Annotated in this window: 51 protein-coding genes and 1 CRISPR repeat array (1 of these 52 only partly in view); of the genes, 22 read left to right on the forward strand and 29 right to left on the reverse strand. The window is 35.5% G+C overall.

The window, feature by feature from the left end:
* The 9 genes from tolA to sucC all read right to left on the reverse strand — a co-directional run.
* A protein-coding gene (tolA, locus tag H3U96_RS04025) for a cell envelope integrity protein TolA (protein ID WP_198195704.1) crosses the window boundary here: on the reverse strand, positions 1 to 583 show its 5' portion. 500 nt of this gene lie to the left of the window's left edge; 583 of the gene's 1,083 nt are visible here — the first part of the coding sequence; the start codon lies at positions 581 to 583; its stop codon lies beyond the left edge, outside the window.
* Between the two features lie 32 nt (positions 584 to 615).
* Positions 616 to 1,041 carry a colicin uptake protein TolR gene (tolR, locus tag H3U96_RS04030; RefSeq protein ID WP_370527996.1) on the reverse strand — a complete coding sequence of 142 codons (426 nt, stop codon included), beginning with the start codon at positions 1,039 to 1,041 and terminating at the stop codon, positions 616 to 618.
* Positions 1,038 to 1,658, reverse strand: a complete 621-nt coding sequence (gene tolQ, locus H3U96_RS04035) for a protein TolQ (RefSeq protein ID WP_065578639.1) — start codon at positions 1,656 to 1,658, stop codon at positions 1,038 to 1,040. Before tolQ ends, tolR begins: the two co-directional genes overlap by 4 nt.
* Before the next feature lie 51 nt (positions 1,659 to 1,709).
* Positions 1,710 to 2,105 (reverse strand): tol-pal system-associated acyl-CoA thioesterase, encoded by a 396-nt coding sequence (ybgC, locus tag H3U96_RS04040; RefSeq protein WP_034902095.1) that lies wholly within the window; start codon positions 2,103 to 2,105, stop codon positions 1,710 to 1,712.
* 204 nt (positions 2,106 to 2,309) lie between these two features.
* The gene (locus H3U96_RS04045; RefSeq protein ID WP_086320090.1) at positions 2,310 to 2,420 is read right to left on the reverse strand and encodes a cytochrome bd oxidase small subunit, CydX/CbdX family; all 111 of its coding nucleotides are present in this window, start codon (positions 2,418 to 2,420) and stop codon (positions 2,310 to 2,312) included.
* Between the two features lie 9 nt (positions 2,421 to 2,429).
* On the reverse strand, positions 2,430 to 3,566 hold the full coding sequence (cydB, locus tag H3U96_RS04050; RefSeq protein WP_065578541.1) for a cytochrome d ubiquinol oxidase subunit II: 1,137 nt from the start codon (positions 3,564 to 3,566) through the stop codon (positions 2,430 to 2,432).
* Between the two features lie 19 nt (positions 3,567 to 3,585).
* Positions 3,586 to 5,157: a cytochrome ubiquinol oxidase subunit I gene (locus tag H3U96_RS04055; RefSeq protein WP_065578540.1), complete on the reverse strand. Its 1,572-nt coding sequence runs from the start codon at positions 5,155 to 5,157 to the stop codon at positions 3,586 to 3,588.
* Positions 5,158 to 5,274: 117 nt separating this feature from the next.
* The gene (gene sucD, locus H3U96_RS04060) at positions 5,275 to 6,141 is read right to left on the reverse strand and encodes a succinate--CoA ligase subunit alpha (protein WP_065578539.1); all 867 of its coding nucleotides are present in this window, start codon (positions 6,139 to 6,141) and stop codon (positions 5,275 to 5,277) included.
* Positions 6,142 to 6,165: 24 nt separating this feature from the next.
* Positions 6,166 to 7,338, reverse strand: coding sequence for an ADP-forming succinate--CoA ligase subunit beta (gene sucC, locus H3U96_RS04065; protein ID WP_086361023.1), 1,173 nt, complete (start codon positions 7,336 to 7,338; stop codon positions 6,166 to 6,168).
* A 177-nt stretch (positions 7,339 to 7,515) separates the two neighbouring features.
* Here sucC and fldA point away from each other — a divergent pair, with 177 nt between their 5' ends.
* From fldA to cls, 5 genes are all read left to right on the forward strand, one after another.
* Positions 7,516 to 8,028, forward strand: coding sequence for a flavodoxin FldA (gene fldA / locus H3U96_RS04070; RefSeq protein ID WP_034902105.1), 513 nt, complete (start codon positions 7,516 to 7,518; stop codon positions 8,026 to 8,028).
* A gap of 78 nt (positions 8,029 to 8,106) precedes the next feature.
* Positions 8,107 to 8,565, forward strand: coding sequence for a ferric iron uptake transcriptional regulator (gene fur, locus H3U96_RS04075; protein WP_034902110.1), 459 nt, complete (start codon positions 8,107 to 8,109; stop codon positions 8,563 to 8,565).
* Between the two features lie 68 nt (positions 8,566 to 8,633).
* Entirely contained in the window at positions 8,634 to 9,176 is a 543-nt protein-coding gene (locus H3U96_RS04080; protein WP_086361024.1) for an inner membrane-spanning protein YciB, read from the forward strand.
* Positions 9,177 to 9,203: 27 nt separating this feature from the next.
* A complete protein-coding gene (gene yciA, locus H3U96_RS04085) occupies positions 9,204 to 9,662 on the forward strand; it encodes an acyl-CoA thioester hydrolase YciA (protein WP_065578536.1) in 459 nt (152 codons plus the stop codon).
* Positions 9,663 to 9,667: 5 nt separating this feature from the next.
* Positions 9,668 to 11,131 (forward strand): cardiolipin synthase, encoded by a 1,464-nt coding sequence (gene cls / locus H3U96_RS04090; RefSeq protein ID WP_034902116.1) that lies wholly within the window; start codon positions 9,668 to 9,670, stop codon positions 11,129 to 11,131.
* A 33-nt stretch (positions 11,132 to 11,164) separates the two neighbouring features.
* Here the strand turns inward: cls and cpdA are convergent, their stop codons facing one another.
* Both cpdA and nudF read right to left on the reverse strand, forming a co-directional pair.
* A complete protein-coding gene (gene cpdA / locus H3U96_RS04095; protein WP_198195706.1) occupies positions 11,165 to 11,995 on the reverse strand; it encodes a 3',5'-cyclic-AMP phosphodiesterase in 831 nt (276 codons plus the stop codon).
* Positions 11,996 to 12,156: 161 nt separating this feature from the next.
* Entirely contained in the window at positions 12,157 to 12,786 is a 630-nt protein-coding gene (nudF, locus tag H3U96_RS04100) for an ADP-ribose diphosphatase (RefSeq protein ID WP_198195708.1), read from the reverse strand.
* A 140-nt stretch (positions 12,787 to 12,926) separates the two neighbouring features.
* Here nudF and tolC point away from each other — a divergent pair, with 140 nt between their 5' ends.
* A complete protein-coding gene (tolC, locus tag H3U96_RS04105; RefSeq protein WP_065650751.1) occupies positions 12,927 to 14,273 on the forward strand; it encodes an outer membrane channel protein TolC in 1,347 nt (448 codons plus the stop codon).
* Between the two features lie 112 nt (positions 14,274 to 14,385).
* Here the strand turns inward: tolC and H3U96_RS04110 are convergent, their stop codons facing one another.
* Complete coding sequence (locus H3U96_RS04110; protein WP_086320084.1) at positions 14,386 to 15,276, reverse strand: LysR substrate-binding domain-containing protein; 891 nt, start codon at positions 15,274 to 15,276, stop codon at positions 14,386 to 14,388.
* A gap of 232 nt (positions 15,277 to 15,508) precedes the next feature.
* Between H3U96_RS04110 and H3U96_RS04115 the strand changes: the two genes are divergently transcribed.
* Positions 15,509 to 16,288 carry an SDR family oxidoreductase gene (locus H3U96_RS04115; protein WP_086361026.1) on the forward strand — a complete coding sequence of 260 codons (780 nt, stop codon included), beginning with the start codon at positions 15,509 to 15,511 and terminating at the stop codon, positions 16,286 to 16,288.
* Positions 16,289 to 16,657: 369 nt separating this feature from the next.
* On the opposite strand, the gene H3U96_RS04120 is transcribed toward H3U96_RS04115, so the two are convergent.
* Both H3U96_RS04120 and metG read right to left on the reverse strand, forming a co-directional pair.
* Positions 16,658 to 18,052 (reverse strand): hypothetical protein, encoded by a 1,395-nt coding sequence (locus H3U96_RS04120; RefSeq protein WP_198195710.1) that lies wholly within the window; start codon positions 18,050 to 18,052, stop codon positions 16,658 to 16,660.
* Between the two features lie 453 nt (positions 18,053 to 18,505).
* Positions 18,506 to 19,013: direct repeats of the CRISPR family, unit length 28 nt; unit sequence TTTCTAAACTACCTACACGGTAGTGAAC.
* Positions 19,014 to 19,881: 868 nt separating this feature from the next.
* Positions 19,882 to 21,909 carry a methionine--tRNA ligase gene (gene metG, locus H3U96_RS04125; protein WP_086361027.1) on the reverse strand — a complete coding sequence of 676 codons (2,028 nt, stop codon included), beginning with the start codon at positions 21,907 to 21,909 and terminating at the stop codon, positions 19,882 to 19,884.
* Positions 21,910 to 22,162: 253 nt separating this feature from the next.
* On the opposite strand from metG, the gene apbC reads away from it, so the two are divergent.
* Complete coding sequence (gene apbC / locus H3U96_RS04130) at positions 22,163 to 23,230, forward strand: iron-sulfur cluster carrier protein ApbC (protein WP_086361028.1); 1,068 nt, start codon at positions 22,163 to 22,165, stop codon at positions 23,228 to 23,230.
* 76 nt (positions 23,231 to 23,306) lie between these two features.
* Here the strand turns inward: apbC and H3U96_RS04135 are convergent, their stop codons facing one another.
* Entirely contained in the window at positions 23,307 to 24,047 is a 741-nt protein-coding gene (locus H3U96_RS04135) for a phosphatase PAP2 family protein (RefSeq protein WP_065614475.1), read from the reverse strand.
* A gap of 297 nt (positions 24,048 to 24,344) precedes the next feature.
* On the opposite strand from H3U96_RS04135, the gene H3U96_RS04140 reads away from it, so the two are divergent.
* The gene (locus tag H3U96_RS04140; protein ID WP_086361029.1) at positions 24,345 to 25,508 is read left to right on the forward strand and encodes a sugar transporter; all 1,164 of its coding nucleotides are present in this window, start codon (positions 24,345 to 24,347) and stop codon (positions 25,506 to 25,508) included.
* A gap of 27 nt (positions 25,509 to 25,535) precedes the next feature.
* On the opposite strand, the gene H3U96_RS04145 is transcribed toward H3U96_RS04140, so the two are convergent.
* Positions 25,536 to 27,470 (reverse strand): ABC transporter ATP-binding protein, encoded by a 1,935-nt coding sequence (locus tag H3U96_RS04145; RefSeq protein ID WP_086361030.1) that lies wholly within the window; start codon positions 27,468 to 27,470, stop codon positions 25,536 to 25,538.
* A gap of 199 nt (positions 27,471 to 27,669) precedes the next feature.
* Here H3U96_RS04145 and H3U96_RS04150 point away from each other — a divergent pair, with 199 nt between their 5' ends.
* Positions 27,670 to 29,841, forward strand: coding sequence for a MerC domain-containing protein (locus H3U96_RS04150; RefSeq protein WP_198195712.1), 2,172 nt, complete (start codon positions 27,670 to 27,672; stop codon positions 29,839 to 29,841).
* Positions 29,842 to 29,888: 47 nt separating this feature from the next.
* Here the strand turns inward: H3U96_RS04150 and glyA are convergent, their stop codons facing one another.
* Entirely contained in the window at positions 29,889 to 31,145 is a 1,257-nt protein-coding gene (glyA, locus tag H3U96_RS04155; RefSeq protein WP_086361032.1) for a serine hydroxymethyltransferase, read from the reverse strand.
* Between the two features lie 240 nt (positions 31,146 to 31,385).
* Here glyA and H3U96_RS04160 point away from each other — a divergent pair, with 240 nt between their 5' ends.
* The 4 genes from H3U96_RS04160 to H3U96_RS04175 all read left to right on the forward strand — a co-directional run bounded on the left by H3U96_RS04160 (position 31,386) and on the right by H3U96_RS04175 (position 36,252).
* Complete coding sequence (locus H3U96_RS04160) at positions 31,386 to 32,312, forward strand: TIGR01212 family radical SAM protein (RefSeq protein ID WP_086361033.1); 927 nt, start codon at positions 31,386 to 31,388, stop codon at positions 32,310 to 32,312.
* A 384-nt stretch (positions 32,313 to 32,696) separates the two neighbouring features.
* Complete coding sequence (locus H3U96_RS04165; protein WP_086361034.1) at positions 32,697 to 33,818, forward strand: glycosyltransferase family 4 protein; 1,122 nt, start codon at positions 32,697 to 32,699, stop codon at positions 33,816 to 33,818.
* Positions 33,811 to 34,614, forward strand: coding sequence for a lipopolysaccharide core heptose(I) kinase RfaP (gene rfaP, locus H3U96_RS04170; RefSeq protein ID WP_086361035.1), 804 nt, complete (start codon positions 33,811 to 33,813; stop codon positions 34,612 to 34,614). Before H3U96_RS04165 ends, rfaP begins: the two co-directional genes overlap by 8 nt.
* Positions 34,615 to 34,629: 15 nt before the next feature.
* Positions 34,630 to 36,252, forward strand: coding sequence for a DUF2813 domain-containing protein (locus H3U96_RS04175; protein ID WP_086361036.1), 1,623 nt, complete (start codon positions 34,630 to 34,632; stop codon positions 36,250 to 36,252).
* 72 nt (positions 36,253 to 36,324) lie between these two features.
* Here H3U96_RS04175 and ettA read toward each other — a convergent pair whose 3' ends face one another.
* Positions 36,325 to 37,992 (reverse strand): energy-dependent translational throttle protein EttA, encoded by a 1,668-nt coding sequence (gene ettA / locus H3U96_RS04180; RefSeq protein ID WP_198195713.1) that lies wholly within the window; start codon positions 37,990 to 37,992, stop codon positions 36,325 to 36,327.
* A 303-nt stretch (positions 37,993 to 38,295) separates the two neighbouring features.
* Between ettA and H3U96_RS04185 the strand changes: the two genes are divergently transcribed.
* Entirely contained in the window at positions 38,296 to 38,715 is a 420-nt protein-coding gene (locus H3U96_RS04185; RefSeq protein ID WP_086361037.1) for a hypothetical protein, read from the forward strand.
* Between the two features lie 117 nt (positions 38,716 to 38,832).
* Here H3U96_RS04185 and nfsB read toward each other — a convergent pair whose 3' ends face one another.
* Positions 38,833 to 39,477, reverse strand: a complete 645-nt coding sequence (nfsB, locus tag H3U96_RS04190) for an oxygen-insensitive NAD(P)H nitroreductase (RefSeq protein WP_086361790.1) — start codon at positions 39,475 to 39,477, stop codon at positions 38,833 to 38,835.
* A 369-nt stretch (positions 39,478 to 39,846) separates the two neighbouring features.
* On the opposite strand from nfsB, the gene H3U96_RS04195 reads away from it, so the two are divergent.
* The 6 genes from H3U96_RS04195 (at position 39,847) to leuD (ending at position 46,579) form a co-directional block, all read left to right on the forward strand.
* Complete coding sequence (locus H3U96_RS04195) at positions 39,847 to 40,125, forward strand: hypothetical protein (protein WP_086360195.1); 279 nt, start codon at positions 39,847 to 39,849, stop codon at positions 40,123 to 40,125.
* Positions 40,126 to 40,880: 755 nt separating this feature from the next.
* Positions 40,881 to 41,459, forward strand: a complete 579-nt coding sequence (locus tag H3U96_RS04200) for a hypothetical protein (protein WP_086360197.1) — start codon at positions 40,881 to 40,883, stop codon at positions 41,457 to 41,459.
* A gap of 334 nt (positions 41,460 to 41,793) precedes the next feature.
* Complete coding sequence (leuA, locus tag H3U96_RS04205; RefSeq protein WP_198195714.1) at positions 41,794 to 43,341, forward strand: 2-isopropylmalate synthase; 1,548 nt, start codon at positions 41,794 to 41,796, stop codon at positions 43,339 to 43,341.
* 69 nt (positions 43,342 to 43,410) lie between these two features.
* Positions 43,411 to 44,490 (forward strand): 3-isopropylmalate dehydrogenase, encoded by a 1,080-nt coding sequence (gene leuB, locus H3U96_RS04210; protein WP_086360198.1) that lies wholly within the window; start codon positions 43,411 to 43,413, stop codon positions 44,488 to 44,490.
* A gap of 65 nt (positions 44,491 to 44,555) precedes the next feature.
* Positions 44,556 to 45,965: a 3-isopropylmalate dehydratase large subunit gene (leuC, locus tag H3U96_RS04215; RefSeq protein WP_086360199.1), complete on the forward strand. Its 1,410-nt coding sequence runs from the start codon at positions 44,556 to 44,558 to the stop codon at positions 45,963 to 45,965.
* An 11-nt stretch (positions 45,966 to 45,976) separates the two neighbouring features.
* Positions 45,977 to 46,579: a 3-isopropylmalate dehydratase small subunit gene (gene leuD, locus H3U96_RS04220; RefSeq protein WP_086360200.1), complete on the forward strand. Its 603-nt coding sequence runs from the start codon at positions 45,977 to 45,979 to the stop codon at positions 46,577 to 46,579.
* Positions 46,580 to 46,716: 137 nt separating this feature from the next.
* Here the strand turns inward: leuD and H3U96_RS04225 are convergent, their stop codons facing one another.
* Genes H3U96_RS04225 through lptC form a run of 4 tightly spaced genes read right to left on the reverse strand, consistent with a single transcriptional unit; the run spans position 46,717 to position 49,989 of the window.
* Entirely contained in the window at positions 46,717 to 48,132 is a 1,416-nt protein-coding gene (locus tag H3U96_RS04225; protein WP_086360238.1) for an RNA polymerase factor sigma-54, read from the reverse strand.
* A 6-nt stretch (positions 48,133 to 48,138) separates the two neighbouring features.
* Entirely contained in the window at positions 48,139 to 48,864 is a 726-nt protein-coding gene (gene lptB / locus H3U96_RS04230; RefSeq protein WP_034902834.1) for an LPS export ABC transporter ATP-binding protein, read from the reverse strand.
* Positions 48,865 to 49,419: a lipopolysaccharide transport periplasmic protein LptA gene (gene lptA / locus H3U96_RS04235; RefSeq protein ID WP_086360201.1), complete on the reverse strand. Its 555-nt coding sequence runs from the start codon at positions 49,417 to 49,419 to the stop codon at positions 48,865 to 48,867. It lies immediately after the preceding gene.
* Positions 49,420 to 49,422: 3 nt separating this feature from the next.
* Complete coding sequence (gene lptC / locus H3U96_RS04240) at positions 49,423 to 49,989, reverse strand: LPS export ABC transporter periplasmic protein LptC (protein ID WP_086357479.1); 567 nt, start codon at positions 49,987 to 49,989, stop codon at positions 49,423 to 49,425.
* Positions 49,990 to 50,401: 412 nt separating this feature from the next.
* Here lptC and H3U96_RS04245 point away from each other — a divergent pair, with 412 nt between their 5' ends.
* Positions 50,402 to 50,995, forward strand: coding sequence for a CHAP domain-containing protein (locus H3U96_RS04245; protein WP_065578098.1), 594 nt, complete (start codon positions 50,402 to 50,404; stop codon positions 50,993 to 50,995).
* A 96-nt stretch (positions 50,996 to 51,091) separates the two neighbouring features.
* Here H3U96_RS04245 and yccX read toward each other — a convergent pair whose 3' ends face one another.
* The 6 genes from yccX to manD all read right to left on the reverse strand — a co-directional run bounded on the left by yccX (position 51,092) and on the right by manD (position 57,469).
* A complete protein-coding gene (gene yccX / locus H3U96_RS04250) occupies positions 51,092 to 51,370 on the reverse strand; it encodes an acylphosphatase (protein ID WP_065578099.1) in 279 nt (92 codons plus the stop codon).
* Between the two features lie 86 nt (positions 51,371 to 51,456).
* Positions 51,457 to 52,140, reverse strand: coding sequence for a GntR family transcriptional regulator (locus H3U96_RS04255; protein WP_034902847.1), 684 nt, complete (start codon positions 52,138 to 52,140; stop codon positions 51,457 to 51,459).
* 183 nt (positions 52,141 to 52,323) lie between these two features.
* Positions 52,324 to 53,805 carry a mannitol dehydrogenase family protein gene (locus H3U96_RS04260; protein ID WP_198195715.1) on the reverse strand — a complete coding sequence of 494 codons (1,482 nt, stop codon included), beginning with the start codon at positions 53,803 to 53,805 and terminating at the stop codon, positions 52,324 to 52,326.
* Positions 53,806 to 53,817: 12 nt separating this feature from the next.
* The gene (locus tag H3U96_RS04265) at positions 53,818 to 55,170 is read right to left on the reverse strand and encodes an MFS transporter (protein ID WP_086356867.1); all 1,353 of its coding nucleotides are present in this window, start codon (positions 55,168 to 55,170) and stop codon (positions 53,818 to 53,820) included.
* Positions 55,171 to 55,222: 52 nt separating this feature from the next.
* Positions 55,223 to 56,239, reverse strand: coding sequence for a Zn-dependent oxidoreductase (locus H3U96_RS04270; protein ID WP_086360203.1), 1,017 nt, complete (start codon positions 56,237 to 56,239; stop codon positions 55,223 to 55,225).
* 15 nt (positions 56,240 to 56,254) lie between these two features.
* Positions 56,255 to 57,469, reverse strand: coding sequence for a D-mannonate dehydratase ManD (manD, locus tag H3U96_RS04275; RefSeq protein WP_034902860.1), 1,215 nt, complete (start codon positions 57,467 to 57,469; stop codon positions 56,255 to 56,257).
* Between the last annotated feature and the right edge of the window lie 202 nt (positions 57,470 to 57,671).

The raw sequence follows: 57,671 nt of genomic DNA on the forward strand, positions 1-57,671 counted from the left end.
CTGCTGCCTTTTCAGCAGCGGCTTTTTCTGCGGCAGCCTTTTCAGCGGCGGCTTTTTCTGCTGCAGCTTTCTCAGCAGCAGCTTTTTCTGCTGCAGCTTTCTCAGCAGCAGCTTTCTCAGCGGCGGCTTTTTCTGCTGCAGCTTTCTCGGCAGCAGCTTTTTCTGCTGCAGCTTTCTCAGCAGCGGCTTTTTCAGCAGCAGCTTTCTCGGCAGCGGCTTTTTCTGCTTCCGCTTTCTCGGCAGCAGCTTTTTCTGCTGCGGCTTTTTCTGCTGCAGCTTTCTCAGCCGCGGCTTTTTCTGCTTCTGCTTTTTCAGCGAGTTCTTTTATTTGCTTATCTAGCAGTTCTTGGGTCTTTTGATCTGCTTTTTGTTGATTAACTTGTGTCTGCAATTGTCTTTGATATTGTTCGGTCATAACCGATGGATCAATCATGATAGCATCAATCGAATTACCATTGATACTACCGTAGTTTTCACCAGTATCACTGACAAACTTATATCCCAAGGCAATAATTAATATGCCATGTAAAAGAATGGAAATGATAACCGGTAAACTTAATTTTGAGTTTAACTTATTAGACATTGCTGACATTTTTATTTTTAATAATTGTTAAGTTAAATTGGTTGAGTCATCAGACCAACAGATTTGACACCTGCTGATTGAAGTAAATTTAAAGCCTTTATAATCTCTTCATAAGGAACCTGTTTCGCACCACCAACTAAAAAAACAGCTTTATCATTAAGTGACATTTGCTGCTTAACTTCTGCAACAATTTGCTCTTGAGGAATATTCGATTGTCGATTCTGATCTATAATAATTGCATACTCCCCTATTCCAGATACTTCGATAATTATAGGTTTATTATCAGAAGGAGATACAGTTTTTGATTCTGTCGCTTCTGGAAGATCAACTTCAACACTTTGGCTTATTATTGGGGCTGTAGCCATAAAAATCAATACTAATACCAATAATACATCTAACAAAGGTACAATATTGATCTCTGATTTGGTTGAATAACGTGAACGTCTGCTCATAATTATTTCCTAACAGCTACTGCTTGACGTTGTAAAATTGATGAAAACTCATCAATAAAGTTCAAATAACTTTGTTCCATTCGACTTACACGCAATGATAATCGGTTATAAGCTAAAACAGCAGGAATCGCGGCAAATAAACCAATAGCGGTCGCAATTAACGCTTCAGCAATACCCGGAGCAACCATTTGCAATGTTGCTTGCTTAACCTCTCCAAGTGAAATAAAGGCATGCATAATTCCCCAAACTGTACCAAATAAACCAATATACGGACTAATTGACCCTACAGTACCTAAAAAAGGAATATGCAATTCTAAATTATCTAATTCACGATTCATCGCTAAACGCATTGAACGAGACGCACCATCTAACGCTGCTTCTGGCATATTTGGATTAATTTGATATAAACGAGAAAACTCTTTAAATCCCGAATAGAAAATATGTTCTGTACCACAGATCTCTTCTTTATTGAATTTTGCTTTATCAAAGAGCACATTTAAGTCATCAGCGGCCCAAAAACTATTGTCAAATTGTTCAACTTGTTTTTTAGCTTTGCCTAAAATGCTACTACGTTGAAAAATAAAAGCCCAAGACATAACAGAAAATATAAGTAACAATAGCATAACGCCTTGTACCAAAAGTCCTGCTTGTAAAAATAGATCAATAATATTCACTTAAATTAACTCCAAAAATAATGACTTTGGAAGCGCACAAGGCTTCATTTTAGTCATATTGACACAAGCAATCACCACATCAGCGCTGCTGATAATTTGCTTATTCTGGTTTAAAATTGTCTGTTTAAAAATAATAGACGCCTTACGAATTTGCTCAATCTTAGTGCTGATAGTTAACATATCATCTAAACGTGCTGGGAAGTCGTAGCTAATATCCATCTTTTTAACAACAAAAGCAATACCTTCTTGCAGTAACTTTTGTTGACTAATATCAAGTTGCCTTAGCATTTCTGTTCTAGCTCGTTCAAAAAAAGCAAGATACCGAGCGTGATAAACTACCCCACCAGCATCTGTGTCTTCATAATAGACTCTTGCATTCCAATTGAATTGTTTCATATTGTTAGATCTAATTTAGACTAAAAAATTAACCACATTATATCTGAATATGAAATTCGCTGCACTATGATATAAAAATAGTTAAATGAAAACAATTATCATTTGTGAATTATTTATATTTTATTCAGACTTATAAATTTGTTCAGACTTATAAATAAGTAAAAAGGTGACTATTTGCCACCTTTATATTAGTTTTTTAATATTTTATTTATTATTAGTTTCTTTTTCATTACTAGAGTTTTCAACCCAAAGTCCAGTAACAACAGCTAACATACATGCAGCAATTAATCCAATGAACCATAAAACGTAATACATAATTAATCCTTAATAAAGTGAATGTTTATTATTTTCTATATGGTTTTTGTCTAAACGTCCAAACATTTTAATGTAAGACCAGATAGTGTAGAAAAGAACAATTGGTAAAAAGATTACCACAACACCAAACATAATATTAAGTGTTAACTGACTAGAAGTTGCATCCCAAATAGTCAAACTAGCGTTTGGCATAATGCTTGACGGCATAATGAATGGGAATGTTGCAATTCCATAGGTAAGTAATACACAAGCAATAGTTAGTGAAGAAGATAAAAACACCAATCCATTTTTATTCACACTAGAAAAGAAAATAGTTAATAATGGTAATAATACGCCTAATGCTGGAACCGCCCATAAAATAGGATAATTCATGTAATTATTTAACCATGTAGAATCTGTTGATACAGTTTTAGCTAATGGATTCGATACTCCATTATGATCTATAGCACTTGTGATTTCATAACCATGAATGCCAAATGCAATCCAAACTCCAGCTAAAACAAAAGCAATTAGCATTACCAAGCTTGCTATTTGTGTAGCTTTTCTTGCTCTTAAATAAAGTTCACCAGAAGTTTTCATTTGCAACCAAGCGCCACCATGAGCAACGATTAACATCAAACTCACAATACCGGCTAATATCGCAAATGGGTTTAGTAATTCAAAGAATGAACCATCATAAAAAGCACGTTTACTAATATCAAATCTAAATGGCACACCTTCTAATAAGTTTCCAAAAGCAACACCGAAAACAAGAGCAGGCACAAAACTACCAAAAAAGATCGCGAGGTCCCACATATTACGCCATTTAGTATTTTCCAGTTTACTACGGTAATCAAAACCAATTGGTCTAAAAAATAGCGCACAGAGCACTAAAACCATCGCAATATAAAAACCGGAAAAAGATACCGCATAAGCCGTAGGCCATGCAGCAAAAATACCTGCACCACCAGTAATTAACCAAACTTGGTTACCATCCCAGTGTGGTGCGATTGCATTTATCATGATTCGGCGTTCAGTATCGGTTTTACCAATAAAAGGTAATAAAATTCCGACACCCATATCGAAGCCATCTGTGATAACAAAAGCGATTAAAACAACACTAATCAACACCCACCAGATGACGCGTACAATTTCGTAATCAATCATTGTATTTACTCCCTATGCCTTATTCCGATATTGATTGTGTTTTTTCATAATGGTAGCTGCCAGTACCTAATGAACTTGGCCCTAATCGTGCAAATTTAAACATTAAGAACAATTCAGCAACCAAGAACAAAGTATAAAGTCCACAAATAAGAACCATGGTAAATAATACTTCACCTGGAGTTAATGATGAATTAGCTACACCTGTTGGTAAAATATCTTGAATTGCCCAAGGTTGACGACCATATTCGGCAACAAACCAACCGCATTCACATGCAAGCCATGGGAATGGTAAAGATAACAGTAGTAAACGATATAACCATCGTTTTTCACCAATTCGACCTTTATAGGTTGTCCATAAAGCAAGCCCAGTGCCTAAAATCATTAATAAGCCCAAACCAACCATACCTCTAAATGCCCAGAACAGTGGCCATACAGTAGGGATTGAATCTTCAGTTGCCGCTTTAATATGTTGTTCAGTCGCTTCAGGAATTGTTAAGTTATCACGATCGGTATAGCGTTTAACTAAATAACCGTAACCTAAGTCCACTTTATTGTCTTCAAAGGCTTTTAAAACAGCTGGGTCCTGATCACCTTTCTGAATTTTTTCCAAATTAGTATAAGCTAAAATACCATTACGAATTCGAGATTCATTGTTAGTTAAAATATCTCGTAAACCAGTAACTTGAGTATCGAATGAACGAGTTGTCATGATTCCCATTATGTAAGGGATTTCCAAAGCGAATACATTTTCTTTCTTATCTTGCGACGGGAACGCTATAACATTAAATGATGCTGGCGCTGGTTGAGTTTCCCATTCACCTTCAATTGCCGCTAGTTTTACTGGTTGTACAGTTGTCAACTCATGACCGGCTTCATCGCCCATAATTGCAACAACAATTGACATAATAAAACCAAACACAGCTGCTACAGCAAAAGAACGTTTAGCAAAAGGCAAATCTCGTTTTTTTAATAGATAATAGGAACTAATACTTAAAACAAAGATTGAACCAGTCAAATACCCTGCAGCAACAGTGTGAACAAACTTGTATTGAGCTACAGTATTAGTAATTAATTCAAAGAAACTGGCCATTTCCATGCGAGAGGTAATCGGGTTAAAGTCAGAACCGATAGGAAATTGCATCCAACCATTGGCAACTAAAATCCAAAGTGCAGAGAAATTGGAACCAAAGGCTACACACCAAGTAACCATTAGATGTTTACCACGACTTAGTCTATCCCAGCCAAAAAAGAATAAACCAACCATAGTTGATTCCAAGAAAAATGCCATTAGTCCTTCAATCGCAAGAGGTGCACCAAATATATCACCTACATAATGCGAGTAATAAGACCAGTTAGTACCAAATTGGAACTCCATGGTTAAACCGGTAGCAACACCAACGGCGAAATTAATACCGAATAGTTTACCCCAGAATTTAGTCATATCTTTCCAAACTTGCTTGCCACTAACCACATATACTGTTTCCATAATTGCAAGCATAAACGCCATACCTAGCGTTAATGGAACAAAAATAAAATGATACATTGCGGTGAGTGCAAACTGAAGTCTTGATAATTCTACAATATCAAACATAACGTGCTCCCTTTATCCTTAAATACCCACAAATTTTTTGTCGTTATTTATTGTATTTTACAATATTATTTTAAGAATAAAAATTGATGAATGTCAAAAAAATGAAATTAAATAAAATTAAAGGTGCATTTTTACCGTTTCACCGATTTCCGCTAAACTATTCACAACAATGATTCCAGCTGCCTGTAGTGCTTTGGTTTTATCGGCAGCAGTTCCTTTGTTTCCAGAAATAATTGCCCCTGCATGGCCCATACGTTTACCTGCAGGTGCCGAAACACCAGCAATATAAGCAATAACAGGTTTGGTAACATTTTGTTTGATGTAATTAGCGGCTTCTTCTTCAGCACTACCACCAATTTCACCTATCATAACAATAGCTTCAGTCTTAGGATCTTGCTGAAGTAATTTTAGAATGGAGATAAAATCACTACCCGGAATAGCATCACCGCCAATTCCAACACACACTGATTGGCCTAATCCGATATCGGTAGTCTGTTTGACTGCTTCATAAGTCAAAGTACCAGAACGAGAAACAATACCTACTTTTCCTGCCAAATGAATATGTCCAGGCATAATACCTATTTTACACTCATCAGGAACAATAATTCCAGGACAATTAGGTCCTATCATAACAACATCATGTTCGACTAATTTTTGTTTAACGATAAGCATATCCAGAGTTGGAATACCTTCTGTAATACATACTATCAGTTTGATACCGGCATCAATTGCCTCTAAAATCGAGTCTTTACCAAATGCAGCAGGAACATAAATTACTGTTGCTGTTGCTCCTGTTGCTGCTACAGCTTCTTTAACCGTATTAAATACAGGTAAGCCTAAATGCGTGGTACCGCCTTTACCCGGTGTTACACCTCCGACGACTTTTGTTCCATAAGCAATTGCTTGCTCACAATGGAAAGTCCCTTGACTACCAGTAAAGCCCTGACAAATCACTTTTGTTTCTTTATTAATCAAAATTGACATAGTAATTATTCTCCACCCATACTATTATTGTGCAACAGCAACAATTTGTTGGGCTGCATCGACTAAACCTTTTGCTGTAATAACATTCAATTCGCTTTTAGCCAAAATCTCTCTTGCTAGCTCAGCATTATTACCCTCAAGACGAACAACAACAGGCACTGTCAAACCAATCTCTTTAATGGCATCAATAATGCCATTAGCAATAAGATCACAACGAACAATACCACCAAAAATATTGACTAAAATAGCTTTGACATTTTTGTCTGAAAGAATCAATTTGAAGGCTTCCGCTACGCGCTCTTTAGTCGTACCACCACCTACATCTAAAAAGTTCGCTGGCTCACCACCATAAAGTTTGATTATATCCATTGTTGCCATCGCAAGGCCGGCACCATTAACCATACAACCAATATTACCTTCCAGTGAAACATAGCTAATACCTTGTTTAGCTGCAATTGATTCACGTTCATCTTCTTGGGTTGAATCTCTTAATATTGCTAGATCAGGATGTCTGAACATGGCATTATCATCTAAAACCACTTTAGCATCTAAACAAATTAATTCCTGGGAATCAGTAATAACTAAAGGATTTACTTCCGCTAATGAAACATCATTATTGATAAAAAGATTAGCAAAATTGACAAATAATTTGGCAAATTGATTGACGAGTTTACCAGTAAGACCGAGTTTGAATGCAAGCTCACGACCTTGATAGCCACATGGCCCAGTTAATGGATCTAGCGATATTTTATGAATTAAATGTGGTGAAGTTTCAGCAACCTTTTCAATCTCAACGCCACCTTCAGTTGACGCCATAACCACAATACGTTTGCTACTACGATCAATTACTGCACCTAAATAAAGCTCTTTAGCTATATTTGAAGCCTTCTCAATTAAAATCTGATTAACAGGTTGGCCTTTGGATGTTGTTTGATAAGTGACTAAATACTGACCTAACCATTTTTCAGCAAACAGTTTTATTTCATTAAAATCCTTAGTACAAATGACCCCGCCAGATTTGCCTCGTCCCCCTGCATGTACTTGGCATTTTGCCACCCAAGCGCTAGTCGGTGTTTGCAAGGAAATTTCAGCCAATGCATCTTGTATTTCATCGATAGAGTTACATACATAACCTTCTGGCACTGGCAAATTATACTGTCTAAATAGGTGTTTTGATTGATACTCATGCAGGTTCATAAATAAATCCCAAAGCTCTGATTGCCAAAAATAGTGGCTAATTTTAATGCAAGATGTAAAAATTGTGTAGTAAATAATTACTTATGTTTATAGTAATTGAGAATTATTGCTGATAACTACCGACAATGATATACTCAAAAAATATATTGATATTGTAAAAACAGTAAAGGTAAAAATATGACACAAGTTGGAATCTTTTTTGGTAGTGACACCGGTAATACAGAGAATGTAGCTAAACAAATCCAACAAATTTTAGGTACAGATAAAGCAGATCTTTTCGATATTGCAAAAACTACTAAAGAACATATCGAAAAATATGATTGCTTGTTTTTTGGTATCCCAACTTGGTATTACGGTGAATCTCAAGCTGATTGGGACGATTTTTTCCCTAATTTAGAACAAATTAATTTTAATGGTAAAACTGTAGCAATTTTTGGCTGTGGTGATCAAGAAGATTACGCTGAATATTTCTGTGATGCAATGGGAACAATTCGCGATATTATCGAACCTAAAGGGGCAAAAATTGTTGGTCATTGGTCAACAGAAGGATACAGCTTTGAAGCATCGAAAAGTTTAGTTGATGATAATCATTTTGTTGGTTTAGCCATTGATGAAGATCGTCAACCAGAATTAACCGAAGAACGCATTAATAATTGGGTGAAACAAGTAAAAACCGAAATGAATATTTGATCTATCAAAGTGATTTATTTTATTTTCCGTACATATTTTTGTAATATGTTTTATTAAACAACTCAACTGGAATGTAATATGACGAATCATGATAAAGATAATAATGCAGCACTGAAAAGTGCCGGCTTAAAGGTTACCTTACCACGATTAAAAATTTTAGAATTATTACGAGACCCTTCATGCCAACATATTACTGTAGAAGATCTTTATAAAAAACTACTTGATATGGGCGAAGAAATTGGCCTTGCAACGGTTTATCGAGTATTGAATCAATTTGACGATGCCGGAATTGTAACTCGTCATAATTTTGAAGGTGGCAGAGCTGTTTTTGAACTTGCCTCACAAAAACACCACGATCATTTAATTTGTTTAGATTGTGGCGAAGTGTTTGAATTTCGAGACGAAATAATTAATCAACGTCAAAAAGAAATCGCAGAACAATATGGCGTTACCCTCACTTTTCATAGCTTATACCTTTACGGACATTGTAAGGCTGGTAACTGTAAAGCTCATCCGGAACTTCATACTAAAAAATAAGCCTATTTTATAGGCTTTTTTACTTATTAAGAATAATACATACTTTTATCTGTCAGGTTAATAATCACATGAAGCAGCTTTTAAATTTTATCCCACTTATCGTATTTTTTATATTTTTAACAATTTACGATATTTTTGTCGGCGTCCAAGCATTAATGATTGCCTCAACAATATCCTTTTTAATTATTCTTGTTATGTATAAAAAAATTGATAAAGTTGAGCTGATATCTTATCTGATGGTAATGATTTTTGGTGGCGTGACATTGTTAACTCGTGAACCTAATATCATCAAATGGAAAGTGACTATTATTAACTTTTTATTTGCTACTGCTTTATCTGTTAGTCAGTTTATTTTCAAGAAAAATCTAATACAAAAAATATTAGCTAAAGAGATACAGCTTGATATAACAGTCTGGAATAAGTTAAATCTGATCTGGATTGTATTTTTTATCGCTTGTGGGACTTTCAGTTTAATTGCAACATATTATGCAACAGATGACTTCTTCTGGATTTTTAAAGTATTTATTTTACCGGCAGCATCATTAATAATGTCTTTAATATCGGGAATTTATATTTACCGAAATATGAGTAAGACTACTGAAAATAGATAAGATGATACAGGTAGGAGTATTAACAACATGACACAAAATGATAACAACCCTAAAGGACAATTAGTATTACGAACCTTAGCTATGCCGGCAGACACTAATCCACATGGCCATATTTTTGGCGGATGGATCATGTCGCAAATGGACTTAGCTGGTGGTATTTTAGCTAAAGAAATTGCCAAAAGAAGAGTAGTGACAGTTAATGCAAGTAGTATTACTTTTTACAAACCGGCAATGGTTGGCGACGTAGTATGTTGTTATGCTCATTGTATAAAAACTGGCACTACCTCGATTACCATCGAAATTGAAGTTTGGATTAAAAAAGTAACCGATTCAGAAATTGCTACGCAGCGTTTTCGTATCACTGATGCTACTTTTACCTATGTTTCTGTAGATAAACACAATAATCCAAAACCTTTGCCAGAAATATTTCAACATTATGATTGTACTAAAGATCCCATTAGCAAATTAAACTTAACTTATAGCTGATAAATATGCAATTTACATCATTCCATGCATTAATAAGTACATTAATTTTTCTCGTTTACTGGTTGCTTATTGTATCGACCACGCTACGTATTGTCTTCAAAAGAAGACCAACTACTTACGTGATTGCATGGATGTTGGTCATTTATATATTACCTATTATTGGCATTATTCTTTACTTCGCCTTAGGCGAAACCCACTTAGGGCAACAGCGAGCTAAGCGTGCGCAAAAAATGCGCCCAACTATCACCAAATTTATTAATCAATTAAGCGCTTTCCCAGACATTTTTACCGCTAAAGTTAGCCAAGTCAGCAAGCCTATTTTTCAACTTTGTAAACATCAAACAGGACTTGATGGTATAAAAGGTAATCATATTGAATTATTAAGTGATACCGACACGATTTTTAATCGTCTTATTGACGATATCAATAATGCTAACTCCAACATAGAAATGGTATTTTATATCTGGAATGAAGGCGGTAAAGCGGATGATGTTGAACAAGCACTAATACAAGCCACACAAAGAGGCGTTACCTGTCGATTAATGATTGATTCAGCAGGAAGTAGACATTTTATTAGATCGAAAGCCTGTCAAAGAATGCGTGCTGCAGGTATTATCATTATAGAGGCGTTACAAGTTAATCTGTTGAGATTTATGTTTAGACGACTTGATTTGCGTCAACACCGTAAGGTAGCCATAATAGATAACTATATCTCCTATACCGGAAGTATGAATATTGTTGACCCTAGATTCTTCAAACAAAATAAGCATGTTGGAGAATGGGTTGATATCATGATCAGAATGAATGGACCAGTTACCACCTTAATGGGTGCTATATACGCTAGTGATTGGGAACTTGAAACAGGTAAATATTTAGCCCTTCCACAAATCACTGATTTTGCCGAACCACCAGAAGAAAAGAAACATATTATGCAACTTATTCCTTCTGGCCCTGGTTATACCGAAAACATGATCCATCAAGTGTTATTGACAGCAATTTATTCTGCTCAAGAACAAATTATTTTTACTACACCTTATTTAGTACCTAGTGATGATATTTTACACGCAATATGTACTGCCGCCCAACGTGGTGTTGAAGTCATCATCATTACGCCGAAAAAGAACGACTCATTAATGGTAAAATGGGCTAGTCGAGCTTTCTTTTCGGAATTATTAAGTAGTGGCGTTAAACTTTATCAATTTAATGATAATTTATTACATACAAAAAGTGTGCTAATTGATAATCAACTTAGTCTAGTTGGAACGGTTAATTTAGATATGCGCAGTTTATGGTTGAATTTTGAAATTACTACTGTAATTGATGACGCTCAATTTGCCAAATCACTATCACAGCTACTAAAACAATATTTATCACAGTCAGAAGAAATTAATATCCAAAAATGGAAAAAGCGACCGATCTGGCAACGAGTTATTGAACGATTATTTTACTTTTTTGCCCCTTTACTCTAATTAATTTTAAAAAATTAACGTACAAAAAATACCCTAATAACCTTTTTGTGATATATCAGGTAAAAATTGATTATCCTCAATACGAAAAACGTTAGATTCAATCACTCCATCTTGATTAAGAATAATTTCTCGCCACCCAGGTGCATCTGCATTAGATAACTGAAAATCATAACAATTAGGTTTAAATTGAAAACATGTAGAAGGCGTCGAAAATGCATGGCAATTATGCCAAATATGATCTTGTTGTTGGTGAATATGTCCCCAACCTACTCCTTTTATATTAGGGAAACGTTTGATAATTTCTTCAAGTTTATAACTATTTTTTAAAATATGTTCATCCAGCCAATCACAACCCGAAGGAATCGGATGATGATGTAAAAATACAAGGGCATTTTTATCGGCATGAGCAGTTAAAGTATTTTGTAAAAACTGCAATTCAGATTCAGGCAGCATTCCATAAGCCTTACCCACCACTTGACTATTTAGTAATACAATTAGCCAGTTATCACCGAGTAATATACTTTTATTTTCAGCAAGTTGATAATTCGAAAATACCTCTTGCATATAACTATAGTTATCATGATTACCGGCTAACCAAACACATGGTGTAGCAAATTTTTGAATTTGCTCAGCAAAGCGTGCATAAGATTTCTTAGCACCATCTTGGACAAAATCACCTGTTGCAACAATCAAATCAAACTTCTTATTGCTGCGCTCAATTTCAGCAATAACTGATAAAAAACTGGCATTTGACTTAACGCCTAGCAATGCGCCATTATCATCAGCAAACAGATGCGTATCGGTAATATGCAGTATTTTTGCACAATGCTTATTACGTATTTGAAGCTTTAAAAGTGACTCCAAAATCTACCTCTATCATTTATTATATGAAATCATGTCAGCAATAGAATTGATATTGTGATCAACATCACAATTTTTATTTTTAAATCATGATGTTAACTTAAATTGTAAAATAAATTCTATTTTTAGGAAAGTAATAATTGCTTAGTTTAACAAAAAACTGCTTATTTCCATTCATTCTTTAATGTCAGATGATTAAGTTGTAACCACTGTAGCGCAATAATTGAGGCGGCATTATTTATTACCCCTTCTTCAACCCATTTATACGCTTGTTCACGACTCACCACATGAACCTTAATATCTTCGTTCTCTTCAGCCAAGCCGTGTACACCTTTTGCGGTCGAAGAATCAACTTGACCAACCAGAAGATGCAACTGCTCAGTTAAGCCACCTGGTGAGGCTAAATAACTTATGATCGGCTTACATTGTCCAATGACTATACCCGCTTCTTCCATAGCTTCTCGTCTTGCAACTTCTTCTGTCGACTCATTCTCATGATCCATCATGCCGGCAATCAACTCTAATATCCATGGACTAGCTTGGGTATCAATCGCTGCAATACGAATTTGTTCAATAAGGACAACTTCATCTCGTTTATCATCATAAGCTAAAAGTACCACCGCATGACCACGTTCTAAAATTTCACGCGAAACCATTTCACTCACTGAACCATCAAATTTACGATATTGAAAACGATATTCAAACAACGAAAAAAAACCTTTATATAAAATTCGTTTAGTTAAATTAAACACATCTTTTTTGTTAAAAATTACTGGAGTAGGTTTATATTTCATATTAAGTTCTCGATTTTAAGCTAAATTTTAATAAAAAGTGCGAATAACTAATATGGGCACTTTCTATATGCTAATTATCTGTTAAAATTATGCAATTGAAAAATATTATTCTATTTTATTGCTTTTAAAGAGAAAGATTGATGAAAAAAACTTTAACCTTTTTAATTGGCTTAGCATTAAGTCAATCTGTATTTGCTGAAAACTTAGTTCAAGTTTATGAACAAGCAAAAGAAACCAATCCAGATTTACGCAGTTCATTGGCTGAAAAAGATAAAGCTTATTCAGCAATTTCAGGTTCTCGTGCAAGCTTATTGCCACAAGTAGGCTTAAGTGCTTCTTATGGAGTAGCCCATGGACGTCGAGACAATAGCGGAATTAAGACTAAAAGCGGTAGCTTATATCAAGTCGCTGTCTCGCAAAGTATCTTCAATTTTTCTAATTGGAAAGCTTTAGATATCACGAAAAAACAAGCAACTATTGCAGATATTTCTTACCAATACCAAGGCCAAACATTAATTTTAAACACTTCTGTTGCTTACTTCAATGTACTTAAATGCCTTGATGCATTAAGCTTTATCGATGCTCAGAAAAAAGCAATTGGTCGTCAATTAGAACAAACTCGTCAACAACATCAAGTCGGTTTAGTAGCTATTACCGATGTACAAAACGCACAAGCAAATTACGATTTAACGGTAGCGCAACAAGTTAATGCCTTAAATGATTTAAATAACGCGATTGAATCATTGCGTCAAGTAAGTGGCCGCTTTTATTCTAAGCTAGCCAGTGTTGATACCAAAACTTTTAAAACTCAAGCACCAACACAAATTAACACACTGTTAAAACAATCTGAAACCGCCAATCTTAACTTACTAACTATGAAGTTAAATCAAGAGATTGCTCGTGATCAAATAAAAATGGCACAATCAGGTTTTATGCCTACGGCAAGTCTTGATGCCTCCACTAACTTAAATAAATCTGATAGCTATGGTAACACCAATTATCAACGTCATACCGCTGGCAAAAAATATTCAGGGGATAATAGGGTTGGTGTGAGTGTAAGTTTACCGCTTTTCTCTGGTGGGGCGACCGTATCACAAGTTCAACAAGCACAGCATAATTTTGTAAGTTTTAGTGAAAAACTTGAAAGTACAAATCGTAGTGTAATTAATCAAGTTCGCTCATCTTATAACAATATTTCATCATCAATTAGTGCGATTAAAGCTTATCAACAAGCGGTGGTTTCTGCACAAAGTTCATTAGAAGCCACATCTTCTGGTTATCAAGTAGGAACACGTACTATTGTTGATGTGCTTAATGCTACCACACAACTTTATAGTTCAAAACGAAATCTATCCGATGCTAAATACAACTATTTAACTAGCTTATTACAGTTGAAATATGCTGTTGGTACTTTAACTGCAAGTGATTTAGTTTACTTAAACAACATGTTAGGTAAAGAAGTTAGTACCATTGCAACGATAAAATAATCGACTATATAGTTTGATTAAACATAAAAAAGCGATCATCAGATCGCTTTTTCTATTTTTGGTGATTAATTTTTCTAATTTAACTCTATTACCAAGTGTATTGTAAAATTTATCAAGACATAGCATTAACCATAAACTCAATAAAAGTATTAAGTTTAGGTAATCTTTGCTTATCTGCTGTATACAAAAGATGAGCTTCTCTGGGCGGGGGCAAAAAATCTTGCAAAATAGGAATTAATTTACTCTGTTTAATCGACTCATTCAGTACTGACTCGGGTAACATTGTGATGCCTAATCCCTCAATAGCGGCTGCAGCCAATGCAGTGGTATTATTACTTTGAAATGCACCTGAAATAGCGATATTAGTTAACTTGCCATTGATAGTAAATGGCCACAAATTATCCTTTTTGGTCGGATTGACATATTGATAAATTAAGCATTGATGCTTCTTCAAATCGTCAGGTATTGCTGGTACGCCATTTTGAGCTAAATAGCTTGGTGAAGCAGCAAAAATCAGCTGTAAATCACTTAGTTTACGCGCAATTAAACTTGAATCATTTAATGAGCCAATTCGAAATACCACATCAAAATCATCTTTAACTAAATCGACATAACGATCACTTAATTGCATATCAATATTCACTTTCGGATAACATTTCATAAAGCGACTTATCACAGGAATCAAATTAAATTGACCATAACTAATTGGGGCACTAATCCTTAATCTTCCCTTGGGCTCTTGGCTAAATTGCTGGGCTAATGTTTTTGTACTTTTAATTTCACTGAGAATAAACAAACATCGTTCATAATACTGTTTACCAAACTCTGTTAAATGTTGTGATCTTGTCGTTCGATTAAGCAATTTCAGCCCCAAATAATTTTCTAAAAAAAGAATATATTTAGCAATCATCTGTGGGGAGGTATTTAACGAAATAGACGTCGCAGCAAAAGAGCCTGTTTTTACGGTTATAACAAATGCTTCCATACATTTAACTAAATCCACATTAGCAATCCTCAGTTGTTAATAAATCAATTTTGATATTATTTATTGTCATTTTATCAATCAATATAATATAGATCTTTAATTAAATACGGAAATTTAATCAGTATATAATCATCATTAAACAAAATTTTGCTGATTAAGTTTGCCTAACGATTTTTATGTCAGTTAAATATTTTAGTGATATCAACTTATTAAAAGTTTGGTACCAATCTAAGTAACAAAGGGATTAAAAATGGAAAACAAAAGATATACCGTTATCACTGGTGCTAGCTCGGGAATAGGTTATGCAACGGCAATCGCATTTGCCAAAAGAAACAAAAATCTAATAGTAATTGCTCGAAGAAAAGAAAATTTAGAATCATTAAAACAACAAATAGCAAAAATAAATCCCAAAGTTGAAGTTATCATAAAAGTTTGTGATTTAACCAACACACAGTCTAATTATCATTTATTCAATCAATTAGAGAATTATTTTATCGAAACTTGGATTAATAATGCTGGTTTTGGTCATTATGGCAGTGTAAACGATCAAGATTTAACAAAAATCGAATCCATGCTGCATTTAAATATTGAAGCATTAACCATTCTATCAACGCTTTATGTACGTAAATATAAAGATCAAGCAAATACTCAGTTGATTAATATATCATCTCGCGGTGGCTATACCATTGTGCCAAATGCTGTTACCTATTGCGCAACAAAATTTTATGTTAATGCTTTCACTGAAGGGCTTGCTCAAGAACTGATACAAGCTAAGGCTCAATTAAAAGCAAAAGTACTTGCTCCGGCAGCAACACAAACGGAATTTGGCAAAAAAGCCAATAATGTTGATGAATATGATTATGATAAAAGTTTTGCTAAATATCATTCTGCCGATCAAATGGCTGAATTTTTATTAGCCCTTTATGATAGCAACAAAATCATTGGCGAAATCAGCACGAAGGATTTTTCATTCAGTTTAAAAGATAGTATCTTTCCTTATTCTGGTAATCCAGCAGAAAATCAGAAATAAACAATCGAACATAAGCGATTAAAGTGATTTTGGGGTTTTAAAAACCCCTTTCCTCAAAATTTTTTTATTCTTTAAGTTTCGGACGTTTGTTGTTCTGCGGTTGTTTCTATACGGTGATTACGTCCGAGTTAAGAGGGTTGGCGCCAACCCTCTTTACAATCTCCCGCGGCGACCACGCAAGTGGTCACGATGTGACTGCCTTCCGCCTTCGTTCGCTCTTAACGCTCCTTGCCAAACATCCCTGTTTGTCATGCTAACCTCACTCAGTTGTCAGCACATTGCCAATGTCGCGCCACAAAATCGCTTTTATCGCCCTAACGTTATTTTTCTTATCCTCAGCTTCAATACCTAAGAACTAAGAAATAATAGCTAAGGATAGACACAGGCTCCACCGCCCCTTGTGGAGTAGTTCCAAGTATCGGGAGAAAACGAACCATAACGCGTGTTAACATAAAAAAACCTTTGTGTACTAATTACTATATCTTGCGTCCAATATTTAAACGTCCAAGTGCCGCCGGCGCCGGAGCCGAGGCCGGGAAAGTTGGCACCAACGTAATCCTCCACCATCCCCCATTCCGAGAACAATCCTCCACCAATGTGACGCCGGAACCAAGGATCAGGTGACGAAGGCGTTGCCTCTACTACACCGTTACAAGCGTCTTCTGAATTAAGTCCCCGACAAGACCCATTAGTTAAATCCCTGATATTTGGGAGATGGTATCCAATATTATTACACCAAGATTCCACACTAGAATGGTTCTTTTCATTATTACCACTATTAACAAACCACTGCTTTAACTCAAATCCATATTTGACCACCGCATTACCACTGCTATCACGACCGACTAACTCAAATACCTGCGGTAAAGAGGGTCTGTCGATTCTACGTGGATTTTCTGAGTACCATTGATTAGGGTCTGTAACGGCAGGACCAGTTAGGGTGACTTTAACGCTGGTATTTGTTGAATCGGTCATCGTCGCCGTAATACCACCATGAGAAACCGTAGCCCAAGATAAGGCCTGATTACTACCACCAATATCTAAATCAAAATACAAATTATTAGCACCAGTAGTCGGGAAGTTTAAACCATAAGACGATGGCGTAACTGACTGTGGTAGAAAACCATTACGCCCTTGATAAATGGCATCAGAAAGATTACTCCCAATCCCATATAAGTTAGGTCTTGCAAAACAAATCACTGGCGCTGCTTTAGGATTAATATAATAAGTGGCATTACTTGCACTAAAACGACTTTCATTAGGCACACCATAAAGTGTTTTTAATCTACCGCTATCACTAGATAAGGTTAATTTATATGGCGCTTTACAAATAGTCAGTACTTCATTACGGGCAACACGATTATCGTCTTTATCAACAATAGTTAATTTTAAATTACCGGTAACGGTGACACCATAATAAACTCCCTGACCATCACCATCATCATCCCCCCAATAATTATACGGTTTGCCAATAAGTGAACTTAATTCAATAGAATTAGAATGAGTATCCGTTGGTACTAACATACCAATATCCTTAAAACTCTGACCAGCAACAGGTAACTCGATAGGATGGTTTCTTGAATCATTGGTTGTGGGAGTAAATGTTCTACCATCAGAAAGGGATATCCCGAGTAGCGCTTTGGTATTTGTCGCCCGGGTACGACCACCATCAAAGGTTAAATAAGGAGCTGAACCTTGAATAATATTGGTCGTTTTAGTGGTTAATGCATAATTAGAAAAAGAGATAGACTGTAAAACAACCATGGTTAATACCAAAACCATCGGCCGAGATAAAAAGACTAAACTAAGAAATGTTGAAAACCCTTGCCAAATTTGTTGGAAAAATAAATTGTAGTGAGATAATAGACCGTACGTGCTTAACTTTACTAACGTTAAATTATAGGTTGGGCAGGTTTTGTGTTTTGTGTTTTGTGTTTTAAATTATAATGCATTTTGACGTTCCTGTCAAGTAATTCTATGATTTTTTTGGTTTTATTTTATTTTTATCGGCTAAATATCCGTCGAATATTGTTTATTATAAACACTTGAAGTATAGTCATAAAAAAAATCTAAGCAATAGTATTTAATTGTTTATTTGTTAAATTTTGTAAATATTATTATTAAGTTAGGTTATTAAAACATAGTTTTAATTCTTGAAAATGTATTTTTCAATTTTGGGGTATAACATACGATATAAATAATAAAGAGATTGTATCATTTCTAAACTACCTACACGGTAGTGAACAATTTGGTATGCCAACTGCTGTTGGTAAATATTTTCTAAACTACCTACACGGTAGTGAACGCATATTCCAATCATCTTCTGTTGCAGCCGTATTTCTAAACTACCTACACGGTAGTGAACAATTACTTGCTAGTATTGATCCTGCTACAAAATTTCTAAACTACCTACACGGTAGTGAACCTGCACTTAATCTTGACACGAGAAGTGCATATTTTCTAAACTACCTACACGGTAGTGAACGACTTCCCAAAATCTGCATAGTCCCGCCAATCTTTCTAAACTACCTACACGGTAGTGAACATTTTCCAAAACTCGCCGCAACATACCCCCATTTTCTAAACTACCTACACGGTAGTGAACTTCGGGTATGATGATTCCGCTATCAGTTTGAATTTCTAAACTACCTACACGGTAGTGAACGGTTAGCTGCATACTCAACCATAGCGTGTGATTTTCTAAACTACCTACACGGTAGTGAACTAGAATCCCATATACTATAAATGCAGTTGGCAAAAAGAAAAAGCGCAATTTTACTATTAAAAACCCTTTTTTTAAGTGATTTTTTAATATATTGATTTTTAATTATTTTATTTTAAGTTAAAAAAAAGGGTTAGCAATAAGTAGGAATTTAAGTTTCAAAACCCCCGTTCCTCAAAATTTTTTAGTTCTTTATTTTTTAGTTCTTTGAGTTTCGGACGTTTTGTTGTTTTGCGGTTGTTTCTGTACTGTGAATACGTCCGAGTTAAGAGGGTTGGCGCCAACCCTCTTTACAATCTCCCGCGGCGACCACGCAAGTGGTCACGATGTGACTACCTTCCGCCTTCGTTCGCTCTTAACGCACCGGCTGTGATTTGTTCCTGACAAAGCACCGCCTTGGCAAACATCCCTGTTTGCCATGCTAACCTCACTCAGTTGTCAGCACATTGCGGATGTCGCTAAATTAAATACACCAAACTTATTTGCCAAAATAAACTCTTATGTTTATAGCAAGCTAATTTTAGTTTTAAAACCGATTTTGGGGAAACTTGGGCGGGATTTTGGCTTTAAAAACCCCGTTCCTCAAATTTTTTATTTAAATCCTGCAATATTTTAACCATATGTGATGAAAACTATAGTGACTAGTTGGTTATTGGTTTTATTAGATATTATCGTGATTCTGATTAACTGTAGTAATTAAATGGGATTTATTCGAACAGAATGAAAAACTAAAATAGTTGCAATTATTAGGTTTAGCAAACGATCAATTGAGCAACAGAACTAACTCATATTTGTAATATTATATTACTTAAGTATCTTAACAAGCCTAATAGCTTGTTAAGATGCAGATTAAAGAATTGATTACATATCTTTACGAGATTCGCATCCCCGGTTTAGCACCACTATCTGGTGATAATAGATAAACACCTTCATTATCATCTTTACCACTAGCACAAAGTACCATACCCTCTGAAACACCAAAACGCATTTTACGAGGTGCCAAGTTGGCAATCATAATAGTCAAACGGCCAATTAATACTTCAGGTTCAGGATAGTATTGTTTGATACCTGAAAAAACATTACGGGTTTCATCGCCAATATCTAGCGTTAATTGCAATAATTTATCCGAGCCTTCAACAAAACTAGCGTTTTTGATTAAGGCAACGCGCATATCAACTTTAGCAAAATCATCAAAATTTATGGTTTCCGCAATTGGTTCGGCTACTTTTTCTTTTACAGATGTGCTTGATGCTGCTTGCTGTTTAGTTTCTTCAATCATGGCAGTAATTTTATCCATATCAATTCGGTTAAATAATGCTTTAAAACTGTTAATTTTATGACCTGTTAAGGCTTTATCAATTGTATGCCATTCTAATTGACTATTTAAAAATGCTTCACTACGTTCAGCTAATGCCGGAACGATAGGTTTTAAATAGGTCATTAAAATGCGGAATAGATGAATACCCATTGAACAAATATCTTGTAATTGCTGATCTTGCCCTTCCTGTTTAGCAACCACCCATGGCGCTTTTTCATCAATGTAGCGGTTAGCTTCGTCAGCTAAAGCCATAATTTCACGTACCGCTTTACCTGACTCTCGTTTTTCAAAAGCATCAGCAATAACTTGCGATTTTTCGACAAATAAGGCGTAAAGTTCTGGTGCAGCAATATTATCAGATAATTTGCCGTCGAATCTTTTACTAATAAATCCCGCCGAACGTGATGCGATGTTAACCACTTTATTTACCAAATCGCTATTAACTCGTTGAACAAAATCTTCAAGATTAAGATCGATATCATCAATATGTGGCGACAATTTAGCGGCATAATAGTAACGTAAACAATCTGGATCCAGATGTTTTAGATAGGTACTTGCTTGAATAAAAGTACCACGAGATTTTGACATTTTAGCGCCATCAACGGTTACATAACCGTGTACAAAAATATTTGATGGTTTGCGATGTTCACTACCATCTAGCATTGCTGGCCAAAACAAACTATGGAAATAAACAATATCTTTACCAATAAAATGATAAAGCTCGGTCGTTGAATCTTTATTCCAGAACTCATCAAAAATCGCTTTATTATTTTTATTACAATAGTTAAGGAAAGAGCCCATATAGCCAATTGGTGCATCTAACCAAACATAAAAATATTTACCCGGTGCGTCTGGAATTTCAAAACCAAAATAAGGGGCATCACGACTGATATCCCACGGTTGTAGACCTGCTTCAAACCATTCTTGCATTTTATTAGCAACTTGTTCTTGTAATGTGCCTGAACGTATCCAAGTTTGTAACATTGTGGCAAACTCAGGTAAATCAAAGAAGAAATGCTCAGATTGTTTTAAAATCGGGGTTGCGCCTGAAACGACTGATTTAGGATCAATTAAATCAGTAGGATTATAAGTCGCACTACATACTTCACAATTGTCGCCATATTGATCTGGTGCTTTACAACGAGGACAAGTACCTTTTACAAAACGATCAGGTAAAAACATCTGTTTTTCAGGGTCGAACAGTTGTGAAATAACCTTCGTTTTAATATAACCATTCGCTTTTAAACGTTTATATATTTGTTCTGATATTTCACGATTTTCAGGGCTATGGGTTGAATGATAGTTATCAAAACTAATGTTAAATCCGGCAAAATCACGTTGGTGTTCGACTTTTACTTCCGCGATCATCTGCTCAGGAGTAATGCCTAATTGCTGAGCTTTTAACATAATCGGCGTTCCATGCGCATCATCGGCACAAATAAAATAGATTTCATTGCCACGCATACGCTGGTAGCGAACCCATACATCAGCTTGAATATGTTCAAGCATATGACCTAAGTGAATTGAACCGTTTGCGTATGGAAGCGCACAAGTCACCAATATTTTGCGTTGAGTTGTCATGTTAAATTATTACCTTTAATTTCATAATGGCAGAAATAGTACAACAATCGTGTGATTATCGCTAGATTTATGCCATAATTTGCCTAAATTTCTTTATAAAGCCAATCAATTTTGGACTGGTTGTATTTTTATTGGAATGTAAAAAATATAATTTTGTAATTTATTGTCCATTAAAGTTATTGATAATATCGATAACAAATTAAAGTAAAATAACTAAATATATACCAACGAGCTAGATAAAAGGTTTATTAACATGGAAGCAAAAAAAATTCTTGAGAATTTTCGTCACCCTACTCTACAGAAAAATCTGATTGAACTTGGGGCTATTTCCCAATGTGAACGGGTTAATCAAGAACTAATGATTAGCTTGACCATGCCTTTTGCTTGGCAAACTGGTTTTGAAGATCTGAAAACAACAGTGACGCCATTATTACTTGAATTAGATGGTGTTGAAAATGTGAATTGGAATATTAAATATAATATTGCCACATTAAAGCGAGCCAATAGTCATCATGCTATTAAGAATATCAAAAATATTATTGCGATAAGTTCCGGTAAAGGGGGGGTTGGCAAATCCTCAACTGCAGTTAATTTAGCTTTAGCGTTACAAAAACAAGGGGCTAAAGTGGGTATTTTAGATGCTGATATTTATGGCCCGTCAATCCCAACCATGCTTGGCACTGAAAAAGAACAACCATTAACGCCTGACAATAAACATATGTCAGCGATTATGGCTTATGGCCTTGCTAGTAATTCAATTGGCTATTTAGTTGCTGCCGATGGTGCGATGGTCTGGCGCGGACCAATGGCAAGTAAAGCGCTTTTGCAAATTTTACAAGATACACTCTGGCCTGAACTTGATTATTTGGTTATTGATATGCCACCAGGCACTGGTGATATCCAATTAACATTGGCGCAAAACATTCCTGTTACAGCAGCGGTTATTGTTACCACACCACAAGATATTGCATTAATTGATGCGCAAAAAGGCATCACGATGTTTAATAAAGTGAATATTCCAACTCTTGGTATTATTGAAAATATGAGTTATCACATCTGTGAAAATTGTGGTCACCATGAAGCAATTTTTGGTGAGGATGGTGCTAAGCGTCTAGCTGAAAAATACCAAACAAAATTACTTGGTCAAATGCCGCTTCACCGTTTATTACGCCAAGATCTTGATTCTGGACAACCAACAGTAGTCAGTCATCCTGATAGTGAATTTACGCAATTATATTGTAATATTGCCGCACAAGTTGCTAGTCAACTGTATTGGCAAGGAGAAACAATTTTGCCGGATATATCATTTAAGGCGCTATAACGGAAATTAATATTGGTTGTTAAAGGATAACAACCAATATAAGAAAATGATTTAGTTACCTACAAACACCCTATAGCTATTGAAATTGATTCAGTTCAGCTTTTGCTTTAGCTAATTGTTCAATAAATGCAGAATTAGTATGTAACTGTGCAACTACTGCCGCCGCCATGACTCTTGCCGCATCAATGTCACTTTGCCAATGATAACCACAAATAACTCGGCTTTCACCAACTTCGTAACCTCGTTTTAAAATTTCATTTTGCCGTGCAGGATTAATTTCAGCTAAGACCAATGCTATAGCAAATCCCATTGTGGTATGACCAGAGGGATATGAACCATTGGTCGATAACGTTTTTTCGTCTTCAGGGCGACATGTCGGTTCATTAAAAAATGAAAACGGTCTGATGCGGTTGTAATATTGTTTAGCCGATCGAGTTGCTAGATCGCCAGCATCTTCTTTCATTGTGGTAATAAGTTTATAAATTTCAGGCGAGCTATCAATTGAAATATCATATCCAAAAGCGGCTGAAAACTGTTTAGTAACATTATCTTTACTCGAATCAGCATCAAGATAAGCTTGTTTACCTCGCTCAGTATTTCGCATGGATTTTCCCCAATCATACATGGCTTTATCTCTTAAAAAATCAACGCTATTAAAGGCTGGTGGTGGCGGTAATAAATGTAAACTATCTGGTGCTTGTTCTTGGGTAAGATAAAAATCATTTGGATTTGTGGTTACATCTTTAACCTCAATGGCATGGACGTTAAAACAAAATAAAATAGATACTACTAATGAATATAAAAACTTTTTACGCATAGATATCTCCTAAGTACTATTTTAATTAGTGATGAGAAAGCAACTTAATAGAACCAATAAAGAAACGGCAAGTTTTATATGTAATGGGATTAGCAATAATTATTATAAATACAGTACTGTTTGATAATAAAACATTAAACACTAGTTAGCAAAATTTTTTTATGAAGAACAGCACATTACTATTGATTGCTTAACATTTTTGATAACCGCATAATTTATGGCGATGATTGTTTAATAGTCAATAATATTCAGCTATAATCAGCTTATTGAATCTCAATCCCTTCTATCACATTAATCATGAATAATGCTAATAAACGGTCTCGAATCTGGTCGTCGATTCTCTGCCTTGCCCTTGCTGCGTTTATATTCAATACCACAGAGTTTGTACCAGTTGGATTACTGCCGAATATTGCTGAAAGTTTTTCGATGGATGTTGCGCATGCCGGGCTATTATTAACTATTTATGCTTGGGCGGTATCGTTATTATCTTTACCTTTAACGGTATTAACCGCAAAAATGGAACGCCGTAAACTACTTATATTTCTATTTTGTTTATTTATTGCTAGTCACATCTTGGCTGGCTTTGCTTGGAGTTTTTATAGTTTAATGGTTGCTAGAATCGGCATTGCTTGCGCCCATGCGGTTTTTTGGGCCATTACCACGCCTTTAGCGGTTCGATTAGCACCCAATGGTAAAAAAGCTAAAGCGATGGGCTTTATTGTGGTTGGCACCTCAATGGCAACAGTATTAGGGATTCCTATTGGAACAATGATCGGCCAATTAGTTGGCTGGCGAGTCACATTTTTATGTATCGGGGTTATCGCATTTTGTGTAATGGCTTCATTAATTTATTTGTTACCGGCTGTGCCTAGTATGAACACAATTTCACTAAAAGCCATTCCTGAAGTACTTAAACGACCTGTATTACTAAATATTTATTTGTTAACTGCTATTATTATTACCGGCCATTTTACCGCTTATACTTATATAACGCCATTTATGCTTAATGTTGGTGGCTTTAGCGAACAAATTGTCGTGAGCTTATTATTAGCTGTCGGTTTTTCAGGCATGATAGGTAGTTTAATTTTTGCCAAATATTCCGAACCACATCCAACCGCCATTTTAGTTATGCCGGTGATATTATTAATTATCTGTTTATTATCGCTTTATGTTTGTTCTTTTAGTCTCATAACCGCAATAGTACAAGGTATGGTTTGGGGGCTTGCGATTACCATTATTGGTATGGTGATGCAGAGTAAAGTTATTGATGCTGCACCTGATGCTGCCGATATTGCGACCTCGGTTTATTCGGGTATTTATAATATCGGTATAGGTGGTGGCGCCTTTGTCGGTAGCCAAGTATTGGTTTACTTATCCACCCATTATATTGGTTTTGTTGGCGCTATTTTTGTGATTATAGCCCTAATACTTTTTTACTTTTTATCCAAAAAAACTTGGTAGTCATGAATAAGCGCTCACATTGAGCGCTTATTGGGTTAATGCTTCTAATTGTTCCCAACGTTCAAATACCACTTCAAGCTCAGCTTCTTTATCAGCTAAAGATTGCAGTATTTGGCTGGTGACTTCATGAGGTTGATTGAAAAAGTCACTATGGCCAATTTGAGCTTGAAGATCCGCAATAGCTGTTTCTAATTCCTCGATTTTATTAGGTAACTGGGCGAGTTCGCGTTGTTCGTTATAGCTTAATTTAACCTTCTTTTTAGCCGCTTGCTCTGGCGCTTGGTCTGCGCTATTGGTTTTGTTACTGTCACTTTTAGCTGATTCATTGCTCTTACTATTGGTGACTTGAGCACTCACTGGTTTAGCTTGCTGTTGTTGCTGTAAAGCATCAGTATAACCACCAGCATAAATACCAATTCGCCCCTGCTCTTCAAAAAACCAGCATTGGGTAACTACGTTATCGACAAATTGCCGATCATGGCTAACAAGTAAAACCGTTCCTTGATAATCGTTAACAAGTTCTTCTAATAGTTCCAACGTTTCAATATCAAGGTCATTAGTTGGTTCATCAAGCACCAATAAATTACTTGGTTTTAAAAAGAGTTTTGCCAATAATAAGCGATTTCGTTCACCACCCGAGAGTGCTCTGACCGGTGTTCGAGCGCGTTTTGGTGGAAAGAGGAAATCTTGCAAATAACCAAGTACATGTCTTGAGCGACCATTTACCATCACCTCTTGCTTACCTTCTGCCAGGTTATCCATAACGGTTTTTTCAGGATCAAGCTCTAATCGATACTGATCAAAATAAGCCACTTCAAGTTTGGTTCCGCAATGAACACTTCCTGAGGTCGGTGCTAAACTACCTAGCATCAGTTTTAATAATGTGGTTTTACCAATACCATTGGGGCCAATTAGAGCAATTTTATCACCACGTAACACTTGTACCGTGAAGTCCTTAACCAACACTTTATCATCGATTTGATAACTGACATTATCTAGCTCAAAGACAATTTTACCTGAACGCAGTGCTTCTTCGATCTGCATTTTTGCATTGCCCATAACTTGACGACGCTGTGAATATTCTTGCCGCATCGCTTTTAATGCTCTTACTCGCCCCTCGTTACGTGTTCGACGAGCTTTAATACCTTGACGGATCCAGACTTCTTCTTGTGCTAACTTCTTATCAAATTCGGCATTTTGTAACTCTTCAACACGCAGCGCTTCTTCTTTACCTAGCAAATAACTGTCATAATCACCGCCCCAAGAAGCAACCTTACCGCGATCTAAATCAATAATCCGCGTCGCCATTTGCCGAATAAAGGATCGGTCATGCGATATAAACACAATGCTGCCATTGAAGCTTTTTAAAAACTCTTCCAGCCATTTAATGGTATCGATGTCTAAATGGTTAGTTGGTTCATCCAATAATAGTACTGATGGTTGGCAAACTAGTGCCTTTGCTAATGCCGCTTTACGCAACCAACCACCCGATAACGAAGACAATAATGCCTCACCATCTAACGATAATGAGGAAATGACATTACGAATCCGATTATCCAATTGCCAACCATTTTGATGATCTAGCTGTTCTTGCATTTTAGCTAATTTAGATAGATTACCCTCACTTGGATCAGTTTCAACTAAGTGTGACAATGCATAGTAATCTTTTAATAATTGCGCTTGTTCTTTTAAACCTTCCGCAACAAAATCAAAAACATTTCCTTGAATATCTCGAGGGGGATCTTGCTGTAATCGAGAGACAATAACGTTGTTTTCATAAACAATTTGTCCTTCATCGAGCGGTACTTCTTTATTTAACACTTTTAATAGAGTTGATTTACCGGCGCCGTTACGACCAACAAGACAGACTCGCTCGTTAGTTTCTATCGACATATCAATATGATCAAGAAGTGGTGCATCACTAAATGATAAATAGGCATTGGTAAGATTAATTAATGACATATTTGTGGTTTTTATTTGGATATTAAATAATAAGGCGGTATTCTATCATAAAGTTGCGCTTGGCAACCAAAATCAATTATCAAAGATACAATTAACGGCTCTTAAAACGTGAGCATTCCAATTCTCTTCTAAAAAAATGAATACTGTTATAATTATTAATAATTGAATATATTAATAATATTTCGGTATGGAGGTGATTATGAGTCATACTTGGACATTTCAACGTGTTGGTGGATTAGATCAAGTCGTATTAAAAAATGCCGATGACATTATCAACTTAGCCAATTTAGATCCTAAATTATGGGTTGCACTTAGTTGCCCGACAACCGGTTTAGATTTTGATCAAAGAACATTACAATTGTTAGATTCTGATAACGATGGCCGCATTCGTATTCCCGATATTTTAGATGCAATTAGTTGGGCAAAAGATAAAATCGTCTCTTTCGATAATATAGTACAATCCTCAGAAACATTGCCACTATCGCAAATCGATGATTCAACAGAACAAGGTAAAAAATTATTAGTTACTGCGCATAGTATTTTGGCGAATTTAAATAAGAGCCAAGCCGATTATTTAACGCAAGATGATGTGCAACAATCACTTAAAATTAATGCCAGCAAACTCTACAATGGCGATTTAATTTTTCCACCTTCAGCCGAATTATCACCAGAAATGCAAAATTTTATTCAGGCAGCAATAAAAACAACTGGTGCCGAAAAAGATATGAGTGGTCAGGATGGAATTAATTTAGAGATTGCGCAAACTTTTGTTAAGAACTTAAAAAGTTGGCAAAAATGGCAAACTGATATCAGTAATACCGAAACACCTTTTGGCGAAAACCGCTCAGAAATATGGAAATTAGTTCAAGAATTAAAGCCAAAAATTGATGACTACTTTTTGCGGGTTGAATTAGCACAATACGCACCTCAGGCACAAACAGCGTTAAATGTTGACGAGAAATATATTGTCCCAACCCAAAATGGATTACTTTCTGATGAAGCTTTATCTGAGCTACCTTTATCTAGAATTGATAGCAATAACGCATTAGATCTGGTTAATGGCCTTAATCCACTGTGGAAAACTAAAATCATTCGATTTAGGGCTTTAGTGGCATCCCATTTAGCCGATCCTAACCAATTAACAGCACAAGAATGGCAAGATATTCAAACGGGTCTTAATGCCTATGCCACGTTAATTAGTTCTAAACCTGAGATGCAGCAATTAAACGTAGCAACTAAACCTACTGCGAGTATTGAGGATATTCCTAGCAATCAGATCGCTAATTTAGCTAATGATAATTTATTAAGCGAATTTGAAAAAATGGTCGAACAGGATAACCAAACACCTATTTCAGCCTCAGATGTTTTTGTATTAGAAAAACTAGTCTTATTTCAAAAACATCTCTATCGTTTATTGATTAACTTTGCTTCGTTTGCTGAATTCTTCTCACTTGACCATTATGCGGCTTTTCAATTAGGTAAGCTTTATATTGATGGTCGCTGTGCTACACTTTGCGTTGCCGTTGATAATATCGCCAAACATTCAACCATGGCAAATTACTCTGAACTTTGTTTACTTTATTGTGAATGCACAAGACACGGTCAAAAACAGACAATTGCTGCAGCAATTACCGCTGGACAAGGTGATTTATTAATCGAAGGCCGCAATGGCGTCTTTATTGATAATGAAGGCAATGATTGGGATGCCAATGTGGTTAAGATGATTACTAAACCAATTAGTATCCAACAAGCCATTTGGGCACCTTATCAACGTATTGGCCGTTTAATTACTGAACAAATAAATAAATGGGCAAGCAATAAAGATGCTAACATTGAGAAAACCAGCACACAAGCGGTGCAAAATCCAGAAAGCAAATTTGATATTGGTAAAAGTGTTGGTATCTTTGCAGCTATTGGTTTAGCTATTGGCGCCATTGGTACCGCTTTAGCGACTATTTTTCAAGCTATCTTCTCGCTTACATGGTGGCAATTCCCATTAGTGATTTTAGGTTTATTCTTGATTATATCTGGACCATCAGTAATATTGGCTTGGTTAAAATTACGCAGGAGAACACTTGGGCCATTACTTGAAGCTTCTGGTTGGGCGATAAATGGACAAGTTAAAATCAATTTACTGCTTGGTGGTCTGCTTACCAGTAAAGCCGAATTACCGGCCAATGCAAAACGTAATTTAACTGACCCTTTAAAAAAACGTAATAAAAAAGCCCGAATAATATTCTGGTCAGCAATTTTACTAGGCGTAGTAATCGTCGCTACGGCTTTTTGGTTTAAAAATGATATTGCCAATTATTTTAAACAGCAGCAACAACAGTTAACCCAAAACCAAACTCAAAACGAACAGAAAAACTAATAGGCTATAATATTTTTCGCCGACATTATGTCGGCGAAATTTTCTTATTAATGTTGATAAACCGGTAATCGTCGGCAAATCGCCAATACTTTTTGTTTAACCGCTTGAATAGCTTGTTCGTCATCAATGTTATCTAACACATCACAAATCCAGTTAGCTAATTCGCGAGACTCTTCTTCTTTAAAACCTCGACGAGTCACAGCTGGGGTACCAATTCGCACACCAGATGTTACAAATGGACTTTGCGGATCATTTGGCACACTATTTTTATTCACGGTAATATTAGCACTACCTAAAGCAGCATCCGCCTCTTTACCAGTTATCTTTTTATCAACTAAATCAATTAGGAATAGATGATTTTGGGTTTCGCCAGACACGACTTTGTAGCCACGTTTGATGATCACATCAACCATCGCTTGGGCATTTTTTACAACTTGTTGTTGATATTCTTTATAAGCTGGCTCCATCGCCTCTTTTAAGGCAACAGCTTTGGCAGCAATGACATGCATCAACGGACCACCTTGCGCACCAGGAAAGACAGCAGAATTCAATTTTTTGTAAAGTTCTTCACTACCACCTTTGGCCAAAATAAGACCACCACGCGGTCCGCCGAGGGTTTTATGCGTCGTTGTCGTCACAACATGAGCAAATGGTACTGGGTTTGGATAAACACCGGCCGCCACTAAACCAGCCACATGCGCCATATCGACAAATAAGAAAGCACCAACACTATCTGCTATTTCGCGCATCCGTTGCCAATCAACTACCCCTGAATAAGCAGAAAAACCACCTATAATCATTTTTGGTTTTGAATCTAAGGCTATTTTGGCTAATTGCTCATAATCAATATGTCCAGTTTCATCGACGCCGTAAGCAACCACATTATACAGCTTACCAGAAAAACTGACCGGTGAACCATGCGTTAAATGCCCTCCTTGTGACAAGTTCATGCCTAGCACCGTATCACCGGGTTTTAACAATGCCATATAAACAGCAAAATTGGCTTGTGAGCCTGAGTGTGGTTGCACATTGGCATAATCTGCTGCAAATAACTGTTTAGCACGTTCAATCGCTAATTGCTCAACAATATCAACATATTCACAACCACCGTAATAACGCTTACCGGGATAACCTTCCGCATATTTGTTAGTTAACTGCGTACCTTGCGCCTGCATCACTCTTGGGCTGGTATAGTTTTCCGATGCGATAAGTTCTAAGTGATCTTCTTGGCGTTGTTCTTCACCTTTAATGGCATTCCACAATTCTTGATCATATTCAGCAATAGTCATTTGTTTACTAAACATATTGGCTCCTTGTAAGCAATTACATCAACGTAACGACTTCAGTATTTAATTAGCACAAAAAAACATCATGAACTATTATCCTTACTTAATCGACCTTTAATTTCAATCTTTTTTTGAAGTTATAAATAATATTTATAGATAGTTAGAATAATAATTTTATAAATCATAATCGCTAGCTTAATTGCAATTGAGTATCTGAAATATATTGGTAGAATAAGCAAAAATTTTATTTGGTATCGCATGCAACTTCATTTAGTCGTTAATACATTTGGTTCGGATTTGCAACGTCGCTATGGCGAAAAAATCTATAAGCTCACTTTACACGGTGGTTTTAGCTGTCCCAATCGTGATGGTACCATTGGTCAGGGTGGCTGTACCTTTTGCAATGTAGCGTCAATCATTGATGAGTCTATACAGGTGAAATCAATTTCGCAGCAGCTTATGTCGCAAGCGCAACAGATGAAAAAATCTAAACGATACCTTGCTTATTTTCAGGCTTATACTAGTACCTATGCTGAAGTTGAAATTCTTAAAAATATGTATCAAGAAGCGCTGAACAGTGCCGACATTGTTGGTCTTTGCGTCGGTACTCGCCCTGATTGTGTTCCCGATGAAGCTCTTAATTTGCTGGCACATTACCAATCCAGCGGCTATGAAGTTTGGTTAGAACTTGGATTACAGACCGCTCATGACAATACATTACACCATATTAATCGAGGTCATACCTTTGCGGATTATCACCAAACGGTACAAAAAGCACGGCAATTAGGTATTAAAGTGTGTACTCACCTTATTATTGGCTTACCCAAAGAAAATAAAACCGACAATCTCATCACTTTAAACAAAGTATTAGACAGTGGCGTTGATGGTTTAAAAATTCATCCGTTACATATTGTTGAAGGCAGTATAATGGCCAAAGCATGGCGAGCTGGGCGGATCAATGTGTTATCTCTTGAAGATTATGTCGATATTGCCGGTGATATTATTCGACAAACACCAGCCAATATTTTATACCATAGGATTTCAGCCAATGCCAGAAAACCAACCTTACTGGCACCTGATTGGTGTGAAACCCATTGGCAATCAATGAATGCAGTTGATCATAATTTACGACAATTTGGTGCTCAAGGTAGTGCTATTGGTGATACCTATTCTTTCAAACAATAAATTATAATTAATATTTTAAAAATTTTGAGGAACGCCTATTTTTAATACTGATAGTTGCGATAAAAACTGAATTTGTTAATTAAATTATATAAATTTCCGCTTCAAAAACCCCTCTCCTCAAATTTTTTAGCCAACATATTTACTCGTTAGATATAGAACTTATAAATTCATCTGAACACGTTTTAATAAATTAAAATATAGCTATGTATTAGGAATAATAGGCTATTTAATCTAGAATTTTCCGTTTCGTTACTGTTAAAACAATAGGTTTATTGTATATTGCCACATACAAATATGTTTGAAATAATTATTAACATCTGGGTATTTTTGTACCTTTGTTAACAACAAGTATATAATGATGTTTTATTATTTGAGATAATCTGCATGCAACTAGCTTTTTGTATTTATAAATTTTTCCCTTTTGGCGGTTTGCAACGCGATTTTTTGCAAATTGCTACTGCTTGCCAAGCTCGAGGACATCAAATCCGTGTTTATGTATTGGATTGGCAAGGCGATAAACCAGCTGGTTTTGATATCATCATCGTTCCGAAAAAAGGATTATCTAACCATAGCCGTAATCAAGCTTATTACCATTGGGTAAAGGCTCACTTACAAAGCAATCCTGTAGATTGTGTGGTAGGTTTTAACAAAATGCCGGGCTTGGATGTCTATTTTGCTGGCGATACATGTTTTGCTGAAAAAGCCGCCCATAAAGGCTTTTTTTATAAACTATCAAAACGTTGTAAACACTATTTGGCATTTGAACAAGCGGTATTTGCTCCTAGTTCGTCCACCAAAATCATGGCTTTAACTAAGCAACAAATTCAAGATTTTAAAAACCATTATCATACTCAAGATGAACGATTCTTTTTATTACCACCCGGCATTGCGTTAGATCGAAAATATAGCGTTGATTCACCTCAAAAACGTCAACAATTTCGACAATCTAATCAAATTGGCCAAGATGATTTTGTGATTGTGCAAATTGGCTCAGATTTTAAACGTAAAGGCGTCGATCGCACATTGAAAGCAATTGCGGCTTTACCTAATGACCTCAAGCAAAAAGTTACTTATTTGGTGGTTGGCCAAGATAAATCAGAGGCATATCAAAAGTTAGCAGATGAGTTAGCTATTGCTAAACAGGTGAGATTCTTTTCTGGTCGCAATGATATCCCTGATTTTTTATTTTCCGCCGATCTATTGTTGCATCCGGCTAGACAAGAAGCCGCCGGCATGGTTTTGATTGAAGCGTTAGCGGCAGGCGTGCCAGTGATCGTATCAGGTATTTCCGGATATGCTTATCACATTAGCCAAGCTAATGCCGGTGTTGTGTTGCCAGAACCTTATAAGCAAAACATTTTAGATCAAGCGTTAGAACAATCAATTAGAGATAAAGAGCAATGGCTTAATTGGCATAACAATGCCATTGCTTATGGTAATAGTGAAGATTTATATCATTTAGCCCAACGAGCAGCAGACATTATTTTAGGATGTCATTATGAATGAGATTAAACTTAAATCACCCTTTCAACAATTATGGCAAGGTAAAGATCCATTTAATGAAGTGGAATTAATTTCAGGTAAAGTTTACCGTGCAGTCAAACAACGTAAAACCCTTAATTTTCAATTAGATGGCCAATCCTATTTTATTAAAATTCATCGTGGCACAACGGTTAAAGAAATTGTAAAAAATCTGATTTCGCTACGCTTACCGGTTTTAGATGCGAAACAAGAGTGGGATGCGATTCATCGTTTAGAGCAAGCTGGCGTGAATACGATGGATGGCCGAGCATTTGGACGCAAAGGATTAAATCCTCTGACCCGACACTCTTTTATTATTACCAAAGACCTTAATCCTACTATCAGTTTAGAAGATTTTACTAAACCATGGCTAACTAACCCACCTAGCTACCATTTAAAACGATCATTAACTATTTATTTAGCAAATATGACCGCAAAAATGCATGGAGCAGGCGTGAATCATCGTGATTGTTATTTATGTCATTTTTTATTGGATTTACCTTTATTTGAAAATAATCAGCAAATAAAACTCTCGGTAATTGATCTTCATCGTGCACAAACACGTAATAAAGTTCCTACCCGTTGGCGTGATAAAGATTTAATTGGACTTTACTTTTCATCAATCAATATTGGACTTAACCAACGTGATATTTGGCGTTTTTTAAGAAACTATTTTAATAAACCAATTAAAACCATTTTGCGCGATGAACATAAATTAATTGCTAGTGCTAAGCAAAAAGCTGAGCGCATCGCTAAAAGAACTGAAAAGTATCATCTTTAATCATAAGGAAATGGCATGTTTATTGAACAAATTGATATCAAAGGGTTTAGGGGGATTAAGCAACTTTCGTTAAAGCTTAATGCTAAATCTAGCGTACTTATTGGTGAAAACCAATGGGGTAAATCGAGTTTAATCAGTGCATTAAAATTGCTAACTCTAGATAATAAATTTTATCAATTTGTAGATTCAGATTTCTATTATGATAAGGATGATGGTAATCACATTTCAATAAATGTTGTTTATTGTGAATCTTATGCAAATCAATTAACTGAACAAGCTTATCAGCCTCTGACAGCAGTTAGTTATCGCTCACCAGCAGACAATCTATATCGAATTACTTACCAAATTAATGCCCAAAAAAATGGTGATACTATTATCACTGAACATTATTTGTTGGATGAATATGGTGAAAGGTTAAATCTAGATAATCCAAAATTATTAATCGCTATTTTGATTAACTTAAATCCAGTCATGCCGCTTAAAAATTCAGTGAATGCTAAGGATTTACCTGTCACAAATGAACCTTTATCACAATACTTTATTGAACAACTATCTGATCAATTAAAAGCACACTCGGCACAATTAAGTCAAGATGAGCTTAATCGTGGCTTACAAGCTGCTCGTTCGTTATTAGAATACTATTTTGTTGATTCTCAACAACGATCTAAATATAAACAATTAGCACAAAAAAATAGCCCGAAAACCGAGGATTGGAATTCGCTCGAACGAATCAATAATGTCTTAGATGATTTAGATAATGATTATCTTCGCACCGCACTTTTAGGTATATTTGGTTCGATTGTTAATGCTAAAGGAGATAATCCTCTCTCTCACAGTTCAGTGCCAATTTTAGTTTTAGAAGAACCTGAAAGCCAGTTACATCCAATTATTTTATCGGTTGGCTTCCGATTGTTAAAAAATTTACCTACCCAAAAAATTATTACCTCTAACTCAAGTGATTTAGTGTCTCTCTTTCCATTAGAGAGTATTTACCGATTGATCCGCCAACCCGATCAAATTGTCAGTAAGTATATTGCTCCTCATGGGTTAAGTGTTGGCGATAGTCGACGCATTTTGTTCCATGTTCTTTATCGACGCCCTACTGCGCTATTTGCCCGTTGTTGGTTGCTGGTTGAAGGTGAGACTGAAGTATGGTTACTTAGAGAGCTTGCCGAACAAAGTGGCTATCATCTAAGTTCAGAGGGGATCCAATTGTTAGAATTTGCACAATGTGGTTTAAAACCATTAATTCACTATGCCAACAAAATGGGGATCCGCTGGTATGTGATTACTGATGGTGATATGGCAGGGAAAAAATATGCTGAGACGGTACAATCACAATGTGCACCCGGCGAAAATTTAAATGATTATATCACCGTATTGCCAGCCCGTGACATTGAAAATTTTCTCTTTAAACATGGTTTTAGTCACGTATATAAGTTAGCTGCTTATAATACTGTTGCCCATATTGATATGTCAGTACCGAAAATTATTCAAAAAGCGATCCACAAAAGTTCCAAACCAGATTTAGCGATTGCCGTTTGTGATGATGCTAAAGCGCGTGGTATTACAGCCATTCCTAAATTATTAACCGATACCTTCGCTAAGTTAGTTAAAACATCAAAATCATTGCTTTAAAAGTTGACTATATGGCGATGATAAGACAATCCGCCGATAACCATCGGCGGTAGATAGAATGGAGCTTAAAAGCTATTTGCTAATACGTTTATATTTAGCTCGTTTAGGTTCAAGCGCTTCTGCTCCTAAAGTGCGTTTTTTCCACTCTTCATATTCAGTAAAGTTACCTTCAAAGAACTCAACATGTCCTTCGTCTTGGTAATCTAAAATATGAGTGGCGATACGGTCTAAAAACCAGCGGTCATGTGAAATCACTAAAGCACAGCCCGGAAACTCTAATAAGGCATTTTCCAGCGCGCGCAAGGTTTCGACATCAAGATCATTGGTCGGTTCATCAAGTAATAGTACATTACCACCAACTTGTAATAATTTAGCTAAATGTACACGCCCTCGTTCACCACCAGACAGTTCACCAACACGTTTTTGCTGATCAACGCCTTTGAAATTAAAACGCCCCACATATGCGCGACTTGGGATCTCAAAATTACCAATGCGCATAATATCTTGACCATTAGAAATTTCATCCCAAACGGTTTTTTTATCATCCATACTATCGCGGAACTGATCGACAGAAGCAAGTTGGACGGTATCACCTAAAGTAATAGTGCCTGAATCCGGTTGTTCTTTGCCTGATAACATTCTAAATAGCGTTGATTTACCGGCACCATTAGGCCCAATAATACCAACGATTGCCCCTTTAGGAATGCTAAATGAGAGGTTATCGATCAATACGCGATCGCCATATGATTTGGTTAAATTAGCCACCTCAATGACTTTGTCACCTAAACGTTGCCCAGGTGGAATGAAGAGCTCGTTGGTTTCATTACGTTTTTGGTAATCATTGCTATTTAATTCTTCAAAACGCGCTAACCGTGCTTTGCTTTTTGCTTGACGACCTTTTGGATTTTGCCGTACCCACTCTAATTCTTTTTCAATTGATTTACGACGCGCCGATTCGATTGCCGCTTCTTGAGCTAATCGCTGATCTTTCTGTTCAAGCCAAGATGAGTAGTTACCTTCCCATGGAATACCTTCACCACGGTCAAGTTCTAAAATCCAACCAGCAACATTATCTAAGAAGTAACGGTCATGGGTAACAGCAACCACTGTACCTTCATAATCATGTAAAAAACGCTCTAACCAAGCAACCGATTCAGCATCCAAATGGTTGGTTGGTTCGTCAATTAATAACATATCTGGTTTTTCAAGCAATAATTGGCAGATAGCAACACGACGACGCTCACCACCTGATAAATTTTCAATTTTCGCATCCCAATCCGGTAGGCGTAAGGCATCAGCTGCACGCTCTAATTGGTTATCAAGATTGTGAGCATCTTGCGATTGAATAATGGCTTCAAGCTCGGCTTGTTCTTTCGCTAATTTATCAAAATCGGCATCAGGATCGGCATAAGCGGCATAGACTTCATCTAAGCGGGCTAATGCGTTTTTAGCATCACCAACCGCCTGTTCAATTGCTTCACGTACAGTTTGTTTAGGGTCAAGTTTAGGTTCTTGAGGTAAATAACCGATTTTAATACCCGGTTGCGGACGAGCTTCACCTTCAATCTCGGTATCTACGCCAGCCATAATGCGTAATAATGTAGACTTACCTGCTCCATTTAAACCGAGAACACCAATTTTAGCTCCCGGAAAAAAACTTAAAGAAATATCTTTTAAAATATAGCGTTTAGGAGGAACAATCTTCCCCACGCGGTTCATGGTATAGACATATTGCGCCATAAAACATTATCCGTTTAATTAATTAAAACTAGCAACTCAATGATATTACTAGATGATTGATGGCGTATATTGTAATGATTCTGAAAGCTTGGTCTAGCGTTATTTGTAAGAATGTAATGAATTTATTATATATCAATTCACTAATTAATAATGAATGTTTGAAAGATTAATTAAACTATCAGTTTTAACCCATTTGAATTCCGTTCTAATTTTGTGCATCACTATTTACTATTTCACTTTATGGTTCTATACTGATAATTATTGATTTTTACCTCAATTATACGTATTTAAGGAAAAAATAGTATGGGAATTGAATATGGCATTATTGCAATGGATAACTCTGTTCGGCAAAACATGGTTTTAAATGCATTTAGTCCGTATTGCACGAAAGTAAATGATGAAGAATATTCATTAGAATATGGAGATGAGATTTATGATGACAAAATTATATCTAACTCTTGTACCTTAATTTTCTCTTTTGACGAAGAGGATGAAAGTATAGTCTCATCAATCGATATTTTAAGTCCTTGTGATCATATTGAATTAGAAAAAGCTATTTATTCACTTATTCACCAATATCCGATGCTTTTTACTTGTTCAGATTTTCCACTAATGACGGCCAATAAAAAATGTATGGATTTATTAAAAGAGGAAGATTTAGAAACGTTCGAAGAAACAACCCTAGTTACTTCATTTGATGAATTTTCTAGCCTATTAGTTTAAAAAAACTTATCAATTCAAGTGCAATGATATTGGCTCATCTAGCCGAAAAGATGTTGCAATAAAGTCTGGGTGGATATTCTCCATATTCATTTAATATGGAGAATATTTTTTGTCATTTTATAAAAATGTAAAAATCTGTTCTTTTGGTAACCGCGATTTTGGACGATGGGCATTACCATCATTTTCAGAGCGATAACCTAATGTTGCAATAACTAGGCTTTTTAGGCCTTTTCGTTTTAATTCCAAAATTTCATCCATTTTGTCACAATCAAAGCCTTCCACAGCGGTAGAATCAACACCAATAGCAGCGGCGGCAAAAAGTAATTGTCCTAATGCTAAATAAGTTTGTTTACCTTCCCAACTTTGTTGGGACTCAATTGTCTTACTGTTTTTAGTGACAAAGAAACGTCTTGACTCATCCTGAGTTTGTTTAAGTTCGGATGATGGTAATCGTCCATCTTTCTCTTCTTGGTTAAGCAAATTAACCAAATGCGCATCTTCTAAAGGTGATTTAATACAAAATAAAATAGTATGAGATGAATCGGTTACGCGTGGCTGATTAAATTCTGCTATGGCCGGTAAAATTTTATCTTTAGCAGCATCATTATCAATAATATAAAAATGCCACGGTTGTGAATTAACTGAAGACGGACTGTTTCTTAAAACTGTAAGTAATTGTTCTATTTTTTCTTTAGGAATTTTTTTAGTTTTATCATAATGTTTGGTGGTATAGCGTTTTTGAGAAATTTCGACAATGTTCATCTTTTGACCCCATCTTATTAATTGTGAGTAAATAATACTTAATAGAAATTTTAAATTTGATTAATCAGATATCTTTGCCAAAATTACGATTTAAATGCTTATAGGAATATAGCATCAATCAAATTTAATTAGTAGTAACTTAGTTACTATAATTAAATATTATTATATAGAAATATTGTCAACTTAAACAATTCATCAATGCTAAAAGAAAAGACTATTTTTAGTTTTTTTAAGAACATAATTTAAACAAAATAAACCGCCAAATGATTTACAATAAAAACAATTAATATTATTATAATATAAATACTTATAAAGAATATTTACTTAAAAGCAATGCAATGGAAAATGTGCTAATTTAAAGACGTCATCATGGATAGAAAATACGTTATTTTTACGGGTAAAACTGTAGCTGTAAAATTATATACTCTTATTGTTATATTAAGTCTATTTTATAGCTTTTCAGTCTCGGCATTAACTGAAGTAACCGCTTCAGCCATTAATGGTACACCTCCCTATATTTCAGCAAATCAAGATAGGACACCTTCCGATATCTCTGATCTACTCTGGATAGCTATTAAAAAAATGGTGATCATTCTCAAACAACACCATCCAATAGTGAACCAACGTCAGTTGAAGACCCAAACTTAATCTATTATCACTCTGATTTTAACTCTTCTCCTGATGAAATAATTGATCTACCTGAATCTATTGATACTTTTGATAAAATTGTCACATTAATTTCAGGTTATCAAAATGAACAAGTAGAGCTCGAAACAATTTTAACTGATAAACAATATTTTGAAGATAATGATGGTGATGATGGATTTAAAGCAACTGGAACTTTAAAACTAGAAATTAAAGATAATAAAAATAATCAGATCAAACTGAATGATCAATTAGACAGTTGTGTAGGCTATTATACACTAACTTTAGAGACTACTGATTCAGAACTTTCAACCATTTATGGATTACCTAATATTAATAACTATCCTAGCGTCAGCAAAACTTACTATATTAGATCATCTGGTACTGGTTTACCTAAAGTCTGTTGGCTACAACCTTCATTAGAAAAAGGTTCCCCCTCATTTGCTTACACACAGCATGAATATGATAATTTTTTTAATAAATATCCATGGGAAAAAGACGATACCCAAATTTGGATTCCAAATAAAGGGTTTAAAGCTACCGAGATTATTGATTCTTGGGAGAGGTTTCCTACCACAGCAGCAGATAAATTATATTTTAATGTCATATTATCAGGGGCAAAATGGCAGGACATCAGTTATATAAAAAAACCATTAGACTCCCCGATTGAATTAAAATTAAGTGGTAAAAATAATCAGCTTAGAGTTGAATTTAATGGTCCAAATTTTGAGAAAGAAGTTAGCGAAGATGATGCTGATTTGACAAATTATACTGAATTTTCATTAAAAGTAGGTGATAGGGTAATTTATTCTTTTGAAATAGAATATTGGTTTTATATCTCTAATGAAACCGTCAAAGCACAAAAATATGCAGAACAATATTGTTCTTGTAAAGGAATAGCTATGTATCCTGGAGGTCCAGAAATTTTGACCAATGCTCTTTATGATAATTACAAATTTGGTCAAAATAATAACAATCATTATATCCGTGAAGTTAACTTTTTATTAGCTGAATGGGGTAATACAATTAATAAAGTTTATCCTAATAAAAATGCTCAAGGCGATAAGATATCAAATGTATTTTGGACATGGAAAAAGGTTAACGACCAAGATGAGTATAATGATTTAATGAAAAAAAATCGATCATTTAAAATAAAATCACGCAATATTAATTTTAACGGCTGGGATGAATGGGATGATGATGACAATTGCAATGAAGACCCTGTAAATCGATACCCAACAGGAACCCAGTTTTACGCAATTGATTTCAACGATGGTAGTATTAAAAAGCTTCCACAAGAAATTGAAGGTTTAAGAGTAATTTGCGTTTCTGATTAATGTTTGAATGAACTATTTCAACAAAATAACTATATTAGTTATAGATGACTATTTGATTTAATCAATTTTTATTATTGACATTAGAGCCTTTTTTTGATAGAAATAGTGTCAATATTTTATTCATACATATAATAATTGAGCAGTTAATGATTAAATATACTAACCTCCTACTCAGCCTCCTCCTCGCATCAGTTTGCGCGGATAGCTTGTGTGTGGAGTAAAAGTGATTTAATAATTAACTCGACAAATTAACAAGAACCCGCGCTAAAGTGCGGGTTTTTTGTTTTCTTAACTTGAAATACCGAGATAGCGCTAAAATATAAAGGAAATAACAATGAGCGATCAAATTATTATTTTTGACACAACATTACGTGATGGTGAACAAGCGTTACAAGCAAGTTTAAGTGTTAAAGAAAAACTTCAAATAGCTTTAGCATTAGAAAGAATGCAGGTAGATGTAATGGAAGTTGGTTTCCCTATCTCATCTCCAGGTGATTTTGAATCAGTACAAACTATTGCTAAAACCATTAAAAATAGTCGTGTTTGTGCGTTGTCTCGTTGTATTGATAAAGACATTGATGTTGCCGCCGAAGCGTTAAAAGTAGCCGATCAATTTCGTATTCATACTTTTATGGCAACATCAACGTTACATGTTAAAGATAAATTAAAAATGACATTTGAAGATGTCGTTGAACAGGCTGTGCACTGTGTTAAACGTGCACGTAATTATACAGATGATGTGGAGTTTTCTTGTGAAGATGCAGGCCGTACCCCAATTGATAACTTATGTCGGATTGTTGAAGCAGCAATTCAAGCAGGGGCAACCACGATCAATATACCGGATACTGTCGGTTATACTGTCCCTTATCAATTTGGTGGCATTATTCATACCTTATTTGAACGTGTCCCGAACATTGATAAAGCGATTATCTCTGTTCATTGTCATGATGACTTGGGCATGTCGGTGGCTAACTCGATTAGCGCGATTCAAGAAGGTGCTAGGCAGATTGAAGGGGCGATGAATGGTTTAGGTGAGCGCGCTGGTAATACAGCTTTAGAAGAGGTTATTATGGCGATTAAAGTCCGCCAAAATATCTTAAACGTTCACACCAATATTAATCATCAAGAGATCTATCGTACCAGTCAAATCGTCAGCCAAATTACCAATACACCAATACCGTCTAACAAGGCGGTTATTGGTAGTAATGCCTTTGCGCACTCATCCGGCATCCATCAAGATGGGGTGTTAAAAAATCGCGAAACTTACGAAATCATGACCCCTGAGTCGATCGGTTTAAATCAAATCCAATTAAATTTAACTTCTCGTTCAGGCCGAGCTGCAGTAAAACATCGTTTAGCTGAATTAGGTTATCAGGATAATGATTATAATTTAGATCAAGTTTACCAAGCCTTTTTAGAACTTGCCGATAAAAAAGGCCAGGTTTTTGATTATGATTTAGAAGCATTAATTTTTATTAATCAACTTAAAGATGATGAAGAGCATTATGTATTGGATTATTTTAATGTACAATCTGGCTCTACTGTCGTTTCAACCGCTTCAGTTAGTTTAATTATTGGCGATCAAAAATATTCAGATGCAGCAACAGGTAATGGCCCTGTTGATGCTGTTTATCAAGCGATAAATCGTATTACTGGCGAACCTATTTCAATTGTGAAATATCAATTAGCATCTAAAGGACAGGGTGAAAATGCCTTGGGTCAAGTCGATATCGTTGCCGAATATAAAGGACGTAAATTCCATGGAGTTGGGCTTGCTACCGACATTGTTCATTCATCAGCATTAGCATTAATTAATGTGTTAAATAATGTTTATAGATCAAATCAGGTTGCAGAACAAAAACAAAAATTGCACCAATACTAAAAAGTAAATATTGTTTCGTTACTTAATGACGAAATATTTAAAATATAATTAGATTGTTAAGGAATAGATATGTCACAAAATTACCATATTGCAGTACTACCTGGTGACGGTATAGGCCCAGAAGTGATGAAACAAGCCTATAAAGTGTTAGAAGTTATTCGTCAAAAATATAACCTAGCCATTACAACAAGTGAATATGATGTGGGTGGTGCAGCAATTGATATTCACGGTTTCCCATTACCAAAAGAGACGTTAGAAGGATGTGAAAAAGCTGATGCTATCTTATTTGGCTCGGTTGGCGGTCCAAAATGGACCAATTTACCACCTGACCAACAACCTGAACGCGGTGCTCTATTACCATTACGCAAACATTTTAAATTATTTGCCAACATGCGCCCTGCTAGTTTATACCAAGGTTTAGAAGAGTTATGTCCGTTACGTGAAGATATCGCTAAACGTGGCTTTGATATTTTATGTATGCGTGAGTTAACTGGTGGTATCTATTTCGGTTTACCTAAGGGGCGTGAAGGAACTGGCCCTCAAGAGCGTGCTTTTGATACTGAAGTTTATCACCGCTTTGAAATTGAACGAATTGCCCGTATGGGATTTGAAGCAGCGAAAATCCGTCGCAAGAAAGTAACGTCAGTAGATAAAGCAAATGTTCTACAAACTTCTATTTTGTGGCGTGAAGTTGTAAGTGAAGTAGCTAAACAGTACCCAGATGTCACATTAGAGCATATGTATATTGATAATGCCACTATGCAATTAGTGAAAGATCCTGCGCAATTTGATGTATTACTTTGTTCTAACTTATTTGGTGATATCCTATCAGACGAATGCGCCATGATTACCGGCTCAATGGGAATGTTACCTTCTGCCAGTTTAAATGAAGATGGCTTTGGTTTATACGAACCTGCTGGTGGTAGTGCGCCTGACATTGCAGGTAAAAATATTGCTAATCCTGCTGCACAAATTTTATCATTAGCACTGTTAGTTCGTTATAGTTTAAAACGTGATGATATTGCTAAAGCTATTGAAAATGCAGTTAACAAAGCTTTAGAACAAGGTACTCGCACTATTGATCTTGCTCGTGGTGGTAGTTATGTTTCTACCGATGAAATGGGCGATACCATTTGTCGTTTAATTTAATTTTTAAAGTAAGGGTTAATCGATCGTATTGACCCTTTTGCAAGAATATTAAAGGAATATAAGCAATGTCTACAAAACCAAAAACATTGTATCAAAAATTATATGATGCACATGTTGTCTATGAAGCACCTAATGAAACGCCTATTTTGTATATCGACCGTCATTTGGTTCATGAAGTCACCTCTCCTCAAGCCTTTGATGGTTTACGAGCAATGAATCGTAAAGTCCGACAACCGCATAAAACCTTCGCCACCATGGATCACAACACCTCAACGAAAAGTAATGATTTAAGCGCTTGTAGTGAGATGGCACGAATTCAGCTAACCGAATTAGCTAAAAATGCAGAAGAGTTTGGCGTCTCTTTATACGGTTTACAAAGTCCATTACGAGGTATTGTGCATGTTGTTGGTCCTGAGCAAGGGATGACATTACCGGGTATGACGATAGTTTGTGGTGACTCACACACCGCAACACATGGCGCTTTTGGTGCATTAGCTTTTGGGATTGGGACATCGGAAGTTGAACACGTTTTAGCTACCCAAACATTGAAACAAGGTCGCGCTAAAACGATGAAAATCGAGGTCAAAGGTAAAGTCGCTGATGGCATTACCGCCAAAGATATTATTCTAGCAATCATTGGTAAAACCACCAGTGCAGGTGGTACAGGTCATGTCGTGGAGTTCTGTGGCGAAGCAATTACCTCTTTGTCAATGGAAGGCCGAATGACATTATGTAATATGGCCATTGAAATGGGGGCCAAAGCTGGATTAGTTGCACCAGATGAAACCACTTTTGAATATTTAAAAGGTCGTCAATTTTCACCTAAAGGTGAAGATTTTGAGCAAGCTGTTGCTTACTGGAAAACATTAAAAACCGATGAAGGTGCACACTTTGATACGATTGTGACTTTAGAAGCAAAAGATATTGCTCCGCAAGTAACTTGGGGAACTAATCCTGGTCAAGTAACCGCTATTGATTCTCAAGTACCAAATCCTCAAGATTTTTCCGATCCAATTGAAAAACATTCAGCTGAACGAGCATTAGCCTATATGGGGTTAACCGCTGGAACTAAAATGTCTGATATTAAGATCAATAAAGTGTTTATTGGATCATGTACTAATTCCCGTATTGAAGATCTGCGTGCCGCTGCTGAAGTTGCCAAAGGTCGTAAAGTTGCCGATGGCGTTCAAGCCCTTGTCGTACCGGGCTCAGATCCTGTACGAGAACAAGCTGAAGCGGAAGGACTAGATAAGATTTTTATCGATGCCGGTTTTGAGTGGCGTTTACCAGGATGCTCAATGTGTTTAGCGATGAATGATGATAAATTAGCACCGGGTGATCGCTGTGCATCTACCAGTAATCGTAATTTTGAAGGTCGCCAAGGTCGTGATGCCAGAACACATTTAGTTAGTCCGGCAATGGCAGCAGCAGCGGCCATTACTGGTCATTTTACTGATATTCGCAAACCGTTTTAAGGAGACTTGTCATGGCAAAATTTACAACACATACAGGATTGGTCGTTCCTTTAGATGCGGCGAACGTTGATACTGATGCTATTATTCCTAAACAATTTTTACAGAAAGTTACTCGTACCGGATTTGGGCAACATGCATTTCATGAATGGCGATTTTTAGATGATGCTGGCAAACAACCTAATCCAGAATTTGTATTAAATAAACCTCGATATGCAGGCGCGAGTATTTTATTAGCTCGTGAAAACTTTGGTTGTGGATCATCGCGTGAACATGCACCATGGGCATTAACCGACTATGGATTTAAAACTATTATTGGCTCGAGCTTTGCTGATATTTTCTATAATAACTCATTTAATAATCAACTATTATTAGTTAACTTGTCTGAAGAAGAAGTTGATGAGTTGTTTAAATTGGTTGAAGCCAATGAGGGAATTGAATTCACTATTGATTTAGTTAATGAAGTCGTCATTGCTGGTGATAAACAATATTCATTTAAAATTGATGCCTTCAAACGCCACTGTTTATTAAATGGTTTAGATAATATTGGTTTAACCCTGCAACATGAAGATGCTATCAGCTCATTTGAGCATAAAATTCCTAGATTCTTAAATTAGTTTATTTAGGCGCGTAAGCGCCTTTAATTCAATTATTGATAATATATTTAAATCATCAAAATCAATCAGTTATTAACACAATCGCATTCAAAGGGAATAGAAATATTTAATCTAATTAATAAAATAGTTTATTGATATTAAAGCTGTTTGCGTTGATTTGAAGGTGGTATTGACAATGCCTCACGATATTTTGCTACCGTTCGCCGAGCAATAATTATGCCTTGATTTTCAAGGATTGAAACTAATTTGCTATCACTCAAAGGTTTTTTTGCATCTTCCTCGGAAATATATTTTTTAATTAATGCCCGAATGGCTGTCGATGATGCTTCGCCACCAGATTCAGTATTAACATGGCTTGAGAAAAAGAATTTTAACTCAAAGATGCCAGTTGGGCATTGTAAATACTTTTGTGTTGTTACTCGTGATATTGTCGATTCATGCATATCAATTGCCTCGGCAACATCAGACAAAATCATTGGTTTCATATATTCAGCGCCATTTTCAAAAAAAGCTTGTTGATGCTCAACAATGAATTGACTCACTTTTAATAGTGTCTCATTACGATTTTCGACGCTTTTAATAAACCAATTTGCATCTTGCAAATGTGCGCGAATATATTGGCTATCGCTTTCATTACTAATTTTTTCCATTGCCGCATATTGTTGATTAATACGCAGAGTCGGAACAGTATCGTTATTTAATTCAGCAATCCATTTGCCATCAATCTTTTTTACCACAAGATCAGGAATAACATAATCCGGAGGTAAAGTATTGACCGAATCACCAGGATAAGGTTGTAAATGCTGGATAAAATTAATGGCTTCTTTTAACTGTTCATCCGTAGCATTTAAGCGTTTTTTCAATGTTCGATAATCATGATTTGCTAATAAATCTAAATAGTTATCAATAATCTGTTTAACTAATACCGGCGGAGTTAGATGCTGAGTTTGAATAGATAAACACTCTTTTAAGGATCTCGCTCCAACCCCAATTGGATCAAAATGCCAAATTCGCTTTAAAACAGCCTCAACCTCATCAAGTTCAATTTGACTATTACCTTGTTCTTCTAGAATTTCCTCAGTTGAAACGGTTAGATAACCTCTGTCATCAATAGCTTCAATAATCGAAACAGCAATTGCACGATCAATGTCACTAAATGGTGTTAAATCTAATTGCCATTTTAAATAATCATGCAAGGTTTCATGTGTTTCACCTTGATAGATTGGTAATTCATCATTACGATAATCAGAGTGAGTTCCAGAGGGTGTACCTGCAGTATAAATATCATCTAATGAGGCATCTAACGGAATATCCTCGGGGATTTCTTGACTATCCAATGCTTCACGGGTATCAATATTTTCGTTTAGTTCATCTTGTTCAACATTAACCTCATCATACTGATCGGCAATCTCTAATAATGGATTGTTTTCAAGTACAGTTTGAATTTCTTGACGTAATTCTAAAGTCGACAATTGCAACAATCGAATAGCTAATTGTAATTGTGGCGTCATTGACAACTGTTGTGAAACCTTCAGTTGTAAGCCTTGTTTTATCATAATCTATAATCTAAATTCATGTCCTAAATAAACACGTTTAACATAGTCATTATTTAATATACTGTCTGGTGTACCTTCAGCAATTAAATGTCCTTTATTCACTATATAGGCACGTTCACAAACATCAAGTGTTTCACGAACATTATGATCAGTAATCAGTACCCCTAAACCACGATCACGTAGATGTTTAATAATATTTTTAATATCAATAACCGAAATGGGATCTACACCAGCAAATGGTTCATCAAGTAAGATAAATTTAGGGTTTGCTGCCAATGCTCTAGCGATCTCAACTCGTCGTCGTTCGCCACCAGATAATGATTGACCAACATTGTCTCGGATATGGGTAATATGAAACTCTTCAAGTAGCTCTTCTGCTCGATTTATTTTTTCATTTTTATCAATATCATTACGCGTTTCTAAAATAGCCATAATATTATCAATAACTGAAAGTTTTCTAAATATTGACGCTTCTTGAGGCAAATAACCTATTCCTTTTTGCGCTCGCTCATGTAATGGCAAGATACTGATATCATGCTCATCAAGGTAGATTTTACCAGCATTTAAAGTCACAATGCCAACCACCATATAAAAAGTGGTAGTTTTACCAGCACCGTTAGGGCCAAGTAAACCAACAATTTCACCTGAGTTTACTGTTAAACTAACATCTTCAACAACTCGTCGTTTTTTATAAACTTTAGCAAGATTTTCCGCTTTTAAAATTGCCATTTATTTATTCATCTCTTTTACTTGACTTGGAATAATAGTGCTTTTTACCCGACCTTTTTTGCCTGGTTGTGCAACAATTTGCTGTTTTTTCACATCATAAGTAATGATTGAGCTACTGATATGATTATCTTGTTGAAATAGTTCTGCATTACCTTGTAATACTATGTTATTTTCCTTAACATTATAGATAACCTGTTGTGAATGACCGGTCACAATTTTATTATTTTGTGGAAGAATTTGTTTATATTTTACCGGTTTACCATATGCAGTTATTTTTTGTTTACTGGTGTCTTGCATATCAGTAATTACCACTTTATCTGCCCATATGGTCAAACCTTCTTGGATAATCTGGACATTCCCATTAAAAGTAATAATATTTTTTTCAATATCTATTTGCTGATTATCTGCATCAACTGTAATAGGTTTATTATCGACAAACATCTTTTGATCTTTTGAGGCAGATGAAGCGGCTTCATTAGGCTCATCAGCAAAACAAGCAAATGATGCACATATCATAAAAAATAACGGAAAAAATTTCTGTTTTTTGGATCTCATTTTTTATTGAGCCTCACTATTATAAAAGGTTTTTATATTCTCAAGTATATTTGCCGTTTTTTCTCGTAAATTACCGATTAAACCCAAACCAGTTGAGAAAAAACCAACTCCCTTAATTTTTACTGGATCATCAGACGTTACCAGTTGTGTTTTTAAATCAACTACAGCATTATCAGTTAACACTTGTTGTAATTGCGATTCTGGGGTTAAATTTGTTAACACGACATCTTGATAAAGGTAGATCAATTTATCATTAGTCAAAGTTGCGCGTTTTGCTTTAATATGCCAAGTAGCCGCATGATCCTGATCATAAAGTGTCACATTAGGTAAATCAAAATCAGTACTTTCATTATTATCAAAATGCTTTACTTTGCCAGATTCAATTTTATATACCATATTACCTGATAAATCATAGACATTGGTTACCATATCATCACTTTGATAAATTGGTGTTTCCGGCAGACTTGCATTTGATGGCGAGCTCGACACCTCATCATCTTTTTGATAACTATAATAAACACCAATTATCAAAATAAGAAGTAAGAAACAGATTAAATTTTTTTTATTCATACTTTACGTTAATTACCTTTATAAGATTAATCAATAACGCAGGCACACTATTATGACAAATCATCTAAATATTAGCTCATTTTACTTTATTTTTTATTAAATTAATATCTGACATTGCAAGAAGTTAAATGACATTCTGATAATGATTGATAAACATTAGTATTAATAAGATAACGGTCTCAAAGCATCTTAATAGATACGTTTTACAGTGTTTAATAATGAATACATAACAATGAGCTTTTCTTTTAATTTAAATAAAATATTATGTTTTAATTGAAAATTTAATTGCTCAGATATAGCAATTAATATATACATTTCTTAGTAATAAATAACTATTATAATTAATTTTTAGGTCTAAAATTTAGACATAATCACCTAATAAGGATAAAAAAAATATCAATAGGAAATCAATATGTTATTTAGATTAAAAAACAGTCTCTATTTATTAATTGTTTTATTCATGCTGGAAGTAGGTAGTTTTTATCATTATGCTTATGCTGATTTAAATGTTAATGAGAGTAAAATTGGCACGGTCATCGACGAGTTTAATGGTGTTAAAGTCTACTATAATGGCAATATCAATCATGTTAGTAGTCGCAATGTAGCTAAAGATGGTTATAATTTAGGTCTTAAATATCAATGTGTTGAATTCATTAAACGCTACTATTACGAACGTTTCAATCATAAAATGCCAGATAGTTATGGCCATGCAAAAGATTTTTTCGATGATTCCATTCCTGACGGTAAAATAAATACCAGACGTAATTTACTTCAGTTCCATAATGGATCAACCACTAAACCCAAAGTAGAAGATATTATCGTACTGGGATGGTCTCAATATGGTCATGTTGCTATTATCAGTAAAGTTAGCGACAATGAAATTGAAATTGTTCAGCAAAATCCTGGCCCTAACGCAAGTAGCAGAGTAACTTTCCCGTTAATTTATAAAGATGGATTATGGAAAATCGAAGGTTATCGTGTTTTCGGCTATTTGCGTAAACGTTAAATATTAATTAAATAATGCTTTATAAATATTAGCCATATATATCATAGCGTTGATTAGCCAACTAGTTATTATTGCAAAAACCTATAATTTATAAAGTTAATATTTGATATGAAAACCGACTAACTGGCTTTCAGGAATTAATTCCATAACATTCACTGCAGTTATACGGGCTGAAACTGGCCCGCCCTGTTCAAGCCATTGTATTAATTTAGCGATTGATATGTTATCCCCTTGTATGACTATTTCTACATCACCATTATCTAAATTTTTAACATAACCAACTAAACCTAATTTGGTCGCTTGTTGATAGGTAAAGAAGCGAAAACCAACGCCTTGTACACGACCACACACTCGAATTTTAACTTGTCGTATCATAATAGAAAGTCTCAATTATTATTTATAATGATTAATCTCATTATAAATATATTTTTTATAACTTAATCTTATTATTTACTAATAAGCTAATCAACAAACCAATCATTACGTTGTTGTGACAATATATTTATTGTTTGTAAAATATTAGATAAATGCTCATGAAGCGCAAGAGCAGCCATTTCAGGATCATGTTTTTTTAGTGCAATAACGATTTTCTCATGTTGTTTAACCAAGTCTTCGGGAGGAGAAATATCTTCTAAAGTTAAATATCTCACTCTATCCATCATTGCTTTAATATTTTCGACGGTTTCCCACGCCATTGGACAATCAACAACATTCATTAAAATTTGGTGGAATTCATCATCTTTTTCTAGAAAATAACGAATATCTTTACGCTTATTAGCATCAATCTGTTCTTTGAGATTTTTTTCGAGCAATAACAGATCAGCATCACTAATTTCTTGTGCGGCACGTTTAATAATTGCACATTCAACTGCTTCACGAATAAACTGACCATCAATCACTTTTTTAACCGATATTTTGGTTACAAATGTTCCTCGTTGCGGAAGAATTTTAACCAATCCGGCTTCAGCTAATTTGATGAAGGCTTCACGAACTGGTTGGCGTGATACATTAAATTGCGTAGAAATATCTTTTTCAGAAAGTAAAATGCCAGGCAAAACCTGACAAGTAATAATCGCTCTTCTTAATGTACGATAAACTTGTTGATTAACGGGCTCTGAAATATTTAATTCGATAAGTTTAAACATATCCTATTCTTGTATAATCAATTGTATTGATGTGAATAGTAGGTGATTTTTAAATATAAGAAAAGTATTTTTAAAAAATAGTCTATATATAAAATAGCATCAGTAGGGCGTATAAAAAGGTGTAATTGCAAAATAGCGCTATTACACCTTGGTTATTAACTATAGTAAATTATCTTGATAGCTTTAAAAAAATTGCGTTAATTTTTCAACTGTCTTTTTAGCGCCGATATCTCGTAAAGAAAGATACGCTGTCGTAACTTTTTCAACGAAAAGCGAATTATTAACTAACTCATTACCAAATACATGAGTTAGAGATAATAGTGCTTTTACTCTATTTTCGTCATCGGCACTATTAGCAACCAGCTCTTTTATTTTGCTAATTGATGGATCGCTTACATCAATTGAATTACCCGCGTCATCTACCCCACTAACATAACGCATCCAAGCAGCTACCCCTAAAGCAAGACAATCAAATGAGGTATTGTCAGCTAAGTGATAACGAATAGAATCAAGCATACGTTGTGGCAATTTTAAAGTACCATCCATGGCGATTTGCCATGTACGATGTTTTAAACCCGTGTTTCGATAACGATCAAGTAATGAATCTGCATAAGCAGACAAATCAACATCTTTTACTCGTAAGGTAGTTGCTTGTTCATTTAACATTAAATGTCTAGCTGCTTTAACATAATTGGGGTCCTGCATACATTCATCAATATGCAAATAACCGGCTAAATAACCTAAATAAGCAAAAAATGAATGACTACCATTTAACATGCGTAATTTCATCTCTTCATAAGGCAAAACATCACCAACGAGTTCTGCCCCAGCTTTATGCCATTGGGGGCGACCTGCCACAAAATTGTCTTCAATCACCCATTGTCTAAATGGTTCACCTGCAATACCTGCTGGATCATCAATACCACCTAGTTGTTTATTTATTTTTGCCATAGTTTCTGGCGTTGCGGCTGGTACGATTCGGTCAACCATTGTAGATGGAAACGTCACATTATCATCAATCCATTGGGCTAAATCAGAATCTCGCTGTTTAGCCAGTGCTAAAACAACATTACGAGTAACATGGCCATTTTCAGGCATATTGTCACAAGACATAACCGTGAAAGGTTTTAATCCTTGCTCTTTACGTAAACGTAATGCCTCAACAATGACACCCGGAACGGATTTTGGCGCATGAGGATTGGCAATATCATGACTGATTAATGGATTATTGGTATCAATTGATGCTGTCGATGGCAAATAACAATAGCCTTTTTCGGTTACCGTTATTGACATAATCGCAATTTCAGGACGAGTCATCACCGCTAAGACTTTTTGTATTCCATCAATATCTGCATGTAATGCTTCTTTTGCAATACCAACAACGCGAGTATTCCAATTATCATAAGACATTTCACAAACACTAAATAAGCAATCTTGTTGTTTTAAATCTTGAATTTGAGCTTCACCACCAATCAAGTTAACTTCACAGTATCCCCAATCGCTATCATGCTGTGCAGCTAGTATATCCGTATAAACTGCTTGATGAGCTCGATGAAAAGCGCCAAAACCAAGATGAACAATTTTGGTTTTAATTTTGCTTCTATCATAAGTTGGAACAACTACCTCCTTAGGTAGTTGTGATAAAGTTTGATTTGATAATCTCATTATTTTTTCCGTTTAAATTTTACTATCTGCCGCGTCATTTAGGTCAGCTAAATCCCGATCTTTTACCTCCGGCATAAGAATCGCCGAAACAAGACCAATACAAGAGTAAACAATAATCATAGCCACAATTGGCCACCAATCATCAACCATTTTACAGAAAATTCCGGCCAAAATTGGGCCAAATCCTACTGCAATTAAACCTCCTGCTTCTTTAGATATTGCCATTTGCGTAAATCGATTACGAGCACCGAACATTTCGGCCATAGTAATGTTTTCAAGGGCAAATAAACCTAAAACAGCAATATTATGAATGAGAATCAAACATAATGTAATAGTATTTACAGAATGATTTATATCGACAATAATAGATAACATTGGATAGGCAAGTACAATTGCCGACAAAGTCAATACAATATAAGGAATTCTTCGACCAATCTTATCAGATAACCAACCTAAAAAAGGAATTGTTAAGAACCCAACAATTGAGCTAAACATGATTGCATCGGTCGGAATACTTTTATTGAATAATAATGCTTGTACTAAATATCCCGCTAAAAAAGTTTGGATTAAACCAGAGTTTCCAGCTTGACCAAACCGTAATCCGGTAGCTAACCAAAATGATTTACTTTTAAACATTTCAATTAATGAGATATGTTTTGTGGCTTTATTATTATTTTTTGGCTCATCCGTATCATTGACTTCATCAAATACTGGGCTTTCCTTTAAATTCATTCGTAACCAAATTGCAAAAATCATAACCACCACGCTTGCAATAAATGGAACACGCCATCCCCAAGCAACTAATTGATCTTTATCTAATAAAAAGAACATAATTGCCCATATTGCTGTTGCACTTAGTGTGCCACAGTTAGTCCCCATTGCGACTAATGAAGAAATGATTCCCCTTTTGCCTTTTGGTGCATATTCAGCAAGCATAGTTCCAGCGCCTGAAATTTCAGCACCTGCACCTAACCCTTGAATAATACGTAAAACAACCAACATCAATGGTGCAAAAATACCAACTTGAGCATAAGTTGGTAATACTCCAATAAGTGTGGTACATACACCCATCATGGTAATAGTAATGAATAGTACTTTTTTACGGCCAATTGCATCACCCATGCGACCAAAAACGAAGGCACCAACGATTCGAGCTACATAACCAGCACCATAAGTACCCATTGCTAAAATCAACGCCATAATAGCTGATTGTTCTGGGAAGAAAATTTCATGGAAAACTAAAGCAGCACCTAAAGAGTACAATTGAAAATCCATAAATTCTAAAGCTGTTCCGAGCCAGCCTGATACTGCAGCTTTAACTAAATCCGAAGTATCCCTTTCATTCTTATTTCCTATCTTATTCATACTGTTCTCACTTTTAATATTTTATCTAAAATTCACAAGACTTTTTCTAGTGCTAACTAAAGGTTAATAGGACCTTACAACAGTTTTTCTGATCTTTTTCAAAAGTTTCAATTGCTTGAATTACTTGCGTATAATCAAATTGATGTGTGATTAACTTCTGAGGGTCGATTAATTTTTTCTTTAACCAATCAATAACAACTGGAAATTTATTGGCATTTAATCGAGAAGAAAAAATAGATAACTCTTTACTGGTTATTCCTTGTTGAGTAATTTGACAAGGATCACTTGAAAAGCCCATTATTAGGATTCTTGCCGCTGGAGAAGCGATGGTAATTGCTTCTTGCAAAATCGAAGGATGACATGCTGCATCAATAATAACTGTTGGTTTAATATTAAGTTTTTCTAATTCTTCTTTTAATGATAAATCTGTATTATTTATAACTTTATCTGCACCACTTTTTTGTGCCATAGCTAAACGTTCGTCAATTCGATCAACAACAATAACTTGTTTAACTTGATAAACACCTTTTAGTGCTTGTACTGATGTTAGTCCCATTGGACCTGCACCATAGATTAATGCAATATCATCTGCAGTTGGTTTTAAGTGGCCTGTAGCATTGGCTGCAATAGTGAATGGTTCAATCATCACAGCAAATTCATCACTTATTTCATCAGGAATCGTATAGGCATTGTTACTTGGTACGGTTGCATATTGACTAAATCCACCATCACGGTGAACACCCAAAACGGTTAAAGATAAACAAACATTAGGATGACCAACAGAACAAGGATAACAACATCCACAACTAATAACTGGATCAACGGAAACGCGTTCACCAATCCTTGAAGGATCTATCCCTTCACCAACTTCGTCGATAATGCCAAAAAATTCATGCCCAATGACTCTTGGATATTTTGCAAATGGGTTATGTCCTCGATAGATATGACTATCTGAACCACATATACCGGCTAGTTTTACTTTGACTCTTACTTCACCTTTAGCTGGTTGAGGAACTTCACGTTCCTCAATTTCTAGTTCATTCGGCTTTTTGACTACAATACTTTTCATATAAACTCCTTCATTCTACCAATTCCACAAAGTGCCATCTTCTAAACGAGCAATTGGCAAATAAGCAGGATTGTATGGATATTTTGCAGCAAGTTTTTCATCAAAATCGATTCCTAATCCAGGTTTGTCACTTGGATGCATATAACCATCATTAAAGGTCCAATTAGGCGAGAAAACTTCTAACATCTGTTCGGAATAACCCATAAATTCTTGTACACCAAAGTTAGGTACCCACATATCAAAATGCAGAGCTGCTGCATGACAAATTGGCGATAAATCAGATGGACCATGTGAACCTGTTCTAACTTGATAAAGTGCCGCAAAATCAGCAATCCGGCGCATATGTGTAATACCACCAGCATGAGTTATCGTGGTTCGAATATAATCAATCAGTTGTTCTTCAATTAACTGTTTACAATCCCAAATGCTATTGAATACTTCACCGACAGCAATTGGTGTTACGGTATGTTGACGAATTAAACGGAAGCACTCTTGGTTTTCCGCTGGTGTGGGATCTTCCATCCAAAATAGACGATAGTCTTCAATACTTTTGCCAAATCGAGCTGCTTCTATTGGCGTTAAACGATGATGCATGTCATGCAATAGATGTTCGTTAAAACCAAATTTATTTCTTACTGCTTCAAATAATTTTGGTGTGAAATCAAGATATTTATCGGTTGCCCAAAATTGCTCTTCTGGATAGTTACCTCGAGTAGCCGGTTCGTAAGCTAAGTTTTTACCTTTACTTTGACCGTATGTGGTCTTCATTCCCGGAATACCACATTGAACGCGAATGGCTTTGAAGCCCATCTCTTTATGTTTTGCATAATCATCTAGCGCTTCTTCAATATCTTTACCAGTGGTATGGCAATAAACCATGACACCAGTACGTGAAGCTCCACCCAATAATTGATAAAGTGGCATATTGGCTACTTTACCTTTGATATCCCATAACGCCATATCAATTGCTGATATCGCTGACATGGTCACTGGCCCTCGACGCCAATAAGCACCTTTATAGAAATATTGAAATATATCTTCAATTTGACTAGCATCTCGACCGATTAACTGTGGACAAAGATGATCTTTGAGATATGATGCGACAGATAGCTCTCGTCCGTTGAGTGTCGCATCACCAACTCCATATACGCCTGAATCTGTAGTGATTTTTAATGTGACAAAGTTCCTTCCTGGACTACACACAAAAACTTCTGCTTTTACGATTTTCATTTAATACCTCTGAAAAATGATTAACGAACAAACTTTAATCTGAATAATACTACCATACAAGTAGATTAGATTATTAATGTGATATGGATCACATTAATATTAACTTTATGAGAAATAAGTAATAAAAAACCCCGCTCCTCAATTTTTTTGAAAATTTTTGAGGAACGGGGTTTTTAAATGTCTAATATAGTTTTAGATAGTT

Source organism: Gilliamella sp. M0364, assembly GCF_016100565.1.
Classification (GTDB): domain Bacteria; phylum Pseudomonadota; class Gammaproteobacteria; order Enterobacterales; family Orbaceae; genus Gilliamella; species Gilliamella apis.

What these genes read in the sequence shown, in the direction of transcription:
- cls (WP_034902116.1), top strand. Translation starts at nt 9,668, where the DNA reads ATGCAATTTACATCATTCCATGCATTAATAAGTACATTAATTTTTCTC.
- H3U96_RS04185 (WP_086361037.1), top strand. Translation starts at nt 38,296, where the DNA reads ATGGGAATTGAATATGGCATTATTGCAATGGATAACTCTGTTCGGCAA.
- H3U96_RS04045 (WP_086320090.1), bottom strand. Translation starts at nt 2,420, where the DNA reads ATGTATTACGTTTTATGGTTCATTGGATTAATTGCTGCATGTATGTTA.
- H3U96_RS04115 (WP_086361026.1), top strand. Translation starts at nt 15,509, where the DNA reads ATGGAAAACAAAAGATATACCGTTATCACTGGTGCTAGCTCGGGAATA.
- H3U96_RS04160 (WP_086361033.1), top strand. Translation starts at nt 31,386, where the DNA reads ATGCAACTTCATTTAGTCGTTAATACATTTGGTTCGGATTTGCAACGT.
- fldA (WP_034902105.1), top strand. Translation starts at nt 7,516, where the DNA reads ATGACACAAGTTGGAATCTTTTTTGGTAGTGACACCGGTAATACAGAG.
- H3U96_RS04120 (WP_198195710.1), bottom strand. Translation starts at nt 18,052, where the DNA reads ATGGTTGTTTTACAGTCTATCTCTTTTTCTAATTATGCATTAACCACT.
- leuA (WP_198195714.1), top strand. Translation starts at nt 41,794, where the DNA reads ATGAGCGATCAAATTATTATTTTTGACACAACATTACGTGATGGTGAA.
- fur (WP_034902110.1), top strand. Translation starts at nt 8,107, where the DNA reads ATGACGAATCATGATAAAGATAATAATGCAGCACTGAAAAGTGCCGGC.
- manD (WP_034902860.1), bottom strand. Translation starts at nt 57,469, where the DNA reads ATGAAAATCGTAAAAGCAGAAGTTTTTGTGTGTAGTCCAGGAAGGAAC.
- lptC (WP_086357479.1), bottom strand. Translation starts at nt 49,989, where the DNA reads ATGAATAAAAAAAATTTAATCTGTTTCTTACTTCTTATTTTGATAATT.
- H3U96_RS04165 (WP_086361034.1), top strand. Translation starts at nt 32,697, where the DNA reads ATGCAACTAGCTTTTTGTATTTATAAATTTTTCCCTTTTGGCGGTTTG.
- lptB (WP_034902834.1), bottom strand. Translation starts at nt 48,864, where the DNA reads ATGGCAATTTTAAAAGCGGAAAATCTTGCTAAAGTTTATAAAAAACGA.
- rfaP (WP_086361035.1), top strand. Translation starts at nt 33,811, where the DNA reads ATGAATGAGATTAAACTTAAATCACCCTTTCAACAATTATGGCAAGGT.
- H3U96_RS04265 (WP_086356867.1), bottom strand. Translation starts at nt 55,170, where the DNA reads ATGAATAAGATAGGAAATAAGAATGAAAGGGATACTTCGGATTTAGTT.
- sucC (WP_086361023.1), bottom strand. Translation starts at nt 7,338, where the DNA reads ATGAACCTGCATGAGTATCAATCAAAACACCTATTTAGACAGTATAAT.
- H3U96_RS04145 (WP_086361030.1), bottom strand. Translation starts at nt 27,470, where the DNA reads ATGTCATTAATTAATCTTACCAATGCCTATTTATCATTTAGTGATGCA.
- lptA (WP_086360201.1), bottom strand. Translation starts at nt 49,419, where the DNA reads ATGAGATCCAAAAAACAGAAATTTTTTCCGTTATTTTTTATGATATGT.
- sucD (WP_065578539.1), bottom strand. Translation starts at nt 6,141, where the DNA reads ATGTCAATTTTGATTAATAAAGAAACAAAAGTGATTTGTCAGGGCTTT.
- tolQ (WP_065578639.1), bottom strand. Translation starts at nt 1,658, where the DNA reads ATGCTATTGTTACTTATATTTTCTGTTATGTCTTGGGCTTTTATTTTT.
- yccX (WP_065578099.1), bottom strand. Translation starts at nt 51,370, where the DNA reads ATGATACGACAAGTTAAAATTCGAGTGTGTGGTCGTGTACAAGGCGTT.
- ybgC (WP_034902095.1), bottom strand. Translation starts at nt 2,105, where the DNA reads ATGAAACAATTCAATTGGAATGCAAGAGTCTATTATGAAGACACAGAT.
- ettA (WP_198195713.1), bottom strand. Translation starts at nt 37,992, where the DNA reads ATGGCGCAATATGTCTATACCATGAACCGCGTGGGGAAGATTGTTCCT.
- metG (WP_086361027.1), bottom strand. Translation starts at nt 21,909, where the DNA reads ATGACAACTCAACGCAAAATATTGGTGACTTGTGCGCTTCCATACGCA.
- H3U96_RS04175 (WP_086361036.1), top strand. Translation starts at nt 34,630, where the DNA reads ATGTTTATTGAACAAATTGATATCAAAGGGTTTAGGGGGATTAAGCAA.
- cydB (WP_065578541.1), bottom strand. Translation starts at nt 3,566, where the DNA reads ATGATTGATTACGAAATTGTACGCGTCATCTGGTGGGTGTTGATTAGT.
- H3U96_RS04245 (WP_065578098.1), top strand. Translation starts at nt 50,402, where the DNA reads ATGTTATTTAGATTAAAAAACAGTCTCTATTTATTAATTGTTTTATTC.
- H3U96_RS04195 (WP_086360195.1), top strand. Translation starts at nt 39,847, where the DNA reads ATGGATAGAAAATACGTTATTTTTACGGGTAAAACTGTAGCTGTAAAA.
- leuB (WP_086360198.1), top strand. Translation starts at nt 43,411, where the DNA reads ATGTCACAAAATTACCATATTGCAGTACTACCTGGTGACGGTATAGGC.
- tolC (WP_065650751.1), top strand. Translation starts at nt 12,927, where the DNA reads ATGAAAAAAACTTTAACCTTTTTAATTGGCTTAGCATTAAGTCAATCT.
- leuD (WP_086360200.1), top strand. Translation starts at nt 45,977, where the DNA reads ATGGCAAAATTTACAACACATACAGGATTGGTCGTTCCTTTAGATGCG.
- H3U96_RS04140 (WP_086361029.1), top strand. Translation starts at nt 24,345, where the DNA reads ATGAATAATGCTAATAAACGGTCTCGAATCTGGTCGTCGATTCTCTGC.
- H3U96_RS04150 (WP_198195712.1), top strand. Translation starts at nt 27,670, where the DNA reads ATGAGTCATACTTGGACATTTCAACGTGTTGGTGGATTAGATCAAGTC.
- H3U96_RS04255 (WP_034902847.1), bottom strand. Translation starts at nt 52,140, where the DNA reads ATGTTTAAACTTATCGAATTAAATATTTCAGAGCCCGTTAATCAACAA.
- H3U96_RS04270 (WP_086360203.1), bottom strand. Translation starts at nt 56,239, where the DNA reads ATGAAAAGTATTGTAGTCAAAAAGCCGAATGAACTAGAAATTGAGGAA.
- H3U96_RS04080 (WP_086361024.1), top strand. Translation starts at nt 8,634, where the DNA reads ATGAAGCAGCTTTTAAATTTTATCCCACTTATCGTATTTTTTATATTT.
- leuC (WP_086360199.1), top strand. Translation starts at nt 44,556, where the DNA reads ATGTCTACAAAACCAAAAACATTGTATCAAAAATTATATGATGCACAT.
- apbC (WP_086361028.1), top strand. Translation starts at nt 22,163, where the DNA reads ATGGAAGCAAAAAAAATTCTTGAGAATTTTCGTCACCCTACTCTACAG.
- nudF (WP_198195708.1), bottom strand. Translation starts at nt 12,786, where the DNA reads ATGAAATATAAACCTACTCCAGTAATTTTTAACAAAAAAGATGTGTTT.
- H3U96_RS04055 (WP_065578540.1), bottom strand. Translation starts at nt 5,157, where the DNA reads ATGTTTGATATTGTAGAATTATCAAGACTTCAGTTTGCACTCACCGCA.
- H3U96_RS04135 (WP_065614475.1), bottom strand. Translation starts at nt 24,047, where the DNA reads ATGCGTAAAAAGTTTTTATATTCATTAGTAGTATCTATTTTATTTTGT.
- glyA (WP_086361032.1), bottom strand. Translation starts at nt 31,145, where the DNA reads ATGTTTAGTAAACAAATGACTATTGCTGAATATGATCAAGAATTGTGG.
- yciA (WP_065578536.1), top strand. Translation starts at nt 9,204, where the DNA reads ATGACACAAAATGATAACAACCCTAAAGGACAATTAGTATTACGAACC.
- H3U96_RS04260 (WP_198195715.1), bottom strand. Translation starts at nt 53,805, where the DNA reads ATGAGATTATCAAATCAAACTTTATCACAACTACCTAAGGAGGTAGTT.
- nfsB (WP_086361790.1), bottom strand. Translation starts at nt 39,477, where the DNA reads ATGAACATTGTCGAAATTTCTCAAAAACGCTATACCACCAAACATTAT.